The organism is Phycisphaerae bacterium (assembly GCA_035275405.1).
In the GTDB taxonomy this organism is placed as follows: Bacteria; Planctomycetota; Phycisphaerae; order UBA1845; family UTPLA1; genus DATEMU01.
The window spans coordinates 55,350-113,020 of sequence record DATEMU010000015.1 but is presented as its reverse complement, the minus strand read 5'-3'; the positions used below and the strand labels follow the sequence as shown (position 1 = coordinate 113,020).

Sequence of the window (57,671 nt, the reverse complement as noted above, 5' to 3'; positions counted from 1 at the left end):
AAGAAGACCTCTTTCAATACGACGCCATTCTGCTGATCGATCCGGATCCCGAGGAATTCGAGCCGGTGTGGGCGAGCCTCGTGGCCTCGTTTGTCACGGACCACGGAGGCGGCCTTCTTTACGCGGCGGGAAATAAGTATGCGGGGCGATTCTTCCGTTCCCCCAAGTCGCAGGCGATCCTGGAGCTGCTTCCGGTCGCACCGGAACCCGATGCCGAGATTATTCTGAATGAACTGGGGCAATATCAGGTTCGCGCGTGGCCGCCGCTTATTCCGGAGACGGCGCTGGGCGATCCAATCCTGCGGCAATCGGATCAATCTGCAGAAAACCGCATGATCTGGTCGGCGCTGCCCGGCGTCTATTGGCACTTTCCCGTGCGTCGCGAAAAGCCGCTGGCGACGGTGCTGATGCGCCATTCCAACCCGCGCATGGTGAACGCTTTCGGACCGCCTGTCCTCATGGCCACGCAACTGGCAGGCGCCGGTCGCAGCATGTTCCTGGGCCTCAATTCGACCTGGCGGTGGCGGCGGGACGACGAGAAGTACTTCAATCGGTTTTGGATCCAGTCGCTGCGCTTCCTCGTGGAGGGCAAATTGCTGGGCGGGCGAACACGCGGCCTGATTATTACGCCGAAGGAACAATACGAGCTGGGGGAGTCCGTCGCGATCAGCGTTCGCGCACTGGACGAGTCGTTCAACCCCTTGACCGCGCCCGAACTCGAATTAAATGTCGAACGCACCTCGGGTTCGAATGCCGACCTCGAATCACTCGACGGGGACACACTGCGCCTCATTGTTTTGACGCCAATCCCCGACCGGGAGGGCTATTATCAAGGCCGCTGGGCGCCCTCTGCTTCGGGTCAGTATCGATTGAGCCTGCGCTTGCCCGCCAGCGGTACGACGCGACCCGCCCACGAGGAACGGCCGGTCCAGAAGGAGATCTCGGTCCGGCCTTCCGACATCGAGATGCGGGATACGGCGTTGAATCGGAGGGCACTGCAGCGATTAGCGGAGGCCTCCGGCGGGAAATACTTTGATATTGACGAGGCGGATCGCCTGGCGGAGTTAATTCCCGACAGCAGCCGCAGCTTTGTGACCCGCGAGCGGCCGCGGCCGCTTTGGGACAATGGCTACGTCCTGCTGGCGATTGTCGGCATTCTCAGCGTCGAGTGGATGCTTCGTAAGAGAGCAAAACTACTGTAAGTCCCAAGCATGTCGCAAGCTTCGATTCAAATTGGCCCGCCGAACGCGCGACGGTCCCTGATCGCGCCGCTTGATCGTTTGGGACGTACGCTCAAGCGCCGAGCCGTTGTGCAGGGCTTTTGTCGCACATTGGCGACCCTCCTCGGTGTCGTCACGGTTCACTTTGGATTGGACCGGCTGTTGCTGTTGGGCATCGGACCGCGTGCCGTGCTCGTTGTGGTCGTCGTTGGAATTGCAGCGTATCAGCTCTGGACGGCGGTCGGCAGCAGCCTCTTCATGCGCATTCGGGCCACGGATGTCGCGGCACTTCTGGAACGACGCTTCCCCGCGCTGGACGATCGCCTGGTCTCCGCGGTGTCGTTCCTCACCGGTCCGCCCCTTCGGCCGGACAGCGATTCACCGGCGCTGGTCGGCGCTGTCGTATCGGAAGCGGCGAATCGAATGGCGACGCTGAAGACGCGCGAAGTCCTGCACCAGGCGCGACACTCGCGGCTTCTGCTTGTTGGATTGGCCGCGCTGCTGATCTCCGTCGCTGCCACGCTGGCGATGCCCGACACCGTCGCGACGTACCTGGCGCGCAATTTCGGATTGCAGGACCTGCCCTGGCCGTCGCGGATCGTGCTGACTCTGGAGGGATTTAGAGATGGAAAACTCCGCTGGCCGACGGGGGATAATCTGATGCTCGTGGCCCGAGCGGAGGACGAAATCCCGCGCGGTCTTCGCGCCGAGTTTGAGGTCACCGGAACGAGAGGCCCCTTGCGGGACATGATTCAGCATGGCGAGAATCGATTCGTCCTCGATTACGGCCCGCTCCAACAGTCGATGCGGGTACGCTTTTCCATCTGGCGATTCGGCGTGGACGAAAAAACCCAGTGGTATGACATCGAGTCCGTCGAGCGTCCCTCCGTTAAGGAAGTGCACATCGAGATCATTCCCCCGGCGTACACGGAGCTGCCTCGATTTACCCTGGCGACCGGACAGACGTCGGCCGATATTCTGCGCGGTTGTCGATTATCGCTCTCCGCCACCGTCGGCAAACCCGTCGTCAAGGCCGCGCTGCGGACTGCCAACGGCGTTGTCACGGAGGCTGCGATCGAATCCCATCGCCGCCTTCGCGCGGAGTTCCTTCCCACCCGAAGCGGCACCTATTATTTCGACCTGGTGGATGCCGAGGGGCTGACCGATCTGAACCCCGTCACGTATTCCTTTGTCCTCCAGAATGACCCTCCGCCCAAGGCACGCCTCCTGTTGCCAGGGGCGGGCGACATGTTGACACCGGAGGCCATTCTCAATTTGGACATGGAGTGTGAAGACAATCTGGCCTTGCGCGATGCGTCCCTCTTGCACCGGGTTGAGAAACAGACCGCTTCGAACGCGACGCTGCAACCGGCGATGACGAACCAGCCGCTTGCCGACCTCGAACCGAAACAGGCCCGGTATTCTCGAAAAGACGTGCTGCCCGTCTCGACGCTGGGCGCGAAGGCCGGCGACCAACTGACGCTTCAACTTCAGGCACGGGACTATCAAACGAGCGCCGAGGACGGGGCCCGTCCTGGGAAGACGCCCGCGGCGGAGCCCTCCAGGGCGGCGGCCCAGGTAGGCCTGGGGGAATCCCAGGCATACCGCTTCCGGATTGTGACACCGGAGGAGCTGCTCGCGGAACTCTCCCGCCGGGAGATGGAGTGGCGGCGGGAATTCGAACAGGTGATCAAGAGCCAGGAACAGATCGAGAAGCGCCTGCAGGACCTCAGCCAACCCACCGCCGCGGCGCCGACCTCGACGGAATTAGTCGCGCGGCTGGGCCCCGAGGAGCGGGCCCAGCGGCAACAGATTGGCCGCTTACGGACCATTGCCCGGCAATTCGAACAGGTCCTGTCCGAACTGGAGATCAACCAGCTTGCGTCTTCATCCGTGCGTCGCCGGCTGGATGGCGGCGTCATTCGGCCGCTGCGGCGGCTGATCGAGACGGATGTGCCTGCCGCAGCGGAGGGGATCGAGCGGCTCCAGGCCGCGTACACGGCGGATCGGGCGGACGAAGTGCAACAACAACAGCGGCGGCTCGTACAATCCATGTACGCGGTGCTGGCGAACATGCTAAAATGGGAAGGCTACGGCGAGGCGGTCGCGGCATTGCGGGACATTATCCGCCTGCAGGGGAATCTCAATCGCGAGACCCAGGAGCAACTGCAACGCGAAATCGAGCGCATGTTCGGGGAGCCGCCCGCGAGTCAACCGAAAGACTGAATATGAGGCCGCCGGTTTCAAATCGCCATGACTACGACTCCAACGCGGCACGACGGGGGTTGTGGTGCGTCGCGCTGCTGCTGAGTTCGTGCACGTGGGTAACAGCCGATCAAACGACGACAGCCCCCGCGGACGCCGTGGAACCCTCGGGCTCCCTCTCCGACCAGCAAGCGATCGTCCGCGATCGTGTGTCGCGACTGGAAGACCGCATGTTCTTGATCAGCCAGGCGCTAAAAAAGGCGGAACCGGAGAAGGCCGCCCAGCTCATCCAGACGCTCGGGACTTCGCGGAGCCTCTTGATCCGGCAGAAGATGGAGGAGATTTCCGAGAAGCTCAAGTCCAACCAGTTCTCCGACGCGGTGGACGGTCAAAAGGAAATCGCGGCCGACCTGCAAGTCCTGCTGAAGATGCTGCTGGAAGACCCGGAGAAACTGGAAGATCGCAAGGAGGAGATCAACCGTCTGGAGGCCATTCAAAAGAACCTCGACGACATCATCAAGGAGCAATCGAAAGAGAAGCAGGATGCCGAAGCCGCAGCCCGCGAGCGCGGCCAGCTTCCGCCGACGACGCAGCCCGCGTCGCAACCGACGGAGTCGCCCCGCGGTGAATCGGCACCGAAACTCGATGAGCAATCAAAGTGCCAGAAGGCAACGACGGAAAAGACCAAGAATCTGCTCAAGCAGATGAAGGGGCCGCCGAAGGCAGCGACCCAAAAGAGCGAAGGCAAACCTCCGGACAAGAGTGAAGACCCGAAAGACAGCGGAGCGCAAGACAGCCCGCCGCAGGAAGATTCGCCGGGCTCACAAGACGTTCAGGAGGCCGTTCCCTCGCAGGAGCAGGCGGCGGAGAAACTGGACGCCCAGGACCCCAAAAGCGCCGCCGAAAAGCAATCTAAGGCACTTGAGAAGCTTCAGCAGGCCCGCCAGGCGTTGGAGGAAAAACTACAACAACTTCGAAAGGAGCAACAGGAACAATTGCTCGCCGCGCTGGAGAGCCGATTCCGGGCGATGTTGACGCGGCAACTCGAGTGCAACAAGGCGACCGTTCGGCTGGCAGAAGTCGGCCGCGATAATTGGTCGCGCAGCGACCAACTCGAACTGGTCGAACTGTCGCAAAAGGAAAATTGGGTCTCGGAGGAGGCCGACAAGGCGCTGTACATCCTCAAGGAGGAGGGGACGACTGTTGTTTTCCCGCAGATCGTCGAGCAGGTCCGCGATGACGCCAAGGATGTCTCCGATCGGCTGGCCGCGGCAGATGCCGGCGAGCCGGTTCGCCAGACGCAGGAAGCGATTGCGCAGATGCTCAGGGAATTGCTGGAAGCCATCGAAAAAAAACAGGCCGAGAACGACGCCCCCAGTGGCGATGCGGAAGACCCGGAGCAGGGACCGTCGCCGCTTCTTCCGGGTTCGGCGGAACTAAAGCTTTTGCGGGCCTGCCAGCTTCGAGTAAATCAGGCGACTCTTCAGGCCGAAAAGGACCGGGCCCGCGAGGGTGGCGACCACCATGAGTTGGAGGTCCGTCTCGAAAAGCTCGCCCAACGCCAAAAACAGGTCCACGACATGGCCAAGGCGATGCACGAAAGCCTCACCAAGCCGCAGTGATGCCCGCAAGGGCGTTTTTTCGATGCTATGATGAGTATGATGATTCGAGACCGGCTCCGCATGTCCACCGTATTGGCCCTAGCGGCCGTCAGTCCGGCTTTCGCGGCGCCGGAGTCACCGCCCGTCAAGTCCATCGGGCCCTTGCCCGAGTCGCGGCCGGCTGTGGCGCCGGTCGTGCCGCCCGAGGAAGTCATCGCGGCGTTTCTGAGTCACGTTGGAGCCTCCGACGCCTACGACGCGAAGGCGCGGGACTTTGTGGTGAAGTCGCGTGATTCGGCCCTCGCCGACGGGCGCGGCGATTTCATCAATAACTCGCTGGCCGTCCTATCGGAGCCATTCAAGATCGGCCTCGACCTCTTGGCCTCCGAAAAGCCCGACAAGGCGGCCGACATCTTTGACGCCCTTTCCAAGGACGAGGACCCCTACCTGGCCGTCGCCTCTGCCTCGCTGGCCGCCACCGCGCTGATCGAACTGGAGCAGATGGACCATGCTTTGGAGATACTCGATCGCGTTCGCGAGGCGCACGATCCCGTGGACCGTTACACGCTGCAGCACGACCATTTCCTTTTCATGCTCGGCTATTGCCGAGTCCATGCCCTCCAATACGAGGATGCGCTGACGGCGCTGACGGAATTGCTCGCCCGCTACCCCGCCGCGCCGGATCGCCTTCGCGTCACGGCGACGCAAATCGTCACCGAACTATCGCGGCGGAGTCCCGGCGGCATGGGCGATGTTCGCGACCTGCTCAACTACGCGAGACGGCGAATCCACCTGGGCGAAACACATGAGCCTGTTACCGTGCGCCAAAAGGAGGCCGTAGAATTGTTGACCGCCATGATCGATGAGGCGGAGAATCAGGAAAAATCGAAGGGCAAGGGCGGCGGAAAGAAAGGCGGTGGAGCGCCCCAGGGCGGTAACAAGCCCGGCGGGGCGACGCGCTCGACCACACCCGGCGGCCAATCGCAGGTCGGCGAACTCCGCAAGGTCCGTGCGTCTCCCGGCGAGGCCTGGGGAAAGATGCCGCCGCGCGAGCGCGAGGAGATTCTGCAGACTCTCCAGCGCCGCTTTCCGAGCCAATACCGGGAATTGCTCGAACAGTATTACCAGCAACTGGCCAAGGACGCACCCGCAAAGTGATCGGCCTCTGCACGACGCTATTACTCGTGATGGCGGCGGACCGACCGGCGGCCGCCACGCAACCGGCCGCGCAAGTCCTGACGGTCGAGGGCGCCCAACTCGATATCCAGATCGATTCGATCCAGACTGACGTGTTACGGTACCACACACCCAAGGGAAGCGGGGAGATTCCCCTGTCGAACCTGGAACGCGTTATGCTGAATTCGACTCCCCAGGAACCGAATGCGCGCTCCGCAGGGACGTTCTGCACTTTTTACCTCACCGATGGTGGAGTGCTGGAAGGCGTCCTGCTAAAACCCGAGGACGAGTCCGGCCGGGACCTGCGCGTCGATGTCGGCCTTAAAGAGCCGCTGGTACTGAGACTGGACGCATTGGCGGGTATCCGATTCGGCCGGCCTAACCATGGCGCCGCCGAGGCGGAATTTGATTCCCGGCTAGCGCAGCGCGCTGCGGGCCGCGATCTGCTCGTGGTGCCGCAGGGGTCCAAGGCCGTCGTTCTGCCGGGCGCGCTCGAGCGCCTCGAACCTGATCGATGGACGTTTCGATTCGGTGACAAGCTGCAGGTCGCATCACTGGATAAGGCGTTCGGCGTGGTGCTCGGGGGCGTCAGGCCTCCTTCCAAAACCGGTTCCGCCACGCTGAACCTGGCCGGGCGTAACCGAATCGTCGGGCAAATCCGTTCCGCGGACCACACGTCGATTGCGATCGATGCCGGACCATTGGGTCAAATAAGTCTCCCCTGGGACGCGGTCTCGACGATCGCCCTGCGGAGCGACCGCGTCGTTTATGTCTCCGAGCTGGAGCCATCCACAACAACGCAACGATCGCTGTTCGACGTTTCCTGGCCGCCCCGCCGCGATACAAGCGTGACCGGCGGCCCCCTTGTCCTGAACGGGCGGAGCCACTCCAGGGGACTCGGCGTACACGCCGACACTATTTTGTCGTACAAGCTTGATGGTGGTTTCGATCGGTTCCTCTCAACGATCGGCATTGATGACAGCGCCGCCGGCGGGGCCGCCGTCTTTCGAGTGCGCGGCGATGACCGTGTACTTTACAAATCCGACGTCATGACCGCGCGTGAATCTGAGTCCATCGCCGTCGACGTGCACGGGGTACGCGAACTGACTCTGGAATGTCTCGCCGGGCCGGAACTCGATCTGGCGGATCACGGCGATTGGGCTGATGCGCGGTTGATCCGCGCCTCGGCGGGACCGGCCGACTAAAGCGAATGCACCGCAAATGCGAATGGCGAATAACGAATTGCGAATACGGGAGTCCATGCGCGCTCCGGGTCGCTTCACTCTTTGCACTTTTTCATTTGCTGTTTGCTTCGGGCGCCGCCGCATCTCCCGCGCCCTCGGTTCGCGCGGCCGAGGCCGCCCGTATTGAACTTATCCAGCGACTTTCGCCTTCCGTCGCCAGCCTGTTTACAAAGGACAACCATATCGGCGGCGGGTCGGGAGTCATTATCGATGCCGAGGGGTACGGGCTGACCAACTTTCACGTCGTCGCGCCGATGCTTCCCCAACGTCTGGGCGACGTGGGATTGCACGATGGCAAACTTCGAGAGATCGAAGTCCTTGGCATGGACCCCGGAGGAGATGTCGCCGTTTTTCGCTTCACCAAGCGAGAGTCGTTCACCGCGGTGGAGTTCGGCGACGCCAACGACCTTCGCATTGGCGATCCCTGCGTCGCCCTCGGCAATCCATTTGGCCTGGCCGACGATTACACACCCACCGCGACGCTCGGCATCGTTTCGGGATTGCACCGATACCAGGCAGGGACCCGTGGCGCGCTGACCTATTCCGATTGCATTCAGGTCGATACGTCGATCAACCCCGGCAACTCCGGCGGCCCGCTCTTTGACCTGAACGGCCGTCTCGTCGGCATCAACGGGCGCGTCGCCATCGAGGAGCGCGGGCGGGTCAACGTCGGAGTCGGGTTTGCCATCACCATCAACCAGATTCGACGCTTTCTTCCGGCCCTTCGCGCCGGGCTCTCACCGGCCCACGGATCAGCCGGGTTCATCGCCGCCGATGCGGACGGTGGAATCGTCATTGACCAGGTCGAGGATGGCTCGGTCGCGTATCGCGCCGGAATCCGAAACGGAGATCGACTGGTGCGGTTCGCCGGCGTCGATATCCAAAGCGCTAATCATTTCCTTTCGCTCCTGGGAACGTTTCCCGCCGATTGGCCCGTGGAGATGATCTACCGCCGTCTCGAAAAAACCGAAAAGGTCCGGTTTCGTTTGGATGCCCTGCCGCTTCCTGATCTGACGCGAGGACGGCAAAGTCCCGCCGCAAACCGCTTCGATCCCTATGCCGAGACTGCCGTCACCCGAAGCGCCAATCGCGAGGCGGTACGCAAGGCCTTGAAGTCGTATGCCCGGGCGATGGGCGGGGCCGACGGTCTCGACGATATTCAGATCCTCGTCTATCGCGGGAAGAGGTTTCTCGTTTCCAAACCGGGTGATGCGGGAGCGGCCTTTGCATTCACCCACCAGCGGCCTGCCAAAGTTCAAATCGAGCCGACTGCCCCACCCGACGCGATCGAAGAGGCGATACGCTGGCGGCTCCTGCAAGCGGCGGCGGACAAGCCCGACCGGGACTGCAAAGTGGTGGGTGGGGACGAAATTCGCGGGAATATCGCGGTCGTGATCGAAGACAAGATCGGCACGGATTTTTCATTCACGGCCGCTTTCGATGATGCCAATGGCCGCTTGCTGGCCGTCGAATTCAACCACGCGACCAGTGGAAAGCGAGTCCGTTACGAGTACGACGACTATCGGCGGGTCCGCCAGGGCCGGTCTTCGACCGGCGCGCTGAAGCTGCCCTATCGCCGCTGGACACTCCTGGACGACACCCCGTTCGCGGAGGATCAGTTTGAGGTGATCCAGATACAGGAAAAACCGCAATGACGCGGCGTTACCAGATCATTCTGGCTTTGGTGTTCGCCATCGGCGTCACCTTGGTCACCATTGCTTCGACCGTCGCCGTCGGCCATTCGCCGGGTCTATCCACCCGCTCGTCGGAGCACCCGCTAACATCAGTTTTTGATCGCGCCAGCGCCGCGGTCGTGAAGCTTTATGGACCGGGCGCAGGCCGTGAGCACGGCTACGGCACGGGCGTCCTGGTCTCGCCGGACGGACGTATCGTTACGGCCTTGTCGCTCATGGTCAGCACGGGCAAGGTGCAGGTCATCCTGGCGGACGGTCGGCGACTCGACGGAAAGCTGGTGCGGTCGGACGAGAACCGGCAGCTCGCACTCCTCAAGATTGACGGCGGCGACTTGCCATTTCTTGCCCCGCACGCTTCCAAGCACCTTCAGATTGGAGACGCCGTCGTCGCCCTCGGGAATTGGTTCAAGATCGCCGAAGGCCGCGAGGCCGTGTCGATGAACCGCGGGATACTCAGCTTTCACGGCCCCGTCGCCACGCGCCGACTCGCGCAACAGTTCGATTACGCCGGCCCCCTGCTGATATTCGACGCCATCACGGCCAATCCCGGAGCGGCGGGTGGTCCACTCCTGGACTTGAGCGGGAACTTCGTCGGCCTGGTAGGCAAGATCGTCGAGGCGGAAAACACGTTCACGCGAATCAACTTCGCGCTTCCCGCCGAAGAACTCACGGCCTTCCTCGGTGGCGAGGTGGCATCCCGCCCAGCGGGGACCAGCCCCGATCGACCTGCCAGCGTGGAAGGCCAAAAGCCCTATATTGGGATCAAGCTTGCCAAACTCGGTTATCGCCACGTCTCCGCCTTCGTGGATCGCGTTCGCCCCGGCTCGCCCGCCGAAACCGCGGGTGTGCGGGCCGACGACTTGATACTCGCTATTGACGGCCGGCGAATCTCCTCGGCTGAAAGCTATGAGGAGGTCATTCGCGAATTGGTGCCCGGCCAGTCCGTACCCCTGACCATCAAGCGCGGCGCGCAGTTGATTACGCTGAACGTCACCGTCGGAGCAGAGCCATGAGCGCGACCTTCATGCACGCCCTGGTGGGACTAGCAGGTGCCGCGATTCACGCGTCGCCCGATGCCGTCGAACACGCTCGCGATCTGGGACAGGCCATTCGCAGCGCCGTGGAAACCGTCGCCCCATTCGTGGTTACCCTGGAGACCGTCGGCGGTGCACAGCCGGTTCGAGAAGGCGGGCGCGGACGGATGGAGGAGCGGTTTCGGCTCGCTGACGGGCCTACCACGGGAATCATACTCTCCTCCGACGGTCTCATCCTGACCAGCAGCTTCAATTTCGCTCGCGAGCCGACCGTGATCACAGTCACGCTCTCGGACGGTCGCCGCTTCGTCGCCAAGCTACTCGCCCGCGATTTCATCCGCCGCCTGGCGCTCGTGAAAATCGACGCGACAGACCTTCCCGCGGCGCAGTGGGCGGCGCGCACGGACGTCCGGGTCGGCCAATACGCCATCGCGTGCGGTCGGGCGCTGGGCGGAGAGGTGCCGTCGGTTTCCCTGGGCATTGTCAGCGCGGTGGCCCGCCGCAATGGCCTGGCCATGCAAACCGACGCCAAGACATCCCCTGTCAATTACGGCGGCCCGCTGATCGACATCGAAGGGCGAGTGCTCGGACTGATCGTGCCCATGGCCGGCGCCGGGGGTCAAATCGAAGGCGTCGGCTGGTACGATAGCGGGATCGGCTTTGCGATCTACAAGGACAAGGTGGATGCCGTGCTTGCCCGCCTGACGGCGGGCGAGGTCATCGAACCGGGCAAGATCGGCGTCCTCCTGGGGCCGGACGAGGAGGACGCAATTCCGTTTCTGGAGGAGCTGTTTCCGCAGGCCCGCGGCGTCCGGATCGAGGCCGTCGCCGATCCCTCCCCCGCGGCGCAAGCAGACCTGCAACCCGGCGATATCATCATCGCGCTCGAAGGCCAGCACGTGGGCGATCTTCTGAGTTTGCAGCGAAAGCTGAGCGATCGTGCGGCCGGAGAAGAGGTCACCATTACCCTCAAACGCCGCTGGCAGCGCATCGACATTAGGGTGAGGCTGGCGCGACCATCGGAAATCGGAAACTTCCCCGAACCACCCCAACCAGAGCCGACGACGACTCAGCCCTCCGCGGATGAAGAGAGCGATCCACAACCGACGAGCCGTCCCTCAACGGATTAGGCAATTCGCAGGGAATCGGGCGTCACATCTCGGGTTCATAGTCCCAGCGCCACCATGGCTCCTGCGTGGGCTGGCGCGAGGAGAGGACGTGGCCACCGATGAAGGCGACATTCATGCTGCCGCGATGACGGAAGGAGGGGATCCAGTATCGTCCCGACGAATAGATGTCGGGGATGTCCTGGCGCGCCAGCGGCGGCGCGCTGTAATAGGGAATGACATTGTTGGCGGCCGATTTCTCGCCATCGACGTCAAAGACGAGGGGGACATCGGCGTAATTGAGAATTTTTTCGGTCACGTACGCGTTCTGCGGGAACGCGCGGTCGTCGATGAATCGCGTCGTCGTATCGAGCCGGCGATTAAAGCCGACGCTGATATTTTTTCGGGGACCAACCGCGCCGCGGCTGCAGGGGACGCCCGAGCGGCGCTCCAGCGTCGCCGGGCTCGCCGGGCAGGCCAACGGGAGCGTGCGAGAGTCGATCGTGACGCGGTCTTCTGTCGGGTCATTCCAGAATTCGTCGACCTGATAAATGGACTCCTGGAAATCCTCAAGCCGGAATTGTCCCGCGGCAAATTGGTCGCTGTCGCCGCGCCGACCCGCGCCGCTTTCGCTCGCAAAGTCCATAAAGCTCGTCGTAATCGTGCGCAAGCCCGATCGACATTTCAGATCCATCGCGGCGTGGCGCCCGGAACTCAGCGCAGGGATCAGGATGGCAGAAAGCAGGCCTAAAACGCTGATCACGAGTAACAACTCAATCAGCGTCAGGCCCCGACGCGGCGTGCCGCCGCATGGCCTGTGTGTACGATTCTCCATGCCGTTTGACACCCAGCCACGGCCGTGTGTACGTAGGCTCCGAATCTGTGAGCTATCCTAACCGATCCCTCGTCCAAAAAACTAGGGGGTAAAGATATTACCTACTGCCAATCTTCGATATTTCCTACGAGGTACATCCCTCGCTAGGGGAAGGGGTTAGGGCTTCGCACACCTCCTGGATCGAGGAGCGTATCCGTAAATACCGCGATATCCGCCCCGTCCAACCGAAAATCGGCATTCATGTCCCCCCGAGCCTCGGGGTCGGCCCCCTCGTGGTCCTCCTGGTAGGCGACTGGATCGATGAGAGCCTGCGCAAAATCGTCGACATCCCAAAAATCGAGGTCCCCATCGAGGTCCATATCCCCTCGAATGGAGAGGTCCGCGGGATGCACGAGCCCGTCGTGGTTCGTATCAAAAAGCGAGAAATTTGACGCAAAACTGCTTAGCGTGATCCGGCCGTTAAAGGGATCGAGGTCATCGTCGGTCCCCGGTAGGCCGTCGTGGGTCCCGAGATAGTCGTAGAAGGAGGCCGAGTCGAGTCCATCCACGGTACCATTGCCGTCGAAATCGCCCAAGCGAGGATTCGGCCACACATCGGTCCAGACGAAATAAGCATTGTCTGGCTGCGGTGCTCCATAGGCGGTCCCTACCAGGACCTGGATTCGCCACGCGGCCGGGGAAAGGTGGTTGGCCACCGATTTGAATTCCCACTCGGCCAGGAGCTGAAACTCGGGGTTCAACCGGTCCAGATATGTAGCGTAGGTGGCGGAGAATTTGAGATCACTCAAGGCCTCCTCCATCGAATGCTGGTTGTCGGTGCAACCGTCGATCTCCTCGACCGGCGTGGAGGGGCCTTCTATTGCCGCACACGCAGCGTTCGTCAGCGGATAGACGAGGGAAATCGTGGTCCGGTCGGTTTGAGCATTGTGGCAAAAGCGAAGTTGTACGGTCGGCATGTATTCACCTTCTGCGTACGGGCACATGAAGGCGAACTCCTCAAACCCGTGGGCGCGATGAAAGAGCCGTCCTTCCACGAGCCAGGTTTCTCCGTCTTCAAAAATTGCCGGCTCGCCGCCCGGTCTTTCTTCAAGGATCGTAATGGCGTTGATATCTTCGGCGACGAATGCGAGGTGAAACTCCTCGCCGCAGCGATCGACGTACGGCGCCGTCAGCACATTTTGATCAAAGGCGGACTGATTTTCCGCCATCCGATCCGTGAATTGCGAACCCTGAGGCCGGCCCCCGAAGCGTGCGACATTTCCCAGATACCGGAATTCGGGATGGGCTAATTCACCGCCCGTGGTCACGTCCACGTCGACGTCCAACTCGATCCATCCAAACACGGGATTGGGACCATATTTGAACGGTGCGTACTCGGGGTAATCCCAGTCGAAGCCCAGCGGACCGGGCGGATTGACGACTCCGGAAAACACCATGTCAAAGCGCAGGAACTCACCGTTGTACGACCAATCACCGCTGAAAAGGTCGTCGGAGGGCGCGCTCGGCGCGAATCGCCCCAGCCTCATTTGCGCGAGGTCGGGCATCCCCTGGGTTTCGGGATCACATGGCCCGTCGGCATCGTCGTCTGTGAGGCGAATCACGGCGTCGGAGGCCGGATCATTGACGATTTGACTTGCCGCGCCGGTTGCGCGCACCTTGGGACTTGCAAGCCCGAAGCTCGCGCACGCCAACAGGACGGCAAGTTGTCGCCCGCTACTCCTCATGGGGCACGGCGTCCGCATGCTTGTGGAGCCGATACCGAAGCGCCTCGCGCGTAATACCCAGAATCCGAGCCGCTCGGCTCAGGTTGTGACCCGTAAACTCAAAGGCCGAAGTCAGGAGAATCTGCTCAATTTCATCGAGCTTGGGCTCGGCCTTTTCAAAATCTACCCGCACCGTCCTTCCACCGGGCAAGTCGATGCGAATATCGCCTCCGTGGCTCGGGCCGGTCAGGCGCAGGTCTCCGGATTCGATGACGTCGCCGTCCACTTGAAGGACGGTGCTTTCGATAAGGTGGCTAAGTTCGCGGACATTGCCCGGCCACTGGTAACGCGTCAGGAGGTTCATCGCTTCAGAGGAGAGCGTCTTGGCGGTGAGCCCGAACCGACGGCAATGAGCAGCCAAGAAAAACGCCACCAACGGCAGGATATCCTGCTTTCGATTGCGCAGCGGCTCAAGCTGAATCTCCACGACGCGGAGCCGGTGGTAGAGGTCCGCCCGGAACTGACCCGACGCAACGGCCCCGTGCAGATCGCGATTGGTCGCCGCAATGACGTGGACGTCGATGGAGCGGGTTTCCGTCGATCCGACCGGCCGGATTTGCCGCTGCTCGACAGCCAGAAGCAGCTTCGCCTGCGTCTCCGCGTCGAGATGTCCGATCTCATCGAGGAAAATCGTCCCGCCATGGGCGACCTCGAAGAGTCCCCGCTTGGCCTGCGCGGCGCTGGTGAAGGCCCCGCGCGCGTGCCCGAAGAGCTCGGACTCAAACAGCGTCGGCGGCAGGGCTGTACAGTTCACGTGGATCATGGGTCGTGACCGGCGTGGACCGTGATAGTGAATCGCTCGCGCCACCAGGTCCTTGCCGGTGCCGGTCTCACCCGTGATCAGCACGGTCGGAGGATTCGGGAGGCGGAGGGCGTCGCTGCGCGTCAAGCGGCGGATCGTTTCCTTCAAATTTCGAATGGCGTCGGATTCCCCGATGATACGGTCCAGTCCGCTGGTCACTTCCTCGCGATTCCGAAGAAAACGGAGGTTGTCGCTCATCTGCTGGTGGTCCAGCGCGCGGCTGACCACGATGGACAATTCCTCCAGGTCGACGGGCTTGGTCAGGTATTCGTAGGCTCCTGCGCGCATGGCTTCAACGGCGACCCGTTCGCTACCGTGGGCCGTGACGACGATGACCTGCATGGAGGGCTCATCCTCCTTGAGACGGGGCAGCAGTTGCAGCCCGTCGCCGTCCGGCAATCGAAGATCGAGAATGATCACGTCCGGTGCGAAGGAGCCGACCGTCGCCTCGGCGTCTTTCGCGCTATGGACCATCGCGACTTCGTAACCCGCGGCGGAAAGCTTTTCGCGAAAATTCTTCGCGAGCACCCGCTCGTCCTCAACTATCATAATTCTTGGCATTGCTCATACTCCCCGAATGCTTCCGTAAAGTTGACCTGACATCCAGCTATCCCGTAGGGCCGCCTTCGCATAGCGACCCGTTGAACACCGTTACGCCGCTGACAAATCTCCATCCGTTGTAGGTAGCGATACCACAAACTTCGCCCCGCGAGGCGAATCGGCCAGAACGACATCGCCGCCATGCAGGCGCGCGATCCGCCGAACCGTGGCCAGACCAATTCCCGTCCCGTGGGGTTTGGTCGTAAAAAACAGATCGAAAAGCCGCCCACGCGCTGACACCGGCACTCCTTCGCCGGCATCCTGGACGGTGATCTCTGCAGTGCCATTGTGAACCGGCCGATCGCAGCGGACCTCTATCGGTTGACCCGGCGGCGAATGTTCCATCGCATTGGACACGAGTTCGATCACGAGTTGTTCGAGTTGAAGCCGGTCGCCGCGGACCGAAATGGCCACTTTGGGTAATGACCGCTGCAGGAGGAGCCCCTGCCGTTTGATCTCCGGCTCGATCCCATGAACCGCTGTCGACACCACGTCCTGGAGATTGAGTAGCTGGAATCCTTCAGCATGAACCCGGGCGATCCCTAACAGACCGGTCACGCGGTCGGCCAAACGCTGGCCTTCGGAAAGAATATCTTCCAATCGCCGGCGCGATTCCTCATCGAGCCGGCCCATTTCAAGGGTGAGTTCGGCCGAACTTTGAATCGCCGCCAAGGGATTGCGAATGCCATGCGCCACGCTGGAGCACAGCTCGCCCGTCGCTGCCAGCCGCTCCCGACGTTCCTCCTGGACCCGGCGCCGCTCGGTTTCGAGGGCTTCGCTGGTTTTTTGCAGTCGATAGCCGATCCAGAGCAGTCCGAAGAGAAACACGACGCCCGCGGCGATGAAATATCGTTCCCGCACCATGCCCGCCTGAAAGTTCTCCTCGTGTTCATCGAGGATGTTCCGCTGTTCGGCGCGGGTGCGGTCCGCGAGGATTCCGATCTCCCGAACGGCGGTAAGCTGTTCTCGATCCATTCGCGACATGGCCTGAGCCGCTTTCATCAGATGAGTCCGTTGCTGCTCCCCGCTGACACCCGGGGCCTCCAGTTGCTCAAAGTTATCGAAGACGGTCCGCGCCGCTCCCGCCATCGCCTCGATCCGCGTTTGCAGCGAGCCGACATCCAGAGCGCGGGCACTTTCCGACTTCAGCTCTTCGTCCAACCTCGCGAGGGCCTGCGCCAGGCGACGTCGTTCGAAGGCCACATCGTGGGAGGTAAAGACGTCGTTGCCGGGGGCGCTCAGTTCGAGAATGCCCTGTTCGATTCGTTTGAACCAGCGCGGTTTCTCGTCCAGACGTGCCGCGGATTCCAGAAGCTTGCCCGCTCGCTGAAACGACTCGCGATGGAGTTCCAGTGAAAGGAGAATGATCCCCGCCATGCAAATCGTGAAAACGATGAAGAGGTGATGCCAACGAAGCCGGATCATGAGAACGCCGCTCGCGTTGAAATTCCGTGTAGCGGAGGTTGGAACCGTTGGGGTTCCATGCATGCTGTGTGTAGAAATACACGGACATTATGTGCGAACACACACAAAAACGCAACCCTGTTAGTCAGTCAGCGACACACAACTTCTATTCACAACTTCCTTGATTACCATTTGTTACGATGATTGCACCTTGCAAAAGGCCTCATAAAAAGAATGTAGTCCCCCTCCCTGTAGGCAAGATGTGTGCCATCCACCGATATATGGGCCAGTTTTTATTGGGTCTTTGCGTGTACGACAAACGATGTAGAAAGTCGTAAATCATGCCAAGTGGAGGGACTCCTCCTTGAGAGCAAATCAAGCGAAGCGCCATTTGAAATGGTGGCTAAAACGTCGGGTTGTCCGGGAAATCCGCAGGCCAGTCAGTCGCGCCGCCGCTCGAGGCCGGGAGGAAGTCCATGTTCGACGGGTCAATCGAACCGCATTGATCGCCAGGGACCGGCTCGCATTGCTCAAGCGAGACACAGAGGCCGGTGACCAGAACGTTCGGAGTTCCAAGGGCTTCCGTGTTGACGAGCGCTACGCGCGAGCCGCGGTTCGTCCGCCCGGCATAGCGCAATTCCGAGAACAGGAAATCGCTATCGGCGATGGTCGTCGTCGAGCGAACCGTCTTTTGAACGGTGTTTTCGGCCAGCGTCTCCACATCGACGCGATGATGGCCGGCCGAAGCGTCGACGTTAACGCGGAGCCGCCCCACCGTGTACGCCTCGTTCCACTTGTGCATCGGATTCGTCCGGTCCCACTGAGCGTGGACTTTGAAATCCGGGTTGACCAACGGATGCACCACGCCCGGCTGCAAAAAGACCTGGCCCGCGCCGGCATTGTCCGGCGTGGCGCGCGTTGTAATCAACCCGCAAAGCCAGCGCGAGGGCGTACCGTCGTCGGCCAGAACCCAGAGTCGAATGGCCACCGGTTCGGTGTCGAACTGCCCCGAGCCGTCGGCGGTTCCGTCGCCATCGATGTCGAATGCCGAGAAATCGGCTTTGTACTGGACCACCCGATCAGAAACTTCGAACGATCCTTCCAAGTGAGGATTGGTCGGGGCGACGAGGTCATCATTTATCGCGGCGGCCAGTAACAGACCGCGATCGAGAAGCCGATGAAACCCGTGCAGGATCGCGCCGGCCGCATGACAAACCCGGGCGTGTTCACTTGGAAACACCCGGTCTTCGGCGGCGGATTTGGCTGTATCCGGCGCGACGTCGTCGTCCGGGAATTCGGAAATGTCCAAAGTAAGGCCAGACGGAAGGACAGAGGCGCCTGGAGTCGGCTCATCGGAAGGAACGCCCGGAAGTAAAAGACCCTGACATCCGATCGCCGCCAACACTCCCAGTGCCGGGATCCCTCCGCACCGCTGAATCAATTTGTTTCGTCCTCGCAGCATGTTGCACCTCTCCAACAGAATCTCACGCCTGCGCGTCCCGAGCCTTCGTGGGCGCGCTCCAAGGACTGAACGATCAACGGGCCTCGGTATTGCCGACCCTGGAGTTAATATCGATTAAGAATAGGAGCTTTGCCGGAGTGGGCTGATAACGCGGCGTTGTGCCCAGAATCAAGCAAACGGTGAAAGAGCAAAGCTGCTGTTATCGAGCCGCCGTTTGGGGCTCCGCCTCGGGGACGATGAGGGGTGGAGGCGCCGTAGCGGACGCGCCGGCGGGAGGTTGCTCGTTTACGTTTGCTTTTCGCTGGCCAGGCCAATCCAGGAACTTTCGACCGGCGAAGAAAGTCGTCACGATGTCGCGTAACTTTGCCTCGATTTTCTCCGGTTTCATGGCCGCGTTGACGACGTGAAAACCGAATTCCATAGCGAGCTTGTTATATTCGCGTATCAGAAGGGTTTGATACTGCTTGAAGCAATCGTAGGGGTCATCGCCGAGCGCCAGGTCCATTCCTGACTCAAAATAGTCGACGACTCCCCGGGGGATGACCCGGCGTATGAGCGTTGCAACATCGATTTTCAGATAGAGGACAAGATGCGGGATCGGCGCAAATCCGAACAAGTCGCGCACCCATTCGCGTTCCACGCCACGGACGACGTCGCGAGCCAGCGCCGTGAAAACATAGCGATCCGCCAGAACGACGAAACCACTCCTCAGCGCCGGGAGAATCTCCTTCTCCAGTCGATCTGCGAAATCCGCCGCGTAGAGCAGGGAATACGTAAACCGATTCAGAACTCTCCCCTGCTTGGCCTGTGTGATGGTCCGGCCAATCAAGGGGCTGCGCGTCCAGCCCGTCTCGATGACGCCGTACCCCTGCACCTCCAGCCACTCGCGCAGCTTGACCAGTTGCGTGGTTCGGCCGACGCCATCCGTCCCTTCCAGAGTGATGAGCACGCCGGGATAATCGGTTTTCTCGACGTAGGGCAAGCCCTTGCCAAAAAATTGAAGCTCGCTCATGCAATCCTCGGTTTGCGGTGGTAGCGTTCGAGATGCGACAGAATGACCGATCGTACCTGACGCTGCTGCTCGGCGATGCTACCCGACGCATCGATGACTTCGAAGTCGTTTTCAGGGGCCATGCGGTCGTACTCGGCGAGAATTCGCCCCTGAAACAGCTTGAAGCTCTCGAACGGGTCGGTGTGCAGATTGAGATCCATGCCCGCCTCAAAATCCTTGAGCGTGGGTCGGGCCATGGTGATTCGCCGCAGCGCCATGTCGATCGGCACACGGAAATAGAACGCCACGTCCGGCCGGGGCGCGAAACGATACACCTTGCGGACCCATTCGCGATCGCAGCCGCGGACATGATCGCGGGCAAAGGCGGTGAAGACGTAACGATCGGCGAGAACGATCATCCCGGCCTTCAGAGGCGGGAGAATATTGCTGACCAAGCGATGGGCGAAGTCCGTGGCATGAAGCAGGCTGAATGTCGTGGGCGTCAGGATCCGTTTTTTCTTGCCCCGCTTGGTGGTCTTTTTGACCAGTTCCGCGGAGTTCCATTCCGTGAAGAACACGCTATAGCCCATGCTCATGAGCCAGCGCTCCAGCAGGTGAATTTGCGTGCTCTTTCCCGACCCGTCGATGCCCTCGACGATGAACAGCTTGCCGGGAAAACGATGGGGGGATGCCAATCCATCGAGCATTACGGACATGTCTGCAGCTCCTTGACGTTCGATGCCAGGCTCACGGCGACCTGCACTCCGTATTCGCGCTCAAACAGCGGGCACTGCCGTCGCGCCGTCCACATTTCCAGCTCCATGTCCTTTCCGCTGTGTACCAACACCTCCACGCGATCGGCATTAACCCGGCAATCGAGCGCGTCGGCGACGCTGTAGTGCGTCCGGTCCAGCGCATTCGCCAGACGGATAATCGGGATCAGCTTGCAAACGGCGTCCCGACCCTCGCGGTCAAGCTGCTGGTAACTGTAGTGTGATTTCCGCGGCCAGGCTTTGCGATGATACCGCGCGATGTTGGCGATGATCTCGATTTCCGGTTCACTGAAGCCCTGAAGGCCGCCATTGCGAATCAGATAGTAGGAGTGCTTGTGGTGCCCTTTGTGGCTGATCATGTAGCCGACATCGTGGAGCAGGCACGCGTAGCTCAGCAGATCCCGATAGCGATCGTCGAGATGGTGAAGCGCCGCCAATTGACCGAACAGCGACAAGGCCAGTTGCTGCACCTGCTCGGCATGGGCCCGGTTGTAACCGCACCGCTCGGCCAGTTGCACGACGCTGCGCGTTCGCGGATCCGGCCACGTCGCCCGGGCGAGAAAATGCGCCCGGCGGCTGGCAATGTGGTCGATGATGATTCCCTCGCGAAGTGCCATGTCGCAATACTCGAATTGCGAAATGTCGAACATTCGAGCCAGGGCCATGAGCGTGGTCGCAGCAGGGAGAATCGTCGAAACGCGCCGCGCCTCCATCCCCGGCACCTTCAGCAGCTCATCACGGCGCGTCCCGATGAGATCCGAGAGAAGCGTCTTGATCTCGGCGCGGCTGACCCGGAGTACGTCCGTGTCCGACTGCTCCTCGCCCCGACGCCGCGTGCAAATCTCCGCAAGGTGCTCGAACGTGCCGGAGGTCGCCAGGCAACGATCGAACTTCCGCCGACCGACCCTGTTTTCCAGGGCCGCCAGCGCCGATTCGACATGCCGACGCAGGGCCTTGATCTCCTCGACGGCCGGCGGGTCTTTCTTAAGGTAGAGCTCCGACAATCGTAGCGCCCCCAGCTTCGCGCTGAACAACACTTCGGGGCGGTTCGCATTTCCGACAATGACCTCAACGCTCCCCCCACCGACGTCGACCACCAGATGGTCGTCGTTGCCAAGGTTGACCGCGTGGCGTACGGCGAGATAGATGAGGCGAGCCTCCTCCTCGGTGCTCAGCACATGCAGTTCCAGCCCCAGGGCGCGGCGCACACGCTGGACGAAATCGCCGCCGTTGCGGGCCTCGCGCACCGCGCTGGTGGCCACTGCCCGCAACCGCCCCACCCCCTTGAGCCGCGCCAGCTTGGCGAACCGCGTCAAGCAGGCGAGTCCGTCCTCCATCGCCCGCTCGGTGAGAACATGCTCGACGAAGCCGCCGCGCCCCAATTGGACCATTTCCTTGTCGCGGCCCAGGATGCGAAAGTCCCCTTCCGGCGAGACCTCCACCATGACCAGGTGAATACTGTTGGTGCCGACGTCGATCGCACCAAACTTCACGGGAGGCGGCTTCCGGACCATCTCGGACGGCCGGCGCGACAGGAAGGCCTCATCTTCATCGTGCGTTTTACCCAGCGGAGGCGGTAGTTCGTCCCCCCAGGGAGAAGCGCTGTCAACCGGAGGTTCGGGAGCCTGCAATTCTGTCGTTTGATCCGCTTCGATCAAGGCGGCCTGGTCCTTTCGACATTGATCCCTAAACGGGAGTCTCAATTGCCGCCGATGCATACGTCACGCCGCTCTCGGACGGCGCCACGGAGCGTTGCAGCGCGAAATCCACTTGCGGCCATTCGTTCAGGATTGCCAAACGTCCCGCCTCGGCGGACCTCGCCCGCTCCGCAGAGTAAGTCAGGAGCCGCGCCGACCACGCCGGCTGCTCCACCAACGAGCTCATTTTGTATGCGATCCGGGCAATCAATCGTGCGGCGACCAGATCGTCGTTCCAATGCCCCAACCGCTCCTGGATCTTGGCGAGGCTGTCAATCAGGCCCTGATCCGTATGAACCTGGGTGTCGCGCATCAATTCCGCCGCATAGCGAAGCCGCTTCACGCAGATGCGTGTTTGGTGCAGGTCGACGGTCTCGGGACGCCGTGGATCGCGCGCCACCAGCCGCTCGGCCCGTCGCAGAAACAGCTCTCGCACCCGACGGGCTAATTCCTCATCCAGACCTTCGCGCGTCAGGTCCCTGTAGCCCTCCGCCAACTTGCCCACACGGCGAGTAAGCTTGTCCGAATCCAGTCGCGCCCACTGCCGCCGGGCGCTGGAAAGCGCCTTCTCGCGCCGCTGGGTAAGGATGCCTTCGACTTGGGCGAGGTCGGTCGGCTCCAGACCACCGCCGGCAGGATTCTCCATCAGCGACTTCTGAAGTACATCAAGATCTCGTACCTTGCGAAGGGCACGCCGAGCCTTGCGCAGTAGTTGCCGTTCGTGTTGGACCTGTTTTCGGCCCAAATCGCGGGCCATTAGTCCCAGCGGCTCCGCCAGCCTGCGTGTGGCGACACGAACGTCGTGAACCGCGTTGACTTCGCCGGCGGTTTGCGCGGCCGCAAGGTTCTTCTCGAATCGCTTGAGCTGCTTTTGCACGTACGCGGCCAAAAGGCCTGCCGTAGTTCGTTCCTCGCCCTCGTTCATGATGGCCACCTCCCGAGCGAACTTTTTTAATCGGCGATCAACTTGCGGCCGATCAAACTGGCCACAAGTATAAGGACGCTGCACTGAAAAGTCAGGTCAAGATTGTGTTAAGAGCGTCCTGAACTACCGAAGGGAACGACAATTCACAGGCTTGGACATGCGGAAACACCATAAATCACAGGTTGTTCACATCCCTGCGGAAATGGCCGGTTGGACCGCGATTCGCCCCTTCCACCACTAAGCAATTTTGCACAGCTGTTTGGGGGTCAAGAGCCAAAGCAACTCTCCAGTACCCCCCTTGGGCGTTTCGTTCAACTCGATGCACCCCACCCCTCCTTTTTTGAAACGAATCGTTGCATCCGATCGCCCGCTGATGAGCATGCCGGCCAGCTCGCCCATGTCCGGTTCGTGACCCGTGAGCAATACCCCCCGCGCTGCCGATTCGCATCTCAACATATCGATGAGTGCCCGCAGGTCTCCGCCCGGTTCAAGCGCGGGGACGATGCGGACCTCTTGACCCAGGCCCCACACACTGGCCACGATCTCCGCCGTCTGTTTGGCCCGAATCAGGGAACTCGTCCAGATCTCGTCGAATTCGACCTTGAGCCGCCGCAGCGCGGAGCAAATTCGCCGCACTTTGTCCGCTCCCTCCGGGGTCAGGGCACGAGCGGCGTCATCAATCCCCAACTCGCCGCGGGGCGACGCGATTCCATGTCGCATGAGGTAAACGAGCATGTCCGATTACCCCAATCCGTGCGTCTGCTTCTTGAATCGAAACTCCGGCGCCTCGCGGATGCACGTGCCGAGAATTTTGATCGATTGGCGAAACGCCGATGCTCCCAGGAGCTTCAATTCCGCGGGCTGATCGCCGACGGTCGGAAAGCCCTGCGCATCGGGTGTCAGTTTTTCCCAATTCTGAAAGAGCCTCCCCCAATCACTTTCCAGTACAGCCGCCATGTGCTTTTTCGCCCGCGTGGGATACCAGAAGCTGTCGTGATAGATCACGCTGGCGATGTACGACCAGGGGGCCATCCACGTCTTCAGCGACCACTCCAGCATCGTCTTGAGCCGCCCCCAGTAAATCTTGTGCTGCATCTTCGAGGCGAAGGTCATGTTTTTGAATGGCCCGTCAAAATGCCAATTCTCGGCCGCCGCATCGACATCGCCGACGATTTCAATCTTCGACGGATCGCCGCAGCCCAGCCCCATGTCATGGGCGATGCGGATGAACTTGATCGCCATCGGATCGAGACCCATCAACTTGGCGGCGACGGCATCGATCGCCACTTGATCGTCGCTGGCCAGGATCACATTCTTGACGTGCGGCGTCATGCACCGCGGACCCGGGCCATCGCCCGCAAACGTCCCATCCATCACCGCGAAAACGCCACGGTGAATCTTTTTCTGGATCATGAGCAGATCGACGAGCGTCTCGTGGATCACCTCGTGCGTCCAGTGCCGGTGCTCGTTCAACAGGCCGCCGAAGGCGTTCTTCATCGCCCCGGTCGTCGTTGTGAAGATGTGCGTCTTGACCGTCGGAAGGTGGATGATGTTCTCACCGATGAAGCGTTTGGGGATGGCGAATCCGTCGGGATACACCTTGTTGAGCACGAGGAATCTGTCCGCAAGATCGCCCACGGCCTCGCGGACGTTGATCCATGGCTCGCCCTCGTACAGGTGGATGTTACGCAGACCGTGGGCCTGAACCACGTTGACCTGCTTGTTCTCCCGCTCGCCCAGATGCGCGTCGATTACGACCGTACGATTGTGGCAGGCGTGCATCAGCTCCGGCTTGTACCCGTCGGCCTTCATCGCCCGGATAACGCCCTCGAGCTGCCACGGCACGGTCGAGCTTCCGGGAAAGAAAAAGTGCCAGCTGATATTGACCTTGAGTGCGGTGTCGGCGGACTTGTCCACGACGGACTGATAGCCGGCGAGGTTTAGCAGCCGGTGGTAATCCGCAAGGACGGTAGAAGGTCTGGTTCTGAGGATCGCAACTTTCGCCGTGGGCATCGCCGCTCCGTTAGGCAGGGCCTAGGAAATCGATGCTGGCTTTAGCGACGCCCAATCGATTCGAAGACCATTCACATTATAGGGGAATCGGGTCAATCCGGCATACACCCCTGTGCCGGGTGGTTGCGGCTGGCTCGCGACGGATGGAACTCTTTTTCACGGAGGGAGACGACGAATCCGCCGTCGTCCCAACATCAATAGCGACAGGCTCAGCACCATGCCCGGCAGGACTCCCTGCGCGCAAACGCCGCACGGAATCGGTAGAGAAATCGGGGGAATTGGCTGACACACGTCACCAAACCCGTCGCCATTCGCATCCGCCTGATCGACGTTGAATACCAACGGGCAGTTGTCGCAGGCGTCGCCCGTCCCGTCACCGTCGACGTCGGACTGGCTGCTGTTCGCGACCGTTGGGCAGTTGTCGCACGCACTGCCGAACATGTCGCGGTCGGGGTTGGACTGATTGTTGTTTGCAATCGTCGGGCAGTTGTCGCAGATGTCGCCCCTGCCATCGCCATCTTCATCCGGTCCGTCGTCGATCTCGACCAGGGGGCATAGGTCGCAACCGTTGCCGATGCCATCACCGTCGGTATCCGCCTGGGCCCGATTGGGGAACTCCGGGCAATTGTCACATTCATCCCCCACTCCGTCGCCATCCAAATCCGCCTGGTTTGCATTGACAATCGCCGGGCAGTTGTCACACGCATCGGCGCTTCCATCGCCATCCCCGTCGGCTTGATCGGGGTTGAAATCATCGGGGCAGGTATCACAAGCACTCCCCAGGCCATCGAGATCGGGGTCGACATCGGCGTCGTTGACCGTCACATCAAAGGTGCATGAGGACCCGGCGGTCGTGCTTACGGCGACCGTCGTCGTGCCGACGGGGAAAAAGGAGCCGGACGCCGGCACGGCAGTAACCGTCCCGCAGTTGAGGGTGCTTATCTCAAAATCCACGACGGCGCCGCACTCGCCGGTATCGTTGTTGACATTGACATCCGGGCACACGAGGGCGCCGCAGCCATCGAATATGCGCACGCGGTCGATTCGCCAGCCGCTGCGATCATTCGTTTCGTCGGTGCCGAGGATCCAGCGGAGTTGAATGTTGTTCCCGGCGGTCCCTGCGGGGAGATTGACTATGGTGTCAATAAACCCGCCGGAATCGCCCGACCAGCAGTCGCGACCCACCAGGGGATTGCCGCCTTCTGAGCCGACGAGGTGGTCGTATCCGCCGGTCACGAAGGTACCGATGGCCGCGACGTCGATGAAGGCGCCGCCGGTGAATCCGGAAACGGCGATTTCCATGACACCACCGTCCTGCGCCAGTTGAGAAGCCGGCGGGGCTTCAAGGTCATAGTGCTGTTGAAATCGAATTTGAACGAAGTCCGAGCTCAATGCCACCGAAGGGCTCGTTAGGGTGCTTGTGCCGAAGTCGGTAGCATCGTTGCCAAAGGCGTTATTTTCGCTGGGGCCTGTTTGTTCGGTTACCCAATCGACGCCGCTGTCGGAGTGACTGGTCGTCCATCCTAGCGGTAGTGCGGGAGCAACCACACTATTAAAATTTTCGCTGTAATCCACGGCGCGGGCCGCGGGGACGGCGCCCGCCGCCGTGCACAAGGTACAAACGACGAACGCGAAGCGTGAGAAGCAGGGACTCGATTGCCTGGACATGACCTCCTCCGGAAACTGTCAATAATTATACCCGCGTACACGCACCGCAAAGAGGATATTACGGCCGGCCGTGACGCGGAAGTTACGATAATAATCGCGCTTCGATCGATCGGGAGCCCTTTTATTTGGGAACCACCTCAGACGTGCGTGAAGGCATTCTGGAGCGCCGCCCCCACATCATCAGCGACAGACTCAACAGCATACCCGGCAGGACACCCTGCGCGCAAACTCCGCACGGCGCGGGCTGGCCGCCGGGCGCGTCTCCACAGACGTCGCCTATGCCGTCTCCGTTTGAATCCCCTTGATCGGCGTTGAAAACCGCCGGGCAGTTGTCGCACTCGTCGCCTTTGCCGTCGCCGTCGGCATCGTTCTGGTCGGCGTTGAAGAGCGCCGGGCAGTTGTCGCAGACATCTCCTTTACCATCGCCGTCGGCATCCGCTTGATCGCTGTTGGCGAACGTCGGGCATTTATCGCAGACGTCGCCCCGACCATCGCCATCGAGATCCGCTTGATTGTTATTTGCAGACGACGGGCAGTTGTCACAACCGTCGCCGAATTGGTCACCGTCGATGTTCTTTTGGGTTTGGTCGGCGAACGAGGGGCAGTTGTCCTGACTATCGATGACCCCATCGCCGTCAGCATCCGGCTGGCCGAAGGCAGCCGTCATGATCGCATAGTTGCCGGTACCGGCCGCGGCGAAATGGCTGACTCGCGCGAAATAGGTCCCGGTCATCGGGATTGCAAAGCAGGCGGACTCGGCGCCTTCAGATCCAGTGGGCTGGTCGACCGACAGCAGCTCTGCCGTCCCGTCGGTGTCGAAGAGCTTCAGCACTACGTCGGTCTCAGCTCCGGTTCGCGGCGGGTCGGTATCGACGGCCAGGAACAGTACGTTCCCCGACTGGGCCTGCACCGAATAGAAATCAACATCGGCCGCGATGCCGATGGCGGCCGATCGGGCACCGACGGGCATGGAGAATGTGGTGATGCCGTCGGCGGTTGGGACGGTATTATTCGCCTCGGTTTCAGGCGAAGACGCCGTCGTGACGACGACAAAAAGCAGGTAGGAGCCGATGGGGTTCATGTTGTTGAACTGCCTGACGCGAAGAAAATAAGTTCCACCGGCCGTTAACGTTCGCCCCGCGATGGCCGATGAAAGCTCGGTTTCTTCGGTTGAATCGCAATCGGTGCCTTGTCCATCATCGTCGTCGTCTTCGATAACAGTAGTTCCGTCCGCTGCAAACAACGTGACCACGGAATCTCGGCTCAAAAGGTTGGTGCCGCCGGTATCTACTTTGATCCATGCCTTGGCCCCGGATGGAATATTATTCAGCCTATAGTAGTCGAAATCGCCTGTCGGCGTGATTGCGCCTTGGACGATGAGACCTCCTTGAGATCCCAAGACCAGCACCTGCGCCGTGCCCGGCGTGTTGTTGGGCTCAACCGCCGGCACAATGACGGGCGGCGCGCCCATCGCCGAGCGCCCGGAGATCATCACCGCTGCGACAAGAATCCATGACATCAAACTCGATGGACTTGTTTTGTACGGAGTCATTTGCAATTCCTCCCAGCGGCAATGGATTCTTCCGGTCGCACACCATGAATCATCTGACCAACCCGTGTGCGGAGGCGCCGAAACGTCACGCCTGGCATCAGGGCCAGGGTGAGAAGCCCTAGCGGGAAAACACCCGGAGCGCACGTCCCGCAGGCGGCATCCGCCGGGGGGGCCGTATCGCACGCGTCGCCCACGCCGTCGGCATCCGCGTCCGCCTGGTCCACGTTGAACACGTCCACGCAGTTGTCACAGGCATCCCCCTTGCCGTCCCCGTCCGCATCGGCCTGGTCGTTGTTGGCCGCGTCCAGGCAGTTGTCGCACGCGCTACCCAAATTGTCTCCATCGGGATTGTCCTGGTCCGGGTTCGGCGTGGTCAGACAGTTGTCGACATTGTTGGCCGCTCCGTCGCTATCCCCGTCCTGCGATTTGATTTCGAGGGAGTCGATGTGCCAGCCCAGACCGGCGGCAGCGCTGCTGCTTCCCATGCGGAAGCGGAGGACGATGTTTTTTCCGGCGGCGGCGACCGGCAGGTTGACGATCGTCGTGACGTACAGCCCCCCCGTGGAGTTCGTCCACGCCGCTTTTCCGGTCAAGGGACCATTGCCGGAGAGGGTGCCTACATAACCAACGCCGCCAGGATCAAAGCTGCCCCCGGCGGCGAGAATGTCCAGAAACGCCCCGCCATTGATGGAGATCTCCAGCACGCCGCCGTCTTCCGGACTCGACAAAGCGAACCGATGCCGAAACGTGAGTGTGGCTGTGTTCGTGGCGATTGGAATCGACGGAGTATCGAGCCGTTTGTCGCTGATGACGCCGGGATTGTCGACGAAGATATTGTTGGGCCCGGCGTCGCTGTCGGTCGCCGTCGTCACCCAGACCGGCGCCGGCCCGGCGACATTCGTCGCCGTCCAGCCGGGCGGCGGAGTCGGCGGCGTCGCACCATCGAAGTTCTCCGTGAAATCGGCGCGAGCCGAGGCCGTTGGCCAGAGGGATGCGGCCGTGCAGAACGCCCATGCAACTCTCGACGTCCACCGCAATCTCGATGCAGTAATATCGCGCGAATTCTGACTATTCCAGCACATTCCAATCATGGCGAACCTCCAAGAAAGCGGAGTCCGTTCCAGAGTCGTAAGCAGCGGTCGGATGTGTGTCCCACGAGACCGCCAAGCGAGAAGGGTTCATTCTAACAAGTCGGGCGTCGCGGGAAAGCCCGCGTCAAGTTCTGCGCCGCCGTCCCCACATCATCAGGGAAAGGCTGAGCAACGCGGCCGGCAAGACACCTTGGGCGCAGGTCCCGCAGGCGTCGCCAGGAGGCGGGGCAGGTTCGCAAACGTCGCCCACGCCGTCGCCGTCCGAGTCGGCCTGATCCGCGTTGAAGGCACTTGGGCAGTCGTCGCAGACATCGCCTTTGCCATCGCCATCCCCATCACCTTGGTCGGCGTTGAACTCGCTGGAACAGTTGTCGCACCCGTCGCCCTTGCCGTCACCATCCGCGTCATCTTGGCCGGGATTGGCCGTATCCGGGCAGTTGTCGACGCTGTCGATCACGAAGTCGCTATCCCGATCCTGCGATTGAATATTGATCGAGTCGATGTGCCAGCCGACGACGCCCGTGTCGTTGTCACTTCCAAAACGAAAGCGAAGGACGATGTGTTTGCCGGCGGCCGCGGACGGCAGGTTGACCGTCGTGGTGATGTATCCGCTCGAGTTGCCCGACCACGCATCCCGCATGTCGATGGGATTCGCGAGCGCGGCGAAGATGAAATCGTTGTAACCGCCACCGACAAAACTGCCCCCGGCGGTCAGGATGTCCTGAAAAGCCCCGCCGTCGATGGAGATCTCCAGCACACCGCCGTGACGACCTGAGTCCAAATTGTAATTATTTCGAAACGTGAGCACGGCGGTGGGCGTGGCGATGGGGATCGGAGGGGTGTCGAGCCGCTGTTCGCTGACCATGCTGGCATCGTTGACGAATGCGTTATTGGGCGCCGAGTCGCTGGTCATCATCGTCGTCGCCCATGACGGATTTGAATCCAGAGGATCTGTTGCCGTCCAACCGGCAGGTAGCGCCGGCGGCGACACGCCGTCAAAGTTTTCCGTGAAATCGGCGCGTGCCGTGACCGTGGGCCAAAGACACGTGACCGTGCAGAGCACCCCTACTCGTCGCGACGTCCGTCTCGAACTCGATGCATCAACACCGCGCGGAATTTGTCCGACTCCGACCATCCCGATCATGGCGAACCTCCAAGAAAGCGGAGTCCGTTCCAGAATCGTAATCGGCGGTCGGATGTGTGTTTCACGAAACCGCCATGCGAGGTGGGTTCATTCTAACAGGTCGGGCGCACCGGAAAAGCCCGCGTCAACTTCGCCGCCGCCGGCCCAAATACATAAGCGACATGCTCAACAACGCGGCCGGCAAAACGCCCTGCGCGCAGGCGCCGCACGTCATCATTTCCATGTTGGCCGGCGGATCGAGGCAGTCCGCCGTGCCATTGCTGTTGGCATCCGTGTCCGTCACACCGCATCCGCACGTCCCAGGCTCGGTTTTTCCGGCATCGTCCGGGCAGCCGTCGGCACAGTCGATCAGCCCGTCCCCGTCGCGGTCGGGGCCGGTCGCCTCGAAGTCAATCACGCACTGCGACGTGTTGCCGCTCGCGTCCATTGCCATGACGGTGATCGGATGAACCCCACCGTCCACCATCTCGCCGACGGCGGGGTCTTGTGACACGGACCGACCGGGACAATTATCCGTCAGCATCACGAGGGCCAATGCATTGGGGACCGGGGCCTGGCAATTGGCGTCGACCTCGGCGCTCAAACTGAGATTGGCCGGGCAGGTCAGGACGGGCAGTTCCACGTCGTTGACGGTAATAGTAAACGTGCACATCGGACCGGCCATCGCCGAACACGTTATCGTCGTCAGGCCTAGCGGAAACGAAGAGCCGGAGGACGGCGAGCAGGTGATCGTGCCACAGACGCCTGACACCCCGGGTGGCGGATAATTGACGATCTTGGAACATTCGCCCGGATCGGCATCCACGGAGATGTTGGGCGTACAGCTCAACTGACATGGCGCCCCGCGCTGGGCACGGGCTGCCGACGGGAGCGAGGGGACGACCAATGCGCAAATCAGCCAACAGAATCTCGGCGTCCATCTCGTTTCGGTTGCACGTCCAGCGCGCAGGATTCCACCGATGCCGATGTTCCCACTCATGTCGAACCTCCCAGAAAGAAGAGTTCCGTGATCGACGGTCAGAGGTGTATCTCAATCAACCGCCACGCGAGGAGAGTCTATTGTACGAGGTCGGACCGTTGCGGAAAAGCGGCGTCAATTTCGCCGCCGGCGCCCCCACATCATCAGGGACAGGCTCACCAAAGCGGCCGGCAAGACGCCTTGTGCGCAGGTCCCGCAGGTGGCGCCGTCAGGTGGCGGGTCTGATTCGCATGCATCGCCCAACCCATCGCCATCCGAATCCGCCTGATCGGGGTTCGCCGTTGTCGGACAGTTGTCCACCGCATCGCGCACCCCGTCGGCGTCGCCGTCCGGATCATCGCTATTAATCGTGGCGACGCTTTCCAAATCCGCGCCTATGCCGCCAACCACATTGGACAAAACCACGCGAAAGGTCTCATTCGCCTCGATCTCCGTATCGCCTACAACGTTGATCGTGACCGTCTTGGCTGTCTGACCGGGACTGAAAGTCAGGCTCCCGTTCTTCTGTGCGTAGTCGCTTGCCGCCGAAGCCGTGCCGTCCGCCGTTGCGAAGTTCGCGGTCACCGCGGTCAATGACGTGTCGGAGAGCGTGACATTGAACACCGCGTTGGACAAGCCGGCGTCTCCCTCGGTCACGTTCACATTACTGATGGACATACGCGGCCGGGGAATTGCCGCCAATCCGCGAATGGCCCCGCCGGGCAGCGCGCCGGTCAATCCAACGGCTCCCGTCGAAAGGTTGATCGTATAAAGTCCGGAGATCATCGATCCGGCGTTGTAGAAAGTCGCATAGGCGATTCCCGATGGGGCAATATCAAAGCCGCAGACGCCCGGTCCGACGATCGTGCCCAAGGCACCAATGTCAGTCACCTGACCTGTATTCGGCGACGTCGGCGTCCCACCCGCCGAGCCGATGCGGACCAAGTGGTCCAAGTCCGCATCGAGGCCATAGAGCGTCGTGAACGTTCCGCCGAGGATAACAAATGGGTTGGAATAGGCCACGCCGACGACCTCGGGCATTTCAATGGGCATCCCGAACACATTTAGCGACGAATCTACCGTCACCTGCGCCGTCACCGAATTGATACGGAGGTTCTGACGGACGTCACTAACAACGCGAATCGTGTCGGTTACGGGATTGAAGTCCATGCCGAAGTCGGACCCGCTTAGCGGCGTCGTAAACGTACCAGAACCGACCTGTGTCGCTGCGCCCGTTGTCCGATTGATCACATAAAGCCGGTCGCTGCTGCCCAGACCGTACAACTGTCCCGTCGCCGGCCGGAAGTCAATCGCAACGATTGCCTCGAATGCTTGCAGTCCGGTGATCGTCACATTGGACAGACTCGTCCCCGGCGCGGCGCTGCTGATGCGGTGCAGGGTATTCGACGTCGTCAGCGCGAGCAGACCGTCCTGCGCTTGCAGTGGCATTGTTGCCCAAGTCGCCACACCGAGCCCGCAGGCCGCCGCCAGGCGCGCACCGATTGCGTTCCAACCTCTTCGATTGATGAGTCGCATGGTTTTTTCTCCCGAACTGGCTGGAGGTGCACTCGCCGTGAGGGCTCAAAGCGCGATACGGCCGCACGTGAATGCACGACCCGGCGATGATAAGGTGTATCCTAAATCCGACGAATCGATCGTACAAGATCGGGTGCAGCCGGCGCCGACGGGGCCGCCACAGAAAAGCCTGCGTCAAACCACGCCGTTCAAACGCTCATGCGGGCCGAGTTTTGTGCGAAGGCTGGGTGGCCGCGTATTGGTGCGGCCCGTTTTTCTGCGCGAGCGAGTAATGTGGAATTCGCTAACGCGAAGTCGTCTCCCCGCCCGTCGCATCCTCCAGCGCCCGCCGCGCTTCCAAGAGCGACTGTTCGAGATTGGCGGAGAGGTCCAACGCCGAATCAGAATTGGCCGGGCCCATCTCATCATCGACCACGCATCGGTACTTGTACTCATAGGTGAGCTTTTCGATCGCGTTGGCAATGTCGTCGCCCACGCAAACCAGCGTAGCAACCAGTTCGCGGCCCTTGGGGGAGGCGATCTCCTGCAGCACCCGGTCCCGCACGTCTTTGGTAATAGGATGAGATGTTGATGCCTGCTTCATATTAGAGCCTAGGCGCGCAAGACTCCGCCGGCTGCGACGGTCTTGCTTAAATAAAGTTGATCTCGCCGATTTGGCCGGCGCATTACCGGCTCTCCGCGGGCCGGCTGGCCGCCTCGCGGACTCTCTCGGCAGCCTGCGTGGCGGCCGACTTCACTTTCTGCGCCGCCTGTGTCGTGGCCGACTTGGCCCGGTCGACATAGGGCCGCGCGTCCTCGGCCAGTTCACGGGCCCGCTGCTTGGCCTTCTCATAGGCCTGCGTCGTCGCGTACTTGGCCCTGTCGATGTAGGGCTCGACAGCCTCCCTGACCTCCTCCGCTTTTTGCGTCGTGGCCTCGCGGACCTCCGCGGCCTTGGACGTCGCCGACCGTCGCGCTTTTTCTCGCGCGACCGGGTCGCAGCCGGCGATGCACCACGCGCAGCAGATCATCGAAATTCCCAAGTGTAGGCGCGACGCGATCACTGTCCCGGCCCCGTTTCGGCTGCCGCCCGTGGAGAGGCCGCGCCTGCATCGACCGCGCTCGTCTTCGCCGTTTTTACACCGCCCGTACCGGATTTTCCCTTTTTCACGCAGTCGAGCACAAAGACGTTATCGCGGTGGTCCACGTCATCGTTGAGGCTGTTATAGGCATACATGCCGTCCAGAGAAGCCTCAGTCCGCTCTTCTTTTGCGGGCAGCCATAGATACGTCGCCACGGGAAGGCGCGTCTTGGTGCTGATGTAGAGGTCCTGAAGCTTGCAGGGGAATTGATCCTTGGGTGGATAGCGCAGTTCCAGGTGAAAACACGGCTCCTTTCGGGGGCCGATCTCCGCCGCCCCGACCAGCTTGATCGCCACCTCGCCGTGCTTCCTGGCTTTCTCAATACGGTCAAGGATTCGCTCCATCATCCTCCGGGGGCCGAAATCGGTGATGGGGTTCCGCGCCTTCTGGAAGACCACGGCGAATTGGGCAGGATACTTTTGCACGGCCGGCGGCTGGCCGAGGAGGCCTTTTCGGGGGACCAGCAGCACCTTGTCGTCGTTTCTGCCCTTCACGAAGACACATTGCTGGTACTCGCTGTCTTCATCCATCCAGGTGAACCTCACGCTGAAGGGATCATCGCGAAACTCGGCCCGGATATTCTCCTGCTCCTTCAGTTGTGGGATCAGTCCCAACCGTTCCTGTCGCTGGAAGTGCGTCGTGAACGACTTCAATTTCTGCGTCTCGGCGAGGCATTCATTCAGGTACGCAATCGGGTCCCTCTTGATCCGTTGCGTCGTATTTTCGTAGCCCTCGACTTTCTCAAAGCCGTCAACCGAGCTTACGATGGGCACATCGACATGCGGCCTCGCGCAGCCCGGGGCGGCCGCCCACGCCATTGCCATGACCAACAAACTTCGTCGCATCCAGGTCTCCATAACGGGTTATGTCTCAATCAGTAGTATACAGTTCGTGTTCGATGATGTTTCACTTCCACCGCGCCGCCGCGCCCCAAGGCCCACAAATACCAGTCAATTTCCCACGCGGCGACTCGTTTTCCGGTGGACTCAAGGGCATTCTTCATTCTATCGACCGCCCGGATCGTCGCGGCTCGAATCTCAATCTCCCCATCGCTCCCCGCCTCGATTTCCTCCTCGCGATCGATCAATTCGGCCAAGTGCGATTCTAGCTGCAGAATCCCCAGATGTCTCAGCGCCTGCGGAACGCGGTAATCCGCGAACGCGGTCAGCTCCTCGAGACCGGAGAGACCGTGAAAGCCGTGGGCCTGCCAGCAGGCGGCGATATCGAGCGGACAGATCTGTGCCCGTTTCATTAAGTACACGGTCTGTCCGTGATAGCGGGCCACGTCGCGAAACGAATCGAACTCGGTCATCAGCAGCACGGCCAGCGGCCACGCCTTGCCGGAGACGGATTCGATGGCGTTTATGAACTGACCGTCAAAGCGCTCAAGGAGTACGCGACCGGTCTCGCGGACGATTTGCTCGCGTTCATCGAGGAGAAGCAGCTCGCCTTTGCCGCTGAGTGTGTCGCGCAATTCTTCGCTGGGGACGCTCACCCAGTACTCGGCATCCCCCCACCGCGGCTCATATCGCGCCGCGAGCATCAGGGAAACAAACATCGCCTCGTAGCGCTCGTAGGTCTTGCCCCGCCACTCAAATCGCAGGGGATTTGACGACCAGAAGCAGAAATTGAGGGCATCGACCAGCAGGACCAGATTGGCCAGCCCCTCTTGTGAGCCTGAAAGCTGGCCGATCAACTCGTGGCCACTTGGCTTCAGTGCTACCGGAGAAATCTCGCGCGCCCAACGCTCGATGGCCGTCTCGTCAATACTAACGAGCTTGGCCTGCTGCATGACCGTGCGGGTGGAATCGAGAACGATCATCGCGCCCCCTCGAAATACCTACGCCTCGTCCGCCGGAACGCACCGCCCCACTGCCCACGCACGCAGCGCCGCTACGCGTTCCGCCAGCGTCGCCGACAGGGGCGGTGACTCCTTCAAAGCCCGCAACAGGTCGTCATTCGTCAGTTCGCGCTTGGCATCCACGGCGTTGTACATCGCCGCGATTGTCGCCTGCTCGATTTCCGCCCCGCTATAGCCCTGCGAGGCCGTCACCAATCCTGCGACGTCGTATGCCGCCGGGTCGCGCCGCCTCTTTCGCAGGTGGATGTCCCACAGTTCCCGACGCGTCTCCTCGTCCGGCAGGTCCACGAAAAATATCTCGTCGAATCGTCCCTTGCGAAGGAGCTCGGGTGGCAGGGCCTCGATGTCGTTGGCCGTCGCCACGACGAAGACCGGGGCGCGGTGCTCCTGCATCCACGTGAGCAGCTCGCCGAACATCCGCTGCGACAGGCCGCCGTCCGTGCTGCGGCTCGCGGCCGACGCGAAGCCCTTCTCGATCTCGTCGATCCAGAGGATGATCGGCGCCATCGCCTCCGCCTGATGCAGCGCGTCGCGCAGCCGCCGCTCCGATTCGCCGATGTACTTGTCGTACAACGCCCCGACATCCACCCGCAAGAGCGGTCGCTGCCACGCTGTGGCGATCGCCTTCGCGCAAAAGCTCTTGCCCGCCCCTTGCACGCCGAGGAGCAGCACCCCACGAGGCGGCGCGAGCCCGGAGAGACCGTCATCGACCGCCATCACGCTCTGCCGCTGCTTGAGCCAGCGCTTCAGCCGCCGCATCCCCGCGACCTCGCTCATATCGACCGGCGTTTCGACAAACACCAGCAACCCGCCCGCCGAAATCGCCTCGCGCTTGCGGGCCAGGACCGTATGCAGGTCCGCCGCCTCAAACCGCCGGTCGTCGGTGATTGTCTCCTCGATGATTCGAGCAATGCGCCGCCGTGAGAGTCCACGCAGGTTGCGAATAATCGCCTGATATTGGGACCGCTTCACATCGACGAGGATCGGCTTTATGCGATGGTGTCGCTGCAAGGTTTCCTTGACGACCGACTCAACCTGATTCTCATTGGGTAAGGCAATCTCGAATCGAATGGCGTCCGCCGCCAGCACCGGCGGCAGTTCGTCCTGATGATCGATCAGGATCAGCGTGCTCTCGGTCTTCGCCAGCGTGGGCAGAAGGTCGCGGACCACGCGGAGCGTCCGCTCGTCGCGCAGGTACGACAGCATGTCCAGCATCACGGCAATCCCCTTCTTGCCACTCCGCCGGAGGTAGTACAGGGCGGCGGCCGCACTCGTTGTGTCGGCGATGGGTGGCTGATCGGAAACCAGACCGTCGCGAAGACCGTCCACGACCGTCCAAACCCAGAGGTCGACCGGGTTGCGAACGGCGTAATCGCGGACCAGGGAAAGAACCTCATCCTCCTCGTGCGTGGGGGCGAAGATGAACCGGCAGCCGCCGTCCATCAGCTTGGCGAGTCGCAATCGATCGGCATCCAGGGACATTCGGCGGGGCCTCCAATGCGAAGTTATAGCAGAAAAGCCGAAGGACTTGTCGAATCGTGCGGGCGGACGCGGCGACTGCCGCTCCGCACACACCGGTCGATTACCCCGATGGGAAGGCTGCTGGATTCAAGAAACAAATCGACACTCAGGGTTCGCTTTTTGTTACAATGAGGGCGAGCATACACGGCCAAGCCGCTTATTCCCTTGGAGGAGATAGATGCGTTACATCACAGCGAATGGACCCCGCCGGTTTCTAGTCGTCCTGACAGCAGCAATTCCGCTTTTTCTCGCAGCCGATGACTCGGCCGCGGAGCCGCGCGACGCCTCTTTTCGCACTTCCGCCGTGGACACGAACGTCCAGCGAATCGAAATCGATGCCGCGAACTTCGGCGATCTGAAGTCCGGCCCACCGATACGACGGCTCGCCTGGCCGATGCCAAACGGTCAGATCGCGCAACTGGCGGTCGAGCGATTCAGCGTGATCGGACCCTCTTTTCGATTGGTCGAGGCGACGCCGCAGGGCGAGACGCCTTTGCCCGTCCCGGACGTAGTCATCTTCCGCGGTCAGATTGAGAACGAGCGCGAGACGCACGTGTTCCTCGCGCTTTGCGCCAATGGCACGGGCAACGGCTACATCGATCGGAGCGGCGAGCGGTTTTTCATCGCGACCGCCCGCGACACGGCGGGCCGAATTGCGCCCGGCGCGCTGACGATCCACCGGGCCCCGAAGGTACAGGATGAGCCGGGGGCGGGCATCGCCTGCGGCGTCGAACTCTCGCACAATCGACGGCACAAGGGGGCAGCGCCCCGCGGCGGAACCGTGACCGACCAGGGCGCCCGGATGGCCAAGCTGGCGATCGATGCCGATCAGGCGTTCGTTCAGCTATTTCCCGACAGCGCCGCGGCCGGAGCGTACGCCGTTCAGCTTGCCGCGGCGACGGCCGACATCTATGAGCGCGATCTGAACCTCCGCCTCCGGCTCGATTTTGTCCGGCTGTGGCCGGCGGGCGGCGCGCCCTTCGCGGCCACGGATCTCAGCGGTTTCGCGGATTATTGGATCAATAACGAGAACCCCGACCTCTACAATTTTGTCCACCTGTACAGTGGCAGTCGCGCCACGAGCTATGCCGGTATCGCGTACGTCGGGGGGACTTGCAGCGCGGGCCGAACCTACGGCATCAGCGCGTTTTTGAACGGCACGTTTCCTCCGTCGGTGGGCCCGCCCGATCTGGACAACTGGGACGTCATCGTCACCACGCACGAGATGGGGCACAACGCGGGGACTTTTCATACTCATGACGGCTATTCGCCGACCATCGATGACTGCGGCAATGGCGTCCCTTCGCGCGGCACCATCATGAGCTATTGCCACACGCACCCCGGCGGCGTGCTCAATATTGACATGTGGATGCACCGGGAAGTCGAGGACGTGATCGAGGCGGATTTCCAGTTCGGCGGGTGCTTCGAGTACGACTGCAACGGCAACAACGTGGCCGACGCTACCGACATTGCCGATCTCACGAGCGACGACGTAAATTCGGACGGCATCCCCGACGAGTGCCAGGACTGCAATTCCAACACCATTCTGGACCCCATCGAGATCATCGGCGGCGCGGCGGACGTCAATGGCAACGGCATCCCCGACTCCTGCGAGCCGGACTGCAATTTCAACGGCGTGCCCGATCCCTACGAATGTGACCTCGACCCCATTATCGACCAGGATGGCAACAACACGCCCGACGAATGCCAGGCGGATTGCAACAATAATACGGTGCCCGACTTTCTCGACGTTCGCCCCGCCGGCGGTTTCGCAGACCTGGACCGCAACAATGTCCCCGACGTCTGCCAGGATTGCGACAACAACGGCGTGACCGACTGGCTCGACATGGGCCGGGGCGAAAATCTGTACGTCGCCGCGCAGTCCGACTACGTTCGTGAGTATTTCGCTACCAGCGGCTATCCCATCCAAAACCTCGCGGCCGGCGTCGTCGTCGATCCGCATGACTGCGTATTTGGCGCGGATCGCCAGCTTTACGTGGCCAGCTACACCAACGACCGCATCGTGCGGATCAATGTCGATACCGGCGCGACATCAATCTTCGTCGCTTCGGGCAGCGGCGGCCTGGACGGTCCCGCCTCGCTCGTCTTCGGTCCCAATGGAAATCTCTTCGTCGCCAGCCGCCTGACCTCCAGCGTCATTCAGTACAACGGCGCGACCGGGGCGCTCGTCGGGACCTTTGTGACCGCCGGCCTGGGCGGTCTGAGCCAGCCCTACGGCCTGACCTTCGGTCCGAACGGCAATCTCTTCGTCACCAGCGGCAACCACACCGTGATCCAGTACAACGGGGCAACCGGCGCGCTGGTTGGCACGTTCGTCACGGCGGGCAGCGGGAGTCTGTCCGGGCCGCGCGGTCTGACCTTCCTGCCCAACGGCGATCTGGTTGTGGCCAGTTTCTCGAATTCGCGGCTGCTACGCTACAACGGCGCGACCGGCGCGTCGCTCGGTCAGTTCAACAACGGTCCAACGATGGAAGGGGCTTGGGGCGTACGCGTCGGTCCGGATGGCAATGTGTACGCGGTCCGCAGCACCGGGACGATCCGGGTTCAGGAATACACGGTCTCGGGGCTGTACCTCCGCTCGTTCGTCCGCGCTGATCCGCCGCTGATCTCACCGACGGGACTGGCCTTTCGGCCGGGCCGCCTGAACGACTGCAACAACAACCTGGTCCTGGACGCCTGTGAGGCGCCCATTGTCACGCTGACCCCGACGACTTTGTCCTCGACCGTTGTCAATCGGACGTACAGCAAGACGATCACCGCCAGCGGTGGGACCGGCGACTACAACTTTGTCGTAACCGCCGGCGCGCTTCCTGCGGGTCTGACCCTGTCGCCGACCGGCGTTCTGTCGGGGACGAGCACGTCCGGGGGAACCTACAACTTCACCATAACGGCCATGGATACGGGGGGCTGCACAGGCAGTCGTGCGTACACGATCGTCGTGCGGGTGAAGGCGCTCGAACCCATTTAAGCCGGCGAACGGAATGGGCATGACATTTCGGCCCGCGCGGCTGAAGTTTCGCCGACATGCTCGTCGGGCCCGGAGAGCGGCGACGCCCCCCTATTTCACGAGCTTGGCTGTCAGGCGGTCGTGGGTCTGCTCGGTGATTTCGAGCGACTTGCCGTCGAACGTGAGATCGTCGATGCGGCCGGCCATTGTGGCGATGTCGTAGGACCAGTCCACTTCCACCTGGCACACGTTATTGACCAACTCACGCAGTCGAACGCCCTGCACTCCGTCGATCTGGCCCAGCGCCTTTTCGAAGGCGAGATAGTCCTTGCGCGAACAATCCTCCAGCGTCAACTGGATCGATCGCCGGACGAATTGTCGCTTGGACCATGCACTGGCGATGTCGCGGAGGATCGCCGCGCCGTGCTGGTCGACGCAGGCCTTGAGCGCCTCGTCCCCGCCGCCCATGTCATGAGGGCCGGCCTTGGTTGTGGCATAGGTGTTTGACGACAGCATCTGGGCGCTGTCGGCGTGATACGCCTTGACGTTGAGCGTCGCCTGCCAGCGATAGATGGTCTGACCGGCCATTTCGCTGGCACCCGACCGGCGAGCCTGGGCGTTTCCAGTGACCAGGACATCGGCCTTGAAGGAGGCGGCCATGGCGGCGAGCTTGTCAGGGTTGTTGTTCATATCGGCCAGCGTCACATCCCGCTTGCGGATGTCGTCGGTCGCACTTTTGTCCATGAGCTGCACGCCCTTGGAGAGAAAGAAGTTCTCCAGGGCGCTCTGCACGACGCCGCCGGTTTTGGGCGGGTTCTGATCGTCGGAATCATCGTCCTCGATCACGATCACGATGCAGCGCGGGTTATCCTCGCGCTCCAGCGTGTGCGCCAACCGCGTCCATTCGCTCTCGAAGGACTCCGTGGAGACGGTCGCGCGGACGGAGCAGATGCTGACGCCGTCTTCGACGCGGCGCGAGAGGACCTCGGACTCGGTCACATAGCCCGCGGCGGAGCCCATGACGCGGTCATAGACGGCCGCGTAATTCTTGGCCACGGTCTGGGCGTTGATGAATTCGCCGCAGGCCTCGCGTACGGCCCGGCGGAGGGCATCGAGCCGGGCCTGTTCCATGGCGTTGGCATTGTCCCCGCTCGCCCGGCCTTCGGCGGTGACGGTCTTGTCGCGAGGCTTCGCGTACACGGGGACGGCGGCGGATGAGAACAAAGCGATGACAAGAAGGCGGGCAATACTGGTTCGCGACATGGGATGAGTTCCTTCAACGGGCCAACAGTCGACTCAGCGGGCGTCGATGATCGTACCGAACGGGAGCGGAAAGGGGAAGATTCACCACAGAGGCACAGAGACACCGAGACGCATGTTTTTTGGGCCGGAAAATAGTGGAAAATAATGGAACGACGAGGCCGGACGGCGAAGAGAGAAGGGAACAGGGAACAGGGAATCGGAAACGAGGAACCCAGAACTCGCCACGGTCGCCACGGCGACCGATCGGGCGGGGGCCGTTTTTTGTTGGTTGAACCAGGCGGAACGAGGCGGAACGGCAATAGGCTTGAGACCTGAGGCTTGAGGCTTGAGGAGCGGGCTGCAGACCAGGCGAGCAGGTGACAGGTGAACAGGAGAGAGCGCAGAGATTTTTTTTGGCCGAAAAAAGCCGAGAAAAGGTGAGAAAGGGTGAAAACGGGGGATTGAGGGATTGAGGGAATGAGGGGTCGGGCGCGTGGGAAAAAAACAAGGTGGCTGAATTCGCCTGATAAAGTTGAAATTTTTGATTTGCCAACTCATGGGCGCGGAGCCTCCTGGGCGGGCGGGCGGAGCGGACGGCGCGCGGCGATTCGGCGATACCTAACTAGTACCTAATATAACACAGGTTTCGGGAGAAGGCAAGTCCGGGTGGAAGGATTTTTTGTAGATGCGACGACGACGAAGCCTAGCGAGGGGTCAATAATGGGGAGCAGCCAATCGACGGAATGGGTAGGTGGCTGCCCCATGCAGTCTTGGACTCGAGGGCGTCGGCGACTACGATTTTCGGAATGTCTTCGAACATGAACGTCTGGGTCCCGGCACTTAGCGGTGCGATTGGGGCCGCTCTCGTGCTTGGTTGGCTGATGAGATGCTTCCGGCTCTCTCTAACCGCCGAGGAGATCGCGCGCCAGATCGAAGACCTTAAGCCCAAGGTACATCGCTTCTGGTTAGCAGAAATAACCAGTTATTTTGTAATTGCGACTTTGCTGACCTTCGGATGGAATGCAGTATTGCTCGCAATGGCGAGCTGGTACCGTGTTCCAGGGTCGGATGTTCGCTTCACCGCGGAGCCGATCCTTGTTTTCTGGTTCTTGCCAGCTCTATTTCTTGGTATTCTCGCGTCATGGCCGCCTGTCGCGCTCGGTTTCCGTTGGCTGCTGGGGGACCGCTACAAAGACCTGGAGCGGTACCGCGATTTGAGATCAGGCGCTCGATTTCCTCGGCGCTTTACCGTCCCATTCGTTGCCGGAACTCTTCTCATCGTTGCAGCGCTGGTCCTTTGGGGCCTGACGACAATTGCCGCGTTTGGGATGAATACGATTCGCATTCAATCCGCCTTTGGATTGCGAAAGCACGAATTTGCTTATAGCGAAGTGACAGACGTTTATTCAGTCGCTCAGATTCGAGCCCTAAGCGGCAGAATTATCGATACGCCACATTTTGTCGTCCGGTTTCGAGACGGGTTGACCTGGTCGACTCATGACAGGGTCATCAGAACTCTAAGCAACCAAGCCTCCGATCTTATCCAATTCATTTGCGAAAGAAGCGGCAAGGAGATTCAGAACGTTCAGCTGCTGCCCGGCGAATGAATCGAAAGAAGTGTCAGGAAGCATGTCCCCTGCGGTTCTCGTTCGGAATGATCGAAATCAATTCCCATAAATGATCTTTATCAACCAATCATCGATTGCCGACAAGACGGGGATGCGCGGTCCGGCATGCTGGCAGCGCACCACTTCCGATCGCGAAAATCGAAACACAAAGCGCCCGCATAGAAGCCAAGTACAGATACCAGCGTACCCACCCAGGGCAAGCGAGCCCAGGAAAGTCGTCACGACCCCAAATACATGGTGGCCCGGAAGTGGTTCGTCCGGAACCAAAGAAAAAATCGCCAAATACAAGCGACCAATAGCCAACATCGTAGGGATCGCTCCGCCGAGACAAAACAATACGCAGGTTAGCAGAACGACAATGTCGCGCCATGGCGCCTCGGTATCATTATCGTGAGGGGGCGGTGGTCTCATAGTCACATTTCGCACCCCCAAGACTCTGGGCTATGCCTGCAAGAAATCACGAGCGTTCAGGCGCTACGTAGACCGAATGGGACAGCTACGTATTTCCCGGCCGCATCTACCTCAGATGGCAAGCCGGATCAGCCGAACCGCCTGTCGAATTCTCCGTGGGAGCCGATCCATACCCACACGATTGTATCACCCTCGCGATGATAGTCCGTGCCACACGTCGTCACCCATCCCGGCGCGCCGGGAGTGACGCTAGGGAAGCTCGGGCGGGAGCCTCGCCCTTCCTTAGACCGGCTATTAGCCGGTGCCACAGCGTCCGACACGGGGGCCGGACGTTACACATTACACCGGCTGATAGTCCGTGCCACACGTCGTCACCGATCCCGGCGCGCCGGGAGTGACGCTACGGACGTCCGCCGGGACGGCGGACGCTACACGCCGGCGAGTTCGGCGCCGACTTCGCGGAGGAGGCCGGGCGGGGCTTCCATCGTTTTCTTGCACTTGGGATAGGCGCTGCACGCGAGGAAGCGGCCGGTGCGGCCCATGCGGAGGAGCATTTTCGAGTTGCACTCCGGACATTTGACGTCGGTCTCGATCGGCTTGACCTTCGGCTCGGAGGGCATGACCTCCTCGGCCTTTTTCTTGGCGTCGCCGCGGAGGTTGGCGACGGCTTTGCACTTCGCGCAACTGTAGAACGGGCCGAAGCGACCGTTGCGGAGCGTCATTTCGCCGCTGCATGAAAAGCATTTGAGGGCATCTTTCGGCCATTTCTCCACGACCGGCCGGCCCGTCAGCGTCCAGGCGAAGCCTGACGGCGGGGAGCCCAGCGCGGCGATTTCTTCTTTGGAGAGCCGTTTGACTTTGCCGCGGACCTTTCCGCTCTTGGCGCGGCCGTTGGCGCCGGCGACTTCGACCGGGGCGTCGGGGATCTCTCCCGCCGCTTCGCGCTCGCGGAGGTGCTCCAGCTTTTCCATCGGCATGGCGTTGCGGCAGCGCGGGAAGCCCGAGCAGGACAGGAACGGCCCCCGGCGGCTCTTGCGGATGACCATCGCCCGTCCGCACTTGTCGCAGCGCGCGCCCGCCTGCTCCGGCTTGGGCTTCTCGACATAGACGCCCTCGGGCATCGGCGCGGTCGCCTTGCACTCCGGATAGCGCGAGCAGCCGAGGAATGACCGGCCGCGGGCGAACTTGACGCCCATCGGGGCTTTGCACTCGGGACATTCCTGGTGGACGTCCTCGGCCTTTACCTTCTTCAGCGCCACGCCGCGCTCGTCGCACGGCTTGGTGTTGGTGCAGTCCGGATAGCCGGTGCAACCCAGAAACGGACCGCGCTTGCTCATCCGCATTGTCATCTGCTTGCCGCAGAGCTCGCACGGCTCGGCCCCGATGACCGGCTCGATCATTTTGCCTTCGCGGTCTACGTTCTTGGTATTCATGCACTCGGGATAGCCCGTGCAGGAGAGGAAGCGACCGTTCTTGCCGAGGCGATAGACCATCGGCTTGCCGCACTGATCGCAGGTGTATTCGCTGGGCTCGGCGCGGACGGCGTCCATGTCTTCGTGGGCCCTGGCCAGGGCTTCCTTGAAGGGGTCGTAGAACTCGTGGAGGACGTGGACCCAGTCGAGGTGCGCCTCTTCGATCTTGTCCAGCTCGCCTTCCATGAAGTTGGTGAACTGCACGTCCATCACTTTGGGGAAATGCTCGATCAGCTTGGTGGTGACGATCTCGCCGCGGGCCGTGGGGTGGAAGCGGCGGTCGAGCTGTTCGACGTAGCCCCGCGATTGGATGGTGTCGATGATCGAGGCGTAGGTGCTGGGGCGGCCGATGCCCTGGGCTTCCAGTTCCTTCACCAGGGAGGCTTCGCTGAATCGCGGCGGCGGGCTGGTGTACTTCTGCGCCGGAGTCAGTTCCAGCGGCGCGACGGTCTGACCCTCCTTGAGTGCCGGGAGGATGGGATCGCCCTCCGGCACGCCCATTACCTTGTAGAATCCTTCGAACACCAGCACGCGACCGGACGCCTTCATGACCGCAGTCCCCTGTGCGGTCGGCGCGGTGATCTGCACGGACGTGGTGTCCCATTCGGCGGGGGCCATCTGGCAGGCCACGAACCGCTTCCATATCAATGTATACAGTTTGAGCTGGTCGTCATTCAGGTGACCGCGCATCCATTCCGGGGTACGGGTCACGTCGGTCGGACGGATGGCTTCGTGCGCCTCCTGGGCCCCCGCGGCGCTGCCGTAGCGATTTGGATTATCGGGCAGGTATTTCGGGCCATACGAGGTTTCGATGTATTGCCGGACGGCGTGAATCGAATCCGCGGAGAGATTTGTCGAGTCGGTTCGCATGTAGGTGATGAGACCGACGGGGCCCTGGCCGTCCTTGAGGTCAACGCCTTCATAGAGGGCCTGCGCCGTCTTCATTGTCTTCGTGGTCGAAAAGCGAATCTGATTCGCCGCGGCCTGTTGCAGGGCGGCCGTCGTGAAGGGGCCGTAGGGCTTTGTCGTGCGCCGTTTTGTCTCCAGGCCCTTGATGACGAACTTCGGCGCGCGAGTGTGATCGATTGCACCCGATAGCGTGATGGTTTCCTGATGGTATTGCGGGTATTCCTTGCGAGCCTCGCGCTTGGCCTCTTTCACGCGACATCCCAGCAGCTCCGCGGCCTTCGTCGCCGCATCCACCGCGCTTTGGAATGTGAACTTCCCGTCCTTCTTTTTCTCCACCTGGCCCGTCGGGCGAAAGGTGGTCCCCTCGGGCAACTCCACGAGTTCGGCCCGAAAACAGCCGCGCTGGCCGAGCCAGTTTGTCTTCTCTTCGACGGAAGCCCCGTCAGAACCGCCGGACTTCTCGGATAATGCGGCCCATTCCTTTTCGAGAGTGGATGCCTTGGCAGGGTCGCCGGTGAAGACCGGGTTGAGCGCCCAAAATTCCTCCGGCTGAAACTCGCGGATCGCCTTTTCGCGCTCGACGATCAGGCGCATCGCCACGGATTGCACGCGACCGGCGGAAAGGCCTTTGGCAATCTTCTTCCACAGAAGTGGGGATAATTCGTAGCCCACCACGCGATCGAGGATGCGCCGCGCCTGCTGCGCGTTCACTTTGTCCATGTCGATCGAATGCGGGTGGTTGAATGCCTCGGTGATGGCGCTCTTGGTGATCTCGTTGAAAATGACACGCTGGATCTTCTTCGGGGGCAGCTCCAGGGCCGTCGCGAGGTGCCAGGCGATTGCTTCCCCTTCGCGGTCCAAGTCGGTCGCGAGATAAACCGTGTCCGAATCGTCAGCGAGTTGCCTTAGCTCGTTTACGGTTTTCTGGTGGCTCGGGAGGATCTCATACGAAGGTTCGAAATTGCGACCGGGGTCGATGCCGTAGCGATGGGCGGGGAGGTCGCGGACGTGTCCTTTACAGGCCTTCACCACGTAGCGGTTGCCAAGATATTTATTGATGGTCTTGGCCTTGGCCGGGGATTCGACGATGACGAGCGAACGGCCGCCGCCATCCGGGGCGGTCTTCGCCTTCTTCGCCGCAGTACTGGACTTCTTCGCCATATAGCCCTTAATGGGGCAAACCCCTTTCCCGCTGCCGGAAAGAAAGCGTTCGACCTTGCAGCAATAAGGAACCCTTGAGCACGACGGTATATCGGCTCCGCCGCCAAGGCCCTCAAAGATCGAGTCTTACACGCCCCGCACCCCTGTTCAGGGCGAGGGAACCTAGCACGCACCCCTGGCGCTGTCAAATTGGGCTATTTTTCAGTGATCCGGCCGCGTCAAGGACTTTCGAGGGGATTCGTGTGACTCTGCGGTGAGACGACAGGCCTCGTCAGGAGTGTCATTCAGGCCGCGTAAACCACTTATCCCGCAAGATTTGCGCATAATTGACCGATCGGCTTGCGCGGGAATCTGCCTGACCGCAGTCTTTCCGCATTTCCAGTACTGTTGACAAGCTGTGAAATCGAATAAATCAGGCCGATTCTCGGCAAAGAAGTGGGCGATTCTCGCCGGATTCTCCCTAACTGCCCGATTCGCCCTCCGCCGATACCAATCCGATTCCAGCGTTTCCGCGCTGAGGGTCTTGACGGTCCCGTGAAGAATCGGCCCGCAGTACGCTCAATTTACTGGAGGATCGGAACCTTCCGTCACCCCAAGAGTAAGAACTAATACGATCGTCGCTGCCTATCATGGGTAGCGGGGCTCAAACTCACATTTTTGGTATTTTTGGAGACACGAAATGTCGCACAAGTCGAACATCCGTCTGAGTTCCTTGATTCCAGCATTCATGGCGTCCTTCCTGGTCGCTGCTTTGGCGATTGCCGATCCGGGCGAGCCCGAAGGCGACGAGGCCCCAAAGGGCAAGGCGGCGCGGCCGACCGCGGACAAGCCCAAGCCCGATTTCCCGCCGTTTGACGAAGTCATGAAGGACTACACGGAAGTCCCGACGGCCGAGTCGCCTTTCTTCCCGCTGTGGTACAACAAGAAGACGGACTCCCTGCGGGCGCAGATCCCCGCCAGCCTCATCGGCCAGAAATTTCTCGTCGCGACCAGCATGGCCGGCGGGCCCATCGCCACGGGCTTCCAGATTGACCATTTTCTGGCGTACTTCGATCGGATGGACAAGTCCCTCGTCTTGATGCGGGTTGATCCGCGCTATGTCGAGGGTTCGGGCGACCAGCCTTTGTCCGACGTGATCAAGCGCAGCTACGGCGGCGACGACATCCTTCGCACCGTTTCGATCGTCACCATGAAAGATGGCGATTCCATCATCGACCTGGACGGGCTGTTCAAGGCCGACTTCGCAGGGATCGGCGAGTGGGGCCTGGGCACCGTCAACAGCCAGCTTTCCAAGTGGGCCAAGTACAAGGCCTTTCCGCAGAACGTCGAATTGACCGTTGATCTGGCTTTGATGCGGAGCGGCCGCGGCGGCGGCGGTTCGGGCCGACGCAATCTCTTCCACTACAGCATCTCGAAGATCCCCGAATCCAGCCAGGCGTACAAACCGCGGCTGGCAGACGATCGCATCGGGTACTTCATGACGGTGCGGAAGGACTGGACCAAGGAGCACAACGCGCGGACGCTATTTAACCGCTACATCAACCGCTGGCATCTGGAAAAGCGCGACCCGACCGCCAAACTCTCCGCCCCGAAGAACCCGATCATCTGGTACATCGAAAAGACGGTGCCGCTTAAGTATCGGCGCTGGGTGAAGGAGGGAATCCTGGAGTGGAACAAGGGCTTCGAGAAGTGCGGCTTCCTGGACGCCATCGAGGTGAAGCAACAGGAAGACTATGACCGGGAGACAAAAGACCTTGACCCCGAGGACGTGCGTTACAATTTCTTCCGCTGGATCGTCACCGGCGTGGGCTTTGCCATGGGCCCGTCGCGCGATCACCCGCTGACGGGGCAGATTTTTGACGCGGACATCGTGTTCGACGATTCGATGGTTCGCTTTTACGTCTCCGACTACGCGCAATTCACGGGCGGCGAAGAATCGTGGACGCCGTACGACCCGATCGTCGAGTCCTTCTTCAACGCCCATCCCGAATGGCGATACCGCTCGCCGTGGCAGAACCTCCTGCCCGCTGTAACACTGCGCGACGATCCCGACGCAGAGTTTCGCCGCAATCTGATGAAGCACATGTATCGCAACGGCCGGCCGATGTGCGAGTGCGCCTCGGGCATGGCCAAGCAGGTGCAGTTCGCGCGGGTCGCTCTCGAAGCTCAGGGACTGGGCCGCGACAACGAGGAGTTCATCGGCCAGCTCATCAAGGAAATCGTCATGCACGAGGTCGGGCACTGCCTCGGGCTGCGCCACAACTTCAAGGCGTCGACCTGGCTGCCCATGAAGGAGATTGAAGACCACGATCTTCCCGGCGACGCGAGCGTCGGGTCGGTCATGGATTACAACCCGCCGATCATCAGCCCCCGCGGCCAGAAGCAGGGCTCGTTCACCACGCGCTCGATCGGCCCGTATGACTATTGGGCGATTGAATACGGCTATCGCCCCGTCGGCGCCGGCGACAAGGGCGAGGATGAAATGCTGGCGTCCATCGCCACACGCTGTTCGGAGGCCGGGCTGGACTACGCGACGGATGAGGACACGATGTGGTTCCTCTCGCCGGACCCGTATTCCAACCGCTTTGACATGGGCCGCGACATCACCGATTACGCCGAGCGGCAGGTTAAGCTGGCCGACGGTCTGCTGGCCGACATTCAGAAATGGGCCATCAAAGATGGCCAGTCGTACACGCGGTTGCGCAACGCCTTCCGCCGCATCCTCGCCGAACGGGCCAATGTGACGGAATATGTCGCGCGGTTTGTTGGTGGGCAGGTGCTGCGCCGCGATCACCGGGGCGATCCGGACGAGCGAGCGCCTATTGAGGTGGTGTCAGCGGCCAAGCAGCGCGAGGCCATGAAATTCGTGTGCGATTACGTCTTTAGCGAAGACGCGTACCGGATCGATCCGAAGCTGCTGGCACACCTGGCCCCGGGCCGGTTCTGGCACTGGGACTCGGACGATTTTGATTTTCGCGTGGACTTTAATATCCACGACTTTGTTTCCAGCGCGCAGTACTACTGCCTGCTGACGCTGATGAACCCGTTCACCATCGGGCGGATTCACGACAATCAGGTGAAGTTTGATGACGACGAGGAAGTGTACACGCTGTACGAACACCTCAGCGGCCTGAACGACGCGATCTGGTCGGAGCTGGCCGACAACGATCGCGAAGGGAGCGAAAAGAAGCCGTTCGTGAACAGCTTCCGGCGCAATCTTCAGCGGACGCATTTGAACATGATGCTCAATCTCGTGCTGTCGCAGCCGGGCCGAATCGTCCCCGCGGACGCAGCGGCGATCTCCCGGCTCTGCGTCGATCGGCTGTCCAAGAAAATTGACAAGACGATGAAGGAGCGAGAGGTCGACGCCACGACGCTGGCGCACTTGACCGACGTCAAGAAGCGGATCGACAAGGCCCTCGATGCGGAGTATTCGTTGAACTCCGGCGTTTCCGGCGGCGGGTTCATTGGGTTTATGAGGCCGACGGGAACCCCGGATACGGACGCCTGCCCGGAGACGGTGCCCGTGCTTCCCGAGCGGTAATCCAGCGCTCAACGGCGGGCTTGCTTCCGCCCACCGGTTCTTTCATATCTTCAATCGGCCCCCGGACTTACTCTCCGGGGGCCGGTTTTTTAGGGACGTGGATTTCTACGCGCGAAAGGGCGGGGCACGAATAATCCGGCTCTCCCGGAAGCGACGATTATTGCCAGGATACAAGCCTCGCCGGACCTGCTCCGGCCCTGCTTGACATCCCGTGTCGTACCCTTAGAGAATGATTTACTGTTGTGCATCGATTTCGCGCGGTTCGCGAGATCATCTCCGGAGCAAAGGGGGCCGCCTCTTTCCGAGGCCCGCGGCGGTGCGGTAGGCTACTGTTGGTCCGCAGGCGCTGCCGGAGTTCAAGCGCGCGGTGGAAGAGGCGTGGAATCCGCTCGATGATTGCCGCCGAGCGAAGTGTCAGGAGTGGATGCAAATGAAGGATGAAACAATGGGTTCCGGCAATGTTCTTCACTGGGTTGACGGCACCAAATACGTCGAAGTCATGTTCGCGAAGTCCGTCAGCGAAGCGCGAGAGTGCATCGGCTTCCTGGAAGATCAGCTCATACCGGCCCGCCTGGAGAACACCCGGGAACTCGCCCAAAACTGCGGCGTTGCCGTGCTGGTTCCCGCGGATCGATTTGTCGATGCGTCGGAACTCCTGGCGGCCCGCGAGGAGGAAGAAGGCACCGACAGCGATGTGGAAAGCGATGATGAACTGGAGGATGCCGACGACGACGTGGAGGAGGAGGAGGAGGACGAGGACGACGAATTTGACGACGACGAAGACGACGATGAAGACGAGGAGGAAGACGAAGAAGAAGATTTCGAAGGTGCGAGCGACTATTAGCCGATAACCGATTCGAGGGCCCCCCGGGGCGCTGGCTTCCCGCGAAGCGGCCGCCACCCAAGACATCTCAGAAACGAGGCGATTGCGTCATGAACAACCCGACACCCGCCCCACTCGCCTCGACTGATACTCCCCCCAATCCCGAACGACGAAAAAGGGATGAACGTCGCAACACCCCCATCGACCGGCGGAGCGGTCTGGAACGTCGTCGCGGCCCCGGCCGGCGGCGCTCCGATTCCCGCCGCAGCGCCGAAGAAGGGGAGCTGAACGACGAGCAATTCGAGTTCGTCCTGGCCATGGACGAATACAAACGGGCTAATAAACGACCATTTCCCAGTTGGACTGAGGTCTTGGAGGTTATAAAATACCTGGGGTATCGCAAGGTCGCGGACGTGGGCCAGCATGTGGACCGGCCCGCACCGGACCCATAGGCCGTTGCCGAGCCGCATTCCCGGCGGCTGCCGCGTGGTCGGATTGCTCGAAGAGTGGGGTTTCGCATGTTTGCCGACAGCTACCAGGTCCTGGATGTCCTGATGCTTGTCGGAAATGTTGCGCCGATCGCCCTCTATTTCCTGATACTCGGCCTGGTCAACAGCCACTCCCGCCCCTGGATCGTCACCAGTCGCTCGGATTTTCTCGCACTGACCAGCGTTTTGATCCCGGTCTTGCTTTGGCCCGTCCCCGATTTCATCCGGGGGCAACTTTACGTTCCGCTGGTGGCGGGTCTTTTGATGGCCGTCACGGCGTTCTGGTACATGCTGCCACGGACCCACGCCGGCTTCGTTGTTTACAACGTCGCCGAACCCCGGTGCGTGAAGCTCCTGACGATCGCCCTTCGGCAACTGGGACTCAGCGGCCATTGGGACGGCCGCGTGTGGCACGCCGATTCCGGGTGTCTTTCCATCGAAGTCCGCAAGTTCTCCCTGCTTCGAAATGTCACTTTGCACTTTGACGCGCAGAACGAAACGGCCCGCGATCTGGTCCCCCTGATCGGACATACCCTGCATGCCCGGCTTCAGTCGGTCGCACAGCTTCCATCGCCCATGGGGGCCGGTCTCGTGCTGCTCGGAGTGGGACTCATGATCCTGCCGATGTGGATGGTCGGCCGCCACATCCACGATCTGGTGGACGCGGTGTCCTACCTTCTCGGATAGCCGAGCGGCACCACGGCCTGGCTGCTGCCAGACCGTGCCACCCCACCAATCGATTGAGGTAGATCCCTACCGGTCGAGGGGTTCTTTCATCTTGTCATTAGAGCGCGACACGGCGCGGTATTGCCGCGGCGTCAACGCCCAGGGCTGGTTGGACAGGAGCTTGATCCGCATCATGTTGACCGCAGCGGCGATTTGCGGATCGACGTCGGGGTCCTCGTCCTTCGGAAGGTCTTCAGCCGGTTCACTCGTTGGGCGGCGTTCCAGGACATCCTTGGGGATCGACGCCTGGTCCCGGCCTTTGAGCAGGTCGCGCTCGCGCCGCAGGCGAACGATCTTGCTGTTCTCCATCGGGATCACCTTGACCACGACGTCGGGTTCGACGCCCCATGTGTCGGCGTCCGGCTTCTTGTGCAGGAGATACCAGCCATCTCCCGGCCGGTCCTTGTCGCGAAGGTAATAGTGGGCCGTTGTCAGTTTGAGATACGCCCGATTGTCGGCGATGGGAATGAGGTTTTGCACGCTCCCCTTTCCGAAGGTCCGGGTTCCCACGATACACGCTTCCTTGAGGCCGGAGACCGCCCCGGCGACGATTTCGCTGGCGCTGGCGCTGTATTCATTCACCAGAACGATGAGCGGCAGGTCGCCGAAGCGCCGGCGGCCGCGGGAATTGATCTCCATGTTTTGCTGCCGATTTCGGCCCCTCGTCTTCACGATGGGCTCCCCCTCGCCGATGAACAGCTCGCACATGTCCTTGGCCGAGGTCAACAGACCGCCGGGATTGAAGCGAAGATCCAGGATCAGCCCGCGAACGCCGTCCGCCCTCATCTGCTTCAAGGCGCGGTCGAGATCTTCGACCGTCTTGTCCATGAAGCCGCTGACGCGAACGTAGCCAATGTTGGTTTCTGAATCGATGACGTAGTCCCAACCGGTCGGCTTGGCATTGTCGCGCAGATGGCCGCGAACCGTTCGCAGCTTAATCTGCTCGCGGACCAGGACTACGTCGCGAATCTCCTCACTGACGGCGTCCTTAACGGTCAACGTCACTTTGGTGCCCGGCTCGCCGGTGATTTCACTGACGGCCTGGTTAATGGACATGTCCAGCGTGCTCTTGCCGTCCACGGCGGTAATCATGTCGCCCGGCTTGATGCCGGCGCGATAGGCCGGCGAATCCTCCAGCGGCGATTCGACGCGAATGTGTTTGCCGATGTCCTGGGTAATCTGAATGCCGACGCCGACAAACTCCCCACGGGTGTGCTTGTTGAACTCCTCGACCTCCGCCGGCCAGATCACGGACGTGAACTCATCGAGCGGCTCGAACATGCCGGTGACAAATTCATCGACCAGGACAGATTCCGGCAGGCGCAGGCTTTCGTTGTTGGCCTCCACGACGCGGCGGAATACTTCCATCACGTGCCGCGGCGCGAGGGATGCCCTTCCATTGACACGGTTCTTCAATAACCCGTTGATCCGGGCGGTGAAATGATTGACGAGGTCCTGATCGCTCAAGGTCGGAAACGTCTTCGCGATCGAACGCGCCTGGCCCAGAATCAGCAGGTGGTCCAGCCCGTCGGCGCAGGCCTTCTTAAAGTCCACTTCCTCGACGTAATCGCTTTCCATCCGCTCCAGGATTTGCGGGATGACACTGGACGACACGTCCCGGAGATCCGACCGCCAGTTGCTCTTCGGGCCGTAAACGTAATCCAGGTGCGCCCGCTTTCGACAGAATTCAAAGCCTTCCTCGTAGGCCTTGCGCTTCGGGTAGAGACTGCTCAGATAGCTATAAAGCGCCGCCGCATCCGGCCACTCGTTCTTGCTCTTGTGCCGATCGATCTCGGACAACGTGTGGGTAATAATCTCATCGAGCCACGGCTCCTTCCGGAATTCATCCTCGTCCCCGGAATTGGCCATGGCGGACAAGGCGTAGCCGAGGGCCCGGCTCCACTTAAAGCTCTCGCTGTCCTCATCCTCCTTGGGCAGGGACTCCTCCTCGTGCCCGGTTAATGAGGCGGCCTCTTGGTCCTCCCCATCTTTCGCGGAGACGTCGTCCTTCGCGGACTTCTCGTTGTCGTCCGACGGAGGCCGCAGGGCGGCTTCCTTCGCTTCCTTGACCGACTTTTTTGCCTTCGCGACGTAATATTCAAACGTCGCCGCGCGGAGCCGCTCGCGGCTATCCGCCAGGTCCTGGGCTTCGCGCATCCAGGAAATCGCCGACGCCACTTCTTCGTGTCCGGGCTCGAGCGACTGCACTTTTTCCAAGGTGCTGATCGCGCTGCCAAAGTCTCCGGCAAGGACCTGGTCGGACCCCTTACGCCAAAGCTCCTTGGCATCGGCCGTCGCCAATCGCGGTTCGTGCGGCTCAGCCCTTACCGGCGCGACGGCCCCCATGAAAGCCGCAATCAACGCGCACGACGACCACCGGCGAAGACCACCAGTTTTAACGTACATGGATCCTCCAACTCGTTCCATCGCACAAGGACGGTCCGCGTCGCAGGCCACGGTCGCCATTGGGCTCATAATCATTCCTCGAAACCGCCCCCCCGCGGAGCGCCGACCCCGACCTGATCGAACCGTGAGTTTCATGAGTATTATGACGCCTGAAACCCCATTTGCCTTTCAAATCGGCTGCCGGTCCGGAGGCCCTAATACAATTATATGTCCTCGAATTATTCGGCTTCAAGAATTTCGGCCGGTCGCTCGGCTATCATGAGAATCATCGGACTGCGGAACTCCATTGCTGGATCGGCTGGGTGTTCCATGCGGACCTTCGCCATAGGCATCGAGGGCAGTCCCCTAAAGAAAGTCCCTCAACGGCTCGCCGGGGGGGCCTTCCTGGCGGATTCGATGTTCGCGTGAACAGTGAAAAGCTGGGTCAAGCGGGTCAGTTCGAGAAGCTGGCGTATGGCCGGCGCTGGGGCGACGATCCGAAGCTCACCCTGGCTGCGTCGGAGCCGAAGGTACCCTGCCACGATTCCTCCCAACCCTGTTGATTCAATAAAATCCAAGCCGGACATGTCGATGATGATGACGCGGACGGACTCCGACGCCAGGCGAAGCAGGCACTCTCCTAATTGGCCCGCGACGACCATCGTACACGAGCCGGTGAGCCGCACGACGGCTTCATGGCCGGACTGCTCAACGCGCAAGTCAAAGGGCTGGTCGCTTCTTGCCGCGGAAGTTGTACCGGAGGATGGAAGAGTCATTTGTTGAATTTCACCAGGCGCACGGAGTTTCCCGAGCTACCGAATTCGACTTCGTCCAGGTAGGCCCTCATCAGCATGATCCCACGGCCGTGGGGCCGCTCGATAAAGCCCGGCTGCGTCGGGTCGGGGACTTCGCCGGGGCAGAACCCTTCGCCTTCGTCGCAGACTTCGATTTCGATCCGCTCATTCGTCACACAGTAACGCACGATGATGTGCTTGGTCGGATCGCACTTGTTGCCATGTCGAAAGGCGTTGGTCATGGCTTCCTCCAGCGCCAGCTTGATCGCGAAGGACGCGTTTTCGCCGTAGCCGCACGCGGCGGCTTCCTTCAGAATCAACTCCTCCGGATGTTTGGCGGCGGCCAGATCGTTCGGAACGGTGATTTCCTTGAAATCCGTCAAACTGCTCTTCCATCCGGTGCGTCGCGGCTTTTTAAGAAACCGCCGTCTGCCCCTTTCTTCGCTCCGACTCGTCGCCCGCGCGAATGCGCCGCGCGGCCGCCCCACCCCGGGGGCCTAAAAGCTGGCCCTCGCCTTATCGATCGACGGATGGATGTCGAAGATCTTGTTCAGCCGGGTGATCTTAAACACCTCGTAGATCTGGGGGTTGATGTCGCTGAGCTTGAGCTTGCCCTGTTTTTCTTCAACTTTCTTTTTCAGAGTGATCAACATGCCCAGGGCGGCACTGGAGAGATGCTCGACATTCTTGAAGCAGAGCAAAAGGTTGCCGGTTGATTTGGTGTCCACCAGACCCGACAGCTCTTCCTGTATCTCGTGGATGCAAAGCTCGTCGAGAATCTTTCGGTCGGAGAATTCAATGACCGAGACTCCCCGATCGTCACTTACTTTCAGCCGCGTTGCCGGTTCCGCCATATCCTCTAACTCCCGCCCCCAGATTCGAGCAGCCCACTTGTTCGACCGGACCATTCTAGCCCCGAGGACCTACGCCGCCAAGCCCCCGCGGCCGGCCGTCTTGACCGACCTCCAACCTACGCCTTACCGTTCACCGGCGCGAAATTTGGAGGATCCAGTGACATGACGCCCATGCTGTACTTGCGACGAGGACGCCGGCCCCGACGATTGCTCTTGCTGGTGTTTGCCGCCTTTTCCACGCCCCCCGGGGCGGCATGGGCAAGCGACATCCTCACCCCCTGGGATGTTGCGCGTCTGCGATCCGCCGCGACGGCGCACATTTCCCCGGACGGCCGCCATGTGGCCTATACCCTTCAGGTACCTCGGGATCCGTGGGCGGAACGACCTGACGGCTCCGCCTATGAAGACGGCCCGCCCTGGACCGAATTGCACGTCCTGGACCTCGACTCCGCGCGATCCCGTCCCTTCATTACCGGCGAAGTGAAAATCGACCACGTCGCCTGGACGCCCGACGGTCGGTCCATTTCCTTCCTCGCCGAACGAGCGGGAGACCAACAACCCTGCCTTTACGCCATCCCCGTTGACGGAGGCGAAGCGCGCCGCATCCTCTCCCACCCGACCGAGATCAGCAGCTACTCGTGGAGCCCGGACGGCAAGCAGGTCGCCTTCCTCGCGGAGGAGGAAACGCCGCAAACAAAAAAAGATCTCAAGGACAAGGGATTCTCCGCGGAGGTCTTCGAAGAGGAGTTGCTATTCAAACGCGTGTGGATCGCTACGCCGGACGCCGAAAAAGACGAGCCGCGAAAACTGGAACTCGACGGTTCCGTAACGACGGTTCATTGGAGCCCCGTGGACGGCAGGCTCGCCGTGGTCATCGCGCCGACATCCCTCATCGACGACCAATACATGAAAAGCAAAGTCTGGATCGTCGATTCCGCCGACGGGAAGGTGCTCGCGAAGTTGGACAACCCCGGCAAGCTTGGCTCGGTCGCATGGAACCCGACCGGCACACATCTGGCGATGATGTCCGCCGTGGACATGTACGATCCGGCGGAAGGTTGCCTGATGGTCGCGCCGGCCGACGGTGGAGCGTTATTGAACTTGACCCCCGACTACACGGGGCATGTCACGGCCGTTGCCTGGCAGGATGCGGACTATGTCATGTTTCTCGCGGACGAGGGGACCCAAACCACATTCGGCAAGGTAAAGAAGGACCTGTCGGAGCGGAAGTTGATCCTGCCCGTGGGCGAGAACATCCTGACGGACTTC

The 57,671-nt window shown here is 61.2% G+C and carries 44 protein-coding genes (2 of these 44 cut by a window edge); 15 read left to right on the top strand and 29 right to left on the bottom strand.

Annotated features, from left to right (window positions below):
* The 8 genes in view from VJZ71_18250 to VJZ71_18215 are tightly spaced (at most 60 nt apart) and all read left to right on the top strand, a layout consistent with a single transcriptional unit that may run on beyond the window.
* A protein-coding gene (locus VJZ71_18250) for a vWA domain-containing protein (GenBank protein ID HKQ50023.1) crosses the window boundary here: on the top strand, positions 1-1,202 show its final stretch. Its footprint begins 1,270 nt before the window's first position; only the last 1,202 of its 2,472 coding nucleotides appear in the window; its start codon lies off the left edge, out of view; its stop codon occupies positions 1,200-1,202.
* A gap of 9 nt (positions 1,203-1,211) precedes the next feature.
* On the top strand, positions 1,212-3,446 hold the full coding sequence (locus VJZ71_18245; protein ID HKQ50022.1) for a hypothetical protein: 2,235 nt from the start codon (positions 1,212-1,214) through the stop codon (positions 3,444-3,446).
* A 2-nt stretch (positions 3,447-3,448) separates the two neighbouring features.
* Positions 3,449-5,047 (top strand): hypothetical protein, encoded by a 1,599-nt coding sequence (locus VJZ71_18240; GenBank protein HKQ50021.1) that lies wholly within the window; start codon positions 3,449-3,451, stop codon positions 5,045-5,047.
* A gap of 60 nt (positions 5,048-5,107) precedes the next feature.
* On the top strand, positions 5,108-6,184 hold the full coding sequence (locus VJZ71_18235; protein ID HKQ50020.1) for a hypothetical protein: 1,077 nt from the start codon (positions 5,108-5,110) through the stop codon (positions 6,182-6,184).
* A complete protein-coding gene (locus VJZ71_18230) occupies positions 6,181-7,407 on the top strand; it encodes an NPCBM/NEW2 domain-containing protein (protein HKQ50019.1) in 1,227 nt (408 codons plus the stop codon). The genes VJZ71_18235 and VJZ71_18230 overlap by 4 nt, the downstream gene beginning before the upstream one ends.
* 5 nt (positions 7,408-7,412) lie before the next feature.
* Entirely contained in the window at positions 7,413-9,101 is a 1,689-nt protein-coding gene (locus VJZ71_18225) for a trypsin-like peptidase domain-containing protein (protein HKQ50018.1), read from the top strand.
* Positions 9,098-10,153 (top strand): trypsin-like peptidase domain-containing protein, encoded by a 1,056-nt coding sequence (locus VJZ71_18220; GenBank protein ID HKQ50017.1) that lies wholly within the window; start codon positions 9,098-9,100, stop codon positions 10,151-10,153. Before VJZ71_18225 ends, VJZ71_18220 begins: the two co-directional genes overlap by 4 nt.
* Positions 10,150-11,304, top strand: coding sequence for a trypsin-like peptidase domain-containing protein (locus tag VJZ71_18215; protein ID HKQ50016.1), 1,155 nt, complete (start codon positions 10,150-10,152; stop codon positions 11,302-11,304). The genes VJZ71_18220 and VJZ71_18215 overlap by 4 nt, the downstream gene beginning before the upstream one ends.
* A gap of 22 nt (positions 11,305-11,326) precedes the next feature.
* On the opposite strand, the gene VJZ71_18210 is transcribed toward VJZ71_18215, so the two are convergent.
* The 22 genes from VJZ71_18210 to VJZ71_18105 all read right to left on the bottom strand — a co-directional run bounded on the left by VJZ71_18210 (position 11,327) and on the right by VJZ71_18105 (position 36,958).
* Positions 11,327-12,115, bottom strand: coding sequence for a type II secretion system protein (locus VJZ71_18210; protein HKQ50015.1), 789 nt, complete (start codon positions 12,113-12,115; stop codon positions 11,327-11,329).
* Between the two features lie 143 nt (positions 12,116-12,258).
* Complete coding sequence (locus VJZ71_18205; protein ID HKQ50014.1) at positions 12,259-13,839, bottom strand: hypothetical protein; 1,581 nt, start codon at positions 13,837-13,839, stop codon at positions 12,259-12,261.
* Entirely contained in the window at positions 13,829-15,241 is a 1,413-nt protein-coding gene (locus tag VJZ71_18200) for a sigma-54 dependent transcriptional regulator (GenBank protein ID HKQ50013.1), read from the bottom strand. Before VJZ71_18200 ends, VJZ71_18205 begins: the two co-directional genes overlap by 11 nt.
* 90 nt (positions 15,242-15,331) lie before the next feature.
* Positions 15,332-16,705 carry an ATP-binding protein gene (locus tag VJZ71_18195; protein HKQ50012.1) on the bottom strand — a complete coding sequence of 458 codons (1,374 nt, stop codon included), beginning with the start codon at positions 16,703-16,705 and terminating at the stop codon, positions 15,332-15,334.
* 382 nt (positions 16,706-17,087) lie between these two features.
* A complete protein-coding gene (locus VJZ71_18190; protein HKQ50011.1) occupies positions 17,088-18,146 on the bottom strand; it encodes a hypothetical protein in 1,059 nt (352 codons plus the stop codon).
* Between the two features lie 199 nt (positions 18,147-18,345).
* Entirely contained in the window at positions 18,346-19,158 is an 813-nt protein-coding gene (locus tag VJZ71_18185) for a thymidylate kinase (GenBank protein HKQ50010.1), read from the bottom strand.
* Positions 19,155-19,853: a thymidylate kinase gene (locus VJZ71_18180; protein HKQ50009.1), complete on the bottom strand. Its 699-nt coding sequence runs from the start codon at positions 19,851-19,853 to the stop codon at positions 19,155-19,157. Before VJZ71_18180 ends, VJZ71_18185 begins: the two co-directional genes overlap by 4 nt.
* Positions 19,844-21,403, bottom strand: a complete 1,560-nt coding sequence (locus tag VJZ71_18175; GenBank protein HKQ50008.1) for a Ppx/GppA phosphatase family protein — start codon at positions 21,401-21,403, stop codon at positions 19,844-19,846. The genes VJZ71_18180 and VJZ71_18175 overlap by 10 nt, the downstream gene beginning before the upstream one ends.
* A 193-nt stretch (positions 21,404-21,596) precedes the next feature.
* On the bottom strand, positions 21,597-22,532 hold the full coding sequence (locus VJZ71_18170) for a CHAD domain-containing protein (GenBank protein ID HKQ50007.1): 936 nt from the start codon (positions 22,530-22,532) through the stop codon (positions 21,597-21,599).
* Positions 22,533-22,769: 237 nt separating this feature from the next.
* The gene (gene sixA, locus VJZ71_18165) at positions 22,770-23,267 is read right to left on the bottom strand and encodes a phosphohistidine phosphatase SixA (GenBank protein HKQ50006.1); all 498 of its coding nucleotides are present in this window, start codon (positions 23,265-23,267) and stop codon (positions 22,770-22,772) included.
* A 6-nt stretch (positions 23,268-23,273) separates the two neighbouring features.
* A complete protein-coding gene (locus VJZ71_18160) occupies positions 23,274-24,545 on the bottom strand; it encodes a DUF362 domain-containing protein (GenBank protein HKQ50005.1) in 1,272 nt (423 codons plus the stop codon).
* A gap of 156 nt (positions 24,546-24,701) precedes the next feature.
* On the bottom strand, positions 24,702-25,943 hold the full coding sequence (locus VJZ71_18155; GenBank protein HKQ50004.1) for a thrombospondin type 3 repeat-containing protein: 1,242 nt from the start codon (positions 25,941-25,943) through the stop codon (positions 24,702-24,704).
* Between the two features lie 391 nt (positions 25,944-26,334).
* Positions 26,335-27,765, bottom strand: coding sequence for a thrombospondin type 3 repeat-containing protein (locus VJZ71_18150; GenBank protein ID HKQ50003.1), 1,431 nt, complete (start codon positions 27,763-27,765; stop codon positions 26,335-26,337).
* Entirely contained in the window at positions 27,762-28,856 is a 1,095-nt protein-coding gene (locus VJZ71_18145) for a hypothetical protein (GenBank protein HKQ50002.1), read from the bottom strand. The genes VJZ71_18150 and VJZ71_18145 overlap by 4 nt, the downstream gene beginning before the upstream one ends.
* 124 nt (positions 28,857-28,980) lie before the next feature.
* Positions 28,981-30,000 carry a thrombospondin type 3 repeat-containing protein gene (locus VJZ71_18140; GenBank protein ID HKQ50001.1) on the bottom strand — a complete coding sequence of 340 codons (1,020 nt, stop codon included), beginning with the start codon at positions 29,998-30,000 and terminating at the stop codon, positions 28,981-28,983.
* 124 nt (positions 30,001-30,124) lie between these two features.
* Positions 30,125-30,979, bottom strand: coding sequence for a hypothetical protein (locus VJZ71_18135; protein HKQ50000.1), 855 nt, complete (start codon positions 30,977-30,979; stop codon positions 30,125-30,127).
* 114 nt (positions 30,980-31,093) lie between these two features.
* Complete coding sequence (locus VJZ71_18130; GenBank protein ID HKQ49999.1) at positions 31,094-32,494, bottom strand: DUF4394 domain-containing protein; 1,401 nt, start codon at positions 32,492-32,494, stop codon at positions 31,094-31,096.
* 283 nt (positions 32,495-32,777) lie between these two features.
* A complete protein-coding gene (locus VJZ71_18125; protein ID HKQ49998.1) occupies positions 32,778-33,077 on the bottom strand; it encodes a hypothetical protein in 300 nt (99 codons plus the stop codon).
* A gap of 82 nt (positions 33,078-33,159) precedes the next feature.
* Positions 33,160-33,504: a hypothetical protein gene (locus tag VJZ71_18120; GenBank protein HKQ49997.1), complete on the bottom strand. Its 345-nt coding sequence runs from the start codon at positions 33,502-33,504 to the stop codon at positions 33,160-33,162.
* A gap of 29 nt (positions 33,505-33,533) precedes the next feature.
* Positions 33,534-34,460: a DUF1571 domain-containing protein gene (locus VJZ71_18115; protein HKQ49996.1), complete on the bottom strand. Its 927-nt coding sequence runs from the start codon at positions 34,458-34,460 to the stop codon at positions 33,534-33,536.
* A 29-nt stretch (positions 34,461-34,489) separates the two neighbouring features.
* Positions 34,490-35,437 carry a queuosine salvage family protein gene (locus VJZ71_18110; GenBank protein ID HKQ49995.1) on the bottom strand — a complete coding sequence of 316 codons (948 nt, stop codon included), beginning with the start codon at positions 35,435-35,437 and terminating at the stop codon, positions 34,490-34,492.
* A gap of 18 nt (positions 35,438-35,455) precedes the next feature.
* Entirely contained in the window at positions 35,456-36,958 is a 1,503-nt protein-coding gene (locus VJZ71_18105; GenBank protein ID HKQ49994.1) for an AAA family ATPase, read from the bottom strand.
* A gap of 217 nt (positions 36,959-37,175) precedes the next feature.
* Between VJZ71_18105 and VJZ71_18100 the strand changes: the two genes are divergently transcribed.
* Complete coding sequence (locus VJZ71_18100; GenBank protein ID HKQ49993.1) at positions 37,176-39,986, top strand: M12 family metallo-peptidase; 2,811 nt, start codon at positions 37,176-37,178, stop codon at positions 39,984-39,986.
* Between the two features lie 90 nt (positions 39,987-40,076).
* On the opposite strand, the gene VJZ71_18095 is transcribed toward VJZ71_18100, so the two are convergent.
* Positions 40,077-41,228 carry a hypothetical protein gene (locus VJZ71_18095; protein HKQ49992.1) on the bottom strand — a complete coding sequence of 384 codons (1,152 nt, stop codon included), beginning with the start codon at positions 41,226-41,228 and terminating at the stop codon, positions 40,077-40,079.
* A gap of 81 nt (positions 41,229-41,309) precedes the next feature.
* Positions 41,310-41,765 (bottom strand): hypothetical protein, encoded by a 456-nt coding sequence (locus VJZ71_18090; protein HKQ49991.1) that lies wholly within the window; start codon positions 41,763-41,765, stop codon positions 41,310-41,312.
* 248 nt (positions 41,766-42,013) lie between these two features.
* Here VJZ71_18090 and VJZ71_18085 point away from each other — a divergent pair, with 248 nt between their 5' ends.
* On the top strand, positions 42,014-42,814 hold the full coding sequence (locus VJZ71_18085) for a hypothetical protein (protein HKQ49990.1): 801 nt from the start codon (positions 42,014-42,016) through the stop codon (positions 42,812-42,814).
* Between the two features lie 860 nt (positions 42,815-43,674).
* Here the strand turns inward: VJZ71_18085 and VJZ71_18080 are convergent.
* A complete protein-coding gene (locus VJZ71_18080) occupies positions 43,675-46,788 on the bottom strand; it encodes a DNA topoisomerase (protein HKQ49989.1) in 3,114 nt (1,037 codons plus the stop codon).
* Positions 46,789-47,467: 679 nt separating this feature from the next.
* On the opposite strand from VJZ71_18080, the gene VJZ71_18075 reads away from it, so the two are divergent.
* The 4 genes from VJZ71_18075 (at position 47,468) to VJZ71_18060 (ending at position 52,330) form a co-directional block, all read left to right on the top strand.
* Complete coding sequence (locus tag VJZ71_18075) at positions 47,468-50,332, top strand: zinc-dependent metalloprotease (protein ID HKQ49988.1); 2,865 nt, start codon at positions 47,468-47,470, stop codon at positions 50,330-50,332.
* Between the two features lie 430 nt (positions 50,333-50,762).
* Positions 50,763-51,176, top strand: a complete 414-nt coding sequence (locus tag VJZ71_18070; GenBank protein ID HKQ49987.1) for a hypothetical protein — start codon at positions 50,763-50,765, stop codon at positions 51,174-51,176.
* An 89-nt stretch (positions 51,177-51,265) separates the two neighbouring features.
* Positions 51,266-51,607, top strand: coding sequence for a hypothetical protein (locus tag VJZ71_18065; GenBank protein ID HKQ49986.1), 342 nt, complete (start codon positions 51,266-51,268; stop codon positions 51,605-51,607).
* 66 nt (positions 51,608-51,673) lie between these two features.
* Positions 51,674-52,330: a hypothetical protein gene (locus tag VJZ71_18060; GenBank protein HKQ49985.1), complete on the top strand. Its 657-nt coding sequence runs from the start codon at positions 51,674-51,676 to the stop codon at positions 52,328-52,330.
* A 66-nt stretch (positions 52,331-52,396) separates the two neighbouring features.
* On the opposite strand, the gene VJZ71_18055 is transcribed toward VJZ71_18060, so the two are convergent.
* From VJZ71_18055 to VJZ71_18040, 4 genes are all read right to left on the bottom strand, one after another.
* Entirely contained in the window at positions 52,397-54,775 is a 2,379-nt protein-coding gene (locus VJZ71_18055) for a S41 family peptidase (GenBank protein ID HKQ49984.1), read from the bottom strand.
* A gap of 359 nt (positions 54,776-55,134) precedes the next feature.
* A complete protein-coding gene (locus VJZ71_18050) occupies positions 55,135-55,530 on the bottom strand; it encodes an STAS domain-containing protein (GenBank protein HKQ49983.1) in 396 nt (131 codons plus the stop codon).
* Positions 55,527-55,931, bottom strand: coding sequence for an ATP-binding protein (locus tag VJZ71_18045; GenBank protein HKQ49982.1), 405 nt, complete (start codon positions 55,929-55,931; stop codon positions 55,527-55,529). The genes VJZ71_18050 and VJZ71_18045 overlap by 4 nt, the downstream gene beginning before the upstream one ends.
* 114 nt (positions 55,932-56,045) lie before the next feature.
* Positions 56,046-56,402, bottom strand: coding sequence for an STAS domain-containing protein (locus tag VJZ71_18040; GenBank protein HKQ49981.1), 357 nt, complete (start codon positions 56,400-56,402; stop codon positions 56,046-56,048).
* A 162-nt stretch (positions 56,403-56,564) separates the two neighbouring features.
* Here VJZ71_18040 and VJZ71_18035 point away from each other — a divergent pair, with 162 nt between their 5' ends.
* A protein-coding gene (locus VJZ71_18035; protein ID HKQ49980.1) for a S9 family peptidase crosses the window boundary here: on the top strand, positions 56,565-57,671 show its 5' portion. The gene runs 1,023 nt beyond the window's last position; 1,107 of the gene's 2,130 nt are visible here — the first part of the coding sequence; the start codon lies at positions 56,565-56,567; its stop codon lies beyond the right edge, outside the window.

What these genes read in the sequence shown, in the direction of transcription:
- VJZ71_18170 (HKQ50007.1), bottom strand. Translation starts at nt 22,532, where the DNA reads ATGAACGAGGGCGAGGAACGAACTACGGCAGGCCTTTTGGCCGCGTAC.
- VJZ71_18240 (HKQ50021.1), top strand. Translation starts at nt 3,449, where the DNA reads ATGAGGCCGCCGGTTTCAAATCGCCATGACTACGACTCCAACGCGGCA.
- VJZ71_18110 (HKQ49995.1), bottom strand. Translation starts at nt 35,437, where the DNA reads ATGATCGTTCTCGATTCCACCCGCACGGTCATGCAGCAGGCCAAGCTC.
- VJZ71_18195 (HKQ50012.1), bottom strand. Translation starts at nt 16,705, where the DNA reads ATGATCCGGCTTCGTTGGCATCACCTCTTCATCGTTTTCACGATTTGC.
- VJZ71_18040 (HKQ49981.1), bottom strand. Translation starts at nt 56,402, where the DNA reads ATGGCGGAACCGGCAACGCGGCTGAAAGTAAGTGACGATCGGGGAGTC.
- VJZ71_18245 (HKQ50022.1), top strand. Translation starts at nt 1,212, where the DNA reads ATGTCGCAAGCTTCGATTCAAATTGGCCCGCCGAACGCGCGACGGTCC.
- VJZ71_18050 (HKQ49983.1), bottom strand. Translation starts at nt 55,530, where the DNA reads ATGACTCTTCCATCCTCCGGTACAACTTCCGCGGCAAGAAGCGACCAG.
- VJZ71_18060 (HKQ49985.1), top strand. Translation starts at nt 51,674, where the DNA reads ATGTTTGCCGACAGCTACCAGGTCCTGGATGTCCTGATGCTTGTCGGA.
- VJZ71_18220 (HKQ50017.1), top strand. Translation starts at nt 9,098, where the DNA reads ATGACGCGGCGTTACCAGATCATTCTGGCTTTGGTGTTCGCCATCGGC.
- VJZ71_18095 (HKQ49992.1), bottom strand. Translation starts at nt 41,228, where the DNA reads ATGTCGCGAACCAGTATTGCCCGCCTTCTTGTCATCGCTTTGTTCTCA.
- VJZ71_18145 (HKQ50002.1), bottom strand. Translation starts at nt 28,856, where the DNA reads ATGATTGGAATGTGCTGGAATAGTCAGAATTCGCGCGATATTACTGCA.
- VJZ71_18130 (HKQ49999.1), bottom strand. Translation starts at nt 32,494, where the DNA reads ATGCGACTCATCAATCGAAGAGGTTGGAACGCAATCGGTGCGCGCCTG.
- VJZ71_18085 (HKQ49990.1), top strand. Translation starts at nt 42,014, where the DNA reads ATGTCTTCGAACATGAACGTCTGGGTCCCGGCACTTAGCGGTGCGATT.
- VJZ71_18235 (HKQ50020.1), top strand. Translation starts at nt 5,108, where the DNA reads ATGTCCACCGTATTGGCCCTAGCGGCCGTCAGTCCGGCTTTCGCGGCG.
- VJZ71_18125 (HKQ49998.1), bottom strand. Translation starts at nt 33,077, where the DNA reads ATGAAGCAGGCATCAACATCTCATCCTATTACCAAAGACGTGCGGGAC.
- VJZ71_18120 (HKQ49997.1), bottom strand. Translation starts at nt 33,504, where the DNA reads ATGATCTGCTGCGCGTGGTGCATCGCCGGCTGCGACCCGGTCGCGCGA.
- VJZ71_18105 (HKQ49994.1), bottom strand. Translation starts at nt 36,958, where the DNA reads ATGTCCCTGGATGCCGATCGATTGCGACTCGCCAAGCTGATGGACGGC.
- VJZ71_18080 (HKQ49989.1), bottom strand. Translation starts at nt 46,788, where the DNA reads ATGGCGAAGAAGTCCAGTACTGCGGCGAAGAAGGCGAAGACCGCCCCG.
- VJZ71_18150 (HKQ50003.1), bottom strand. Translation starts at nt 27,765, where the DNA reads ATGACTCCGTACAAAACAAGTCCATCGAGTTTGATGTCATGGATTCTT.
- VJZ71_18090 (HKQ49991.1), bottom strand. Translation starts at nt 41,765, where the DNA reads ATGAGTTGGCAAATCAAAAATTTCAACTTTATCAGGCGAATTCAGCCA.
- sixA (HKQ50006.1), bottom strand. Translation starts at nt 23,267, where the DNA reads ATGCTCGTTTACCTCATGCGACATGGAATCGCGTCGCCCCGCGGCGAG.
- VJZ71_18200 (HKQ50013.1), bottom strand. Translation starts at nt 15,241, where the DNA reads ATGCCAAGAATTATGATAGTTGAGGACGAGCGGGTGCTCGCGAAGAAT.
- VJZ71_18140 (HKQ50001.1), bottom strand. Translation starts at nt 30,000, where the DNA reads ATGATCGGGATGGTCGGAGTCGGACAAATTCCGCGCGGTGTTGATGCA.
- VJZ71_18055 (HKQ49984.1), bottom strand. Translation starts at nt 54,775, where the DNA reads ATGTACGTTAAAACTGGTGGTCTTCGCCGGTGGTCGTCGTGCGCGTTG.
- VJZ71_18180 (HKQ50009.1), bottom strand. Translation starts at nt 19,853, where the DNA reads ATGTCCGTAATGCTCGATGGATTGGCATCCCCCCATCGTTTTCCCGGC.
- VJZ71_18185 (HKQ50010.1), bottom strand. Translation starts at nt 19,158, where the DNA reads ATGAGCGAGCTTCAATTTTTTGGCAAGGGCTTGCCCTACGTCGAGAAA.
- VJZ71_18160 (HKQ50005.1), bottom strand. Translation starts at nt 24,545, where the DNA reads ATGCCCACGGCGAAAGTTGCGATCCTCAGAACCAGACCTTCTACCGTC.
- VJZ71_18205 (HKQ50014.1), bottom strand. Translation starts at nt 13,839, where the DNA reads ATGAGGAGTAGCGGGCGACAACTTGCCGTCCTGTTGGCGTGCGCGAGC.
- VJZ71_18190 (HKQ50011.1), bottom strand. Translation starts at nt 18,146, where the DNA reads ATGCTGCGAGGACGAAACAAATTGATTCAGCGGTGCGGAGGGATCCCG.
- VJZ71_18100 (HKQ49993.1), top strand. Translation starts at nt 37,176, where the DNA reads ATGCGTTACATCACAGCGAATGGACCCCGCCGGTTTCTAGTCGTCCTG.
- VJZ71_18075 (HKQ49988.1), top strand. Translation starts at nt 47,468, where the DNA reads ATGTCGCACAAGTCGAACATCCGTCTGAGTTCCTTGATTCCAGCATTC.
- VJZ71_18070 (HKQ49987.1), top strand. Translation starts at nt 50,763, where the DNA reads ATGAAGGATGAAACAATGGGTTCCGGCAATGTTCTTCACTGGGTTGAC.
- VJZ71_18065 (HKQ49986.1), top strand. Translation starts at nt 51,266, where the DNA reads ATGAACAACCCGACACCCGCCCCACTCGCCTCGACTGATACTCCCCCC.
- VJZ71_18215 (HKQ50016.1), top strand. Translation starts at nt 10,150, where the DNA reads ATGAGCGCGACCTTCATGCACGCCCTGGTGGGACTAGCAGGTGCCGCG.
- VJZ71_18115 (HKQ49996.1), bottom strand. Translation starts at nt 34,460, where the DNA reads ATGCGACGAAGTTTGTTGGTCATGGCAATGGCGTGGGCGGCCGCCCCG.
- VJZ71_18225 (HKQ50018.1), top strand. Translation starts at nt 7,413, where the DNA reads ATGCACCGCAAATGCGAATGGCGAATAACGAATTGCGAATACGGGAGT.
- VJZ71_18210 (HKQ50015.1), bottom strand. Translation starts at nt 12,115, where the DNA reads ATGGAGAATCGTACACACAGGCCATGCGGCGGCACGCCGCGTCGGGGC.
- VJZ71_18135 (HKQ50000.1), bottom strand. Translation starts at nt 30,979, where the DNA reads ATGAGTGGGAACATCGGCATCGGTGGAATCCTGCGCGCTGGACGTGCA.